The sequence below is a fragment of the Enterobacter cloacae complex sp. IR5422 genome (assembly GCF_049238165.1).
In the GTDB taxonomy this organism is placed as follows: domain Bacteria; phylum Pseudomonadota; class Gammaproteobacteria; order Enterobacterales; family Enterobacteriaceae; genus Enterobacter; species Enterobacter roggenkampii.
Window position 1 is genome coordinate 57,073 of the sequence record NZ_JBMKHT010000009.1, and the last position, 56,502, is coordinate 113,574.

General features: G+C 57.4%; 52 protein-coding genes (2 of these 52 cut by a window edge). 14 read left to right on the forward strand and 38 right to left on the reverse strand.

Translation table 11 applies throughout. The features are described from left to right. A protein-coding gene (locus ACOTXT_RS06780) for an oxidoreductase (RefSeq protein WP_333165083.1) crosses the window boundary here: on the reverse strand, positions 1 to 588 show its 5' portion. It extends 450 nt beyond the left edge of the window; 588 of the gene's 1,038 nt are visible here — the first part of the coding sequence; its start codon is at positions 586 to 588; its stop codon lies off the left edge, out of view. 255 nt (positions 589 to 843) lie between these two features. On the opposite strand from ACOTXT_RS06780, the gene yhhY reads away from it, so the two are divergent. Further along, positions 844 to 1,332, forward strand: coding sequence for an N-acetyltransferase (gene yhhY / locus ACOTXT_RS06785; RefSeq protein WP_021242744.1), 489 nt, complete (start codon positions 844 to 846; stop codon positions 1,330 to 1,332). 86 nt (positions 1,333 to 1,418) lie between these two features. On the opposite strand, the gene ggt is transcribed toward yhhY, so the two are convergent. Further along, on the reverse strand, positions 1,419 to 3,164 hold the full coding sequence (ggt, locus tag ACOTXT_RS06790; protein WP_175430170.1) for a gamma-glutamyltransferase: 1,746 nt from the start codon (positions 3,162 to 3,164) through the stop codon (positions 1,419 to 1,421). 123 nt (positions 3,165 to 3,287) lie between these two features. Between ggt and ACOTXT_RS06795 the strand changes: the two genes are divergently transcribed. Further along, a complete protein-coding gene (locus tag ACOTXT_RS06795) occupies positions 3,288 to 3,665 on the forward strand; it encodes a DUF2756 family protein (protein WP_008503356.1) in 378 nt (125 codons plus the stop codon). Here the strand turns inward: ACOTXT_RS06795 and ugpQ are convergent. From ugpQ to livK, 10 genes are all read right to left on the reverse strand, one after another. Further along, complete coding sequence (ugpQ, locus tag ACOTXT_RS06800) at positions 3,649 to 4,395, reverse strand: glycerophosphodiester phosphodiesterase (RefSeq protein WP_032675774.1); 747 nt, start codon at positions 4,393 to 4,395, stop codon at positions 3,649 to 3,651. The genes ACOTXT_RS06795 and ugpQ overlap by 17 nt on opposite strands. Beyond that, positions 4,392 to 5,462 (reverse strand): sn-glycerol-3-phosphate import ATP-binding protein UgpC, encoded by a 1,071-nt coding sequence (locus ACOTXT_RS06805; protein ID WP_008503354.1) that lies wholly within the window; start codon positions 5,460 to 5,462, stop codon positions 4,392 to 4,394. The genes ugpQ and ACOTXT_RS06805 overlap by 4 nt, the downstream gene beginning before the upstream one ends. 1 nt (position 5,463) lies before the next feature. Further along, positions 5,464 to 6,309, reverse strand: a complete 846-nt coding sequence (ugpE, locus tag ACOTXT_RS06810; RefSeq protein ID WP_013099125.1) for a sn-glycerol-3-phosphate ABC transporter permease UgpE — start codon at positions 6,307 to 6,309, stop codon at positions 5,464 to 5,466. Continuing rightward, the gene (gene ugpA, locus ACOTXT_RS06815) at positions 6,306 to 7,193 is read right to left on the reverse strand and encodes a sn-glycerol-3-phosphate ABC transporter permease UgpA (RefSeq protein WP_008503352.1); all 888 of its coding nucleotides are present in this window, start codon (positions 7,191 to 7,193) and stop codon (positions 6,306 to 6,308) included. Before ugpA ends, ugpE begins: the two co-directional genes overlap by 4 nt. Before the next feature lie 106 nt (positions 7,194 to 7,299). Beyond that, the gene (gene ugpB, locus ACOTXT_RS06820) at positions 7,300 to 8,616 is read right to left on the reverse strand and encodes a sn-glycerol-3-phosphate ABC transporter substrate-binding protein UgpB (RefSeq protein WP_333165086.1); all 1,317 of its coding nucleotides are present in this window, start codon (positions 8,614 to 8,616) and stop codon (positions 7,300 to 7,302) included. Between the two features lie 247 nt (positions 8,617 to 8,863). Further along, positions 8,864 to 9,577: a high-affinity branched-chain amino acid ABC transporter ATP-binding protein LivF gene (livF, locus tag ACOTXT_RS06825; RefSeq protein ID WP_008500102.1), complete on the reverse strand. Its 714-nt coding sequence runs from the start codon at positions 9,575 to 9,577 to the stop codon at positions 8,864 to 8,866. A 1-nt stretch (position 9,578) separates the two neighbouring features. Then, positions 9,579 to 10,346 (reverse strand): high-affinity branched-chain amino acid ABC transporter ATP-binding protein LivG, encoded by a 768-nt coding sequence (gene livG, locus ACOTXT_RS06830; protein WP_008500101.1) that lies wholly within the window; start codon positions 10,344 to 10,346, stop codon positions 9,579 to 9,581. Further along, positions 10,343 to 11,620 (reverse strand): branched chain amino acid ABC transporter permease LivM, encoded by a 1,278-nt coding sequence (gene livM, locus ACOTXT_RS06835; RefSeq protein WP_008500100.1) that lies wholly within the window; start codon positions 11,618 to 11,620, stop codon positions 10,343 to 10,345. Before livM ends, livG begins: the two co-directional genes overlap by 4 nt. Next, on the reverse strand, positions 11,617 to 12,543 hold the full coding sequence (gene livH, locus ACOTXT_RS06840) for a high-affinity branched-chain amino acid ABC transporter permease LivH (RefSeq protein ID WP_008500099.1): 927 nt from the start codon (positions 12,541 to 12,543) through the stop codon (positions 11,617 to 11,619). Before livH ends, livM begins: the two co-directional genes overlap by 4 nt. A gap of 46 nt (positions 12,544 to 12,589) precedes the next feature. Then, the gene (gene livK, locus ACOTXT_RS06845) at positions 12,590 to 13,699 is read right to left on the reverse strand and encodes a high-affinity branched-chain amino acid ABC transporter substrate-binding protein LivK (RefSeq protein ID WP_008500098.1); all 1,110 of its coding nucleotides are present in this window, start codon (positions 13,697 to 13,699) and stop codon (positions 12,590 to 12,592) included. A 424-nt stretch (positions 13,700 to 14,123) separates the two neighbouring features. On the opposite strand from livK, the gene panM reads away from it, so the two are divergent. Further along, the gene (gene panM / locus ACOTXT_RS06850) at positions 14,124 to 14,507 is read left to right on the forward strand and encodes an aspartate 1-decarboxylase autocleavage activator PanM (RefSeq protein ID WP_008500097.1); all 384 of its coding nucleotides are present in this window, start codon (positions 14,124 to 14,126) and stop codon (positions 14,505 to 14,507) included. Positions 14,508 to 14,684: 177 nt separating this feature from the next. Here the strand turns inward: panM and livJ are convergent, their stop codons facing one another. The 6 genes from livJ to ftsY all read right to left on the reverse strand — a co-directional run bounded on the left by livJ (position 14,685) and on the right by ftsY (position 21,670). After that, complete coding sequence (gene livJ / locus ACOTXT_RS06855) at positions 14,685 to 15,785, reverse strand: branched chain amino acid ABC transporter substrate-binding protein LivJ (RefSeq protein ID WP_021242735.1); 1,101 nt, start codon at positions 15,783 to 15,785, stop codon at positions 14,685 to 14,687. A gap of 197 nt (positions 15,786 to 15,982) precedes the next feature. Continuing rightward, positions 15,983 to 17,248: a 4-aminobutyrate--2-oxoglutarate transaminase gene (locus tag ACOTXT_RS06860; protein ID WP_049121157.1), complete on the reverse strand. Its 1,266-nt coding sequence runs from the start codon at positions 17,246 to 17,248 to the stop codon at positions 15,983 to 15,985. Between the two features lie 136 nt (positions 17,249 to 17,384). Next, positions 17,385 to 18,242: an RNA polymerase sigma factor RpoH gene (gene rpoH / locus ACOTXT_RS06865; RefSeq protein ID WP_008500093.1), complete on the reverse strand. Its 858-nt coding sequence runs from the start codon at positions 18,240 to 18,242 to the stop codon at positions 17,385 to 17,387. A 251-nt stretch (positions 18,243 to 18,493) separates the two neighbouring features. Beyond that, positions 18,494 to 19,549 carry a permease-like cell division protein FtsX gene (gene ftsX, locus ACOTXT_RS06870; protein ID WP_023326488.1) on the reverse strand — a complete coding sequence of 352 codons (1,056 nt, stop codon included), beginning with the start codon at positions 19,547 to 19,549 and terminating at the stop codon, positions 18,494 to 18,496. Further along, on the reverse strand, positions 19,536 to 20,207 hold the full coding sequence (gene ftsE / locus ACOTXT_RS06875; protein WP_008500091.1) for a cell division ATP-binding protein FtsE: 672 nt from the start codon (positions 20,205 to 20,207) through the stop codon (positions 19,536 to 19,538). Before ftsE ends, ftsX begins: the two co-directional genes overlap by 14 nt. A gap of 2 nt (positions 20,208 to 20,209) precedes the next feature. Next, the gene (gene ftsY, locus ACOTXT_RS06880) at positions 20,210 to 21,670 is read right to left on the reverse strand and encodes a signal recognition particle-docking protein FtsY (RefSeq protein WP_219984164.1); all 1,461 of its coding nucleotides are present in this window, start codon (positions 21,668 to 21,670) and stop codon (positions 20,210 to 20,212) included. Between the two features lie 127 nt (positions 21,671 to 21,797). Between ftsY and rsmD the strand changes: the two genes are divergently transcribed. Then, positions 21,798 to 22,400, forward strand: coding sequence for a 16S rRNA (guanine(966)-N(2))-methyltransferase (gene rsmD / locus ACOTXT_RS06885; protein WP_008500089.1), 603 nt, complete (start codon positions 21,798 to 21,800; stop codon positions 22,398 to 22,400). Continuing rightward, positions 22,384 to 22,665, forward strand: a complete 282-nt coding sequence (locus ACOTXT_RS06890; protein WP_008500088.1) for a DUF1145 family protein — start codon at positions 22,384 to 22,386, stop codon at positions 22,663 to 22,665. Before rsmD ends, ACOTXT_RS06890 begins: the two co-directional genes overlap by 17 nt. Before the next feature lie 82 nt (positions 22,666 to 22,747). Here ACOTXT_RS06890 and ACOTXT_RS06895 read toward each other — a convergent pair whose 3' ends face one another. Beyond that, the gene (locus ACOTXT_RS06895; RefSeq protein WP_008500087.1) at positions 22,748 to 23,107 is read right to left on the reverse strand and encodes a DUF2500 domain-containing protein; all 360 of its coding nucleotides are present in this window, start codon (positions 23,105 to 23,107) and stop codon (positions 22,748 to 22,750) included. A gap of 129 nt (positions 23,108 to 23,236) precedes the next feature. Here ACOTXT_RS06895 and ACOTXT_RS06900 point away from each other — a divergent pair, with 129 nt between their 5' ends. Together ACOTXT_RS06900 and zntA are read left to right on the forward strand one after the other, a co-directional pair. Beyond that, positions 23,237 to 23,863, forward strand: coding sequence for a lysoplasmalogenase (locus ACOTXT_RS06900; protein ID WP_008500086.1), 627 nt, complete (start codon positions 23,237 to 23,239; stop codon positions 23,861 to 23,863). Between the two features lie 76 nt (positions 23,864 to 23,939). Next, the gene (zntA, locus tag ACOTXT_RS06905; RefSeq protein ID WP_021242731.1) at positions 23,940 to 26,111 is read left to right on the forward strand and encodes a Zn(II)/Cd(II)/Pb(II) translocating P-type ATPase ZntA; all 2,172 of its coding nucleotides are present in this window, start codon (positions 23,940 to 23,942) and stop codon (positions 26,109 to 26,111) included. Between the two features lie 89 nt (positions 26,112 to 26,200). On the opposite strand, the gene ubiA is transcribed toward zntA, so the two are convergent. From ubiA to malK, 5 genes are all read right to left on the reverse strand, one after another. Then, complete coding sequence (ubiA, locus tag ACOTXT_RS06910) at positions 26,201 to 27,070, reverse strand: 4-hydroxybenzoate octaprenyltransferase (RefSeq protein ID WP_023293539.1); 870 nt, start codon at positions 27,068 to 27,070, stop codon at positions 26,201 to 26,203. Positions 27,071 to 27,082: 12 nt separating this feature from the next. Then, positions 27,083 to 27,580 carry a chorismate lyase gene (ubiC, locus tag ACOTXT_RS06915; RefSeq protein WP_021242729.1) on the reverse strand — a complete coding sequence of 166 codons (498 nt, stop codon included), beginning with the start codon at positions 27,578 to 27,580 and terminating at the stop codon, positions 27,083 to 27,085. Between the two features lie 180 nt (positions 27,581 to 27,760). Continuing rightward, positions 27,761 to 28,720 carry a maltose operon protein MalM gene (gene malM / locus ACOTXT_RS06920; RefSeq protein ID WP_333165092.1) on the reverse strand — a complete coding sequence of 320 codons (960 nt, stop codon included), beginning with the start codon at positions 28,718 to 28,720 and terminating at the stop codon, positions 27,761 to 27,763. Between the two features lie 113 nt (positions 28,721 to 28,833). After that, entirely contained in the window at positions 28,834 to 30,144 is a 1,311-nt protein-coding gene (locus ACOTXT_RS06925) for a maltoporin (RefSeq protein WP_023293542.1), read from the reverse strand. Positions 30,145 to 30,215: 71 nt separating this feature from the next. Beyond that, the gene (gene malK / locus ACOTXT_RS06930) at positions 30,216 to 31,325 is read right to left on the reverse strand and encodes a maltose/maltodextrin ABC transporter ATP-binding protein MalK (RefSeq protein WP_008500080.1); all 1,110 of its coding nucleotides are present in this window, start codon (positions 31,323 to 31,325) and stop codon (positions 30,216 to 30,218) included. A gap of 370 nt (positions 31,326 to 31,695) precedes the next feature. Between malK and malE the strand changes: the two genes are divergently transcribed. From malE to malG, 3 genes are all read left to right on the forward strand, one after another. Next, positions 31,696 to 32,886: a maltose/maltodextrin ABC transporter substrate-binding protein MalE gene (gene malE, locus ACOTXT_RS06935; protein ID WP_008500079.1), complete on the forward strand. Its 1,191-nt coding sequence runs from the start codon at positions 31,696 to 31,698 to the stop codon at positions 32,884 to 32,886. Between the two features lie 121 nt (positions 32,887 to 33,007). Continuing rightward, complete coding sequence (gene malF, locus ACOTXT_RS06940; RefSeq protein ID WP_021242728.1) at positions 33,008 to 34,552, forward strand: maltose ABC transporter permease MalF; 1,545 nt, start codon at positions 33,008 to 33,010, stop codon at positions 34,550 to 34,552. 14 nt (positions 34,553 to 34,566) lie between these two features. Next, the gene (malG, locus tag ACOTXT_RS06945; RefSeq protein WP_008500077.1) at positions 34,567 to 35,457 is read left to right on the forward strand and encodes a maltose ABC transporter permease MalG; all 891 of its coding nucleotides are present in this window, start codon (positions 34,567 to 34,569) and stop codon (positions 35,455 to 35,457) included. Positions 35,458 to 35,554: 97 nt separating this feature from the next. Here the strand turns inward: malG and psiE are convergent, their stop codons facing one another. The 6 genes from psiE to pgi form a co-directional block, all read right to left on the reverse strand. Next, positions 35,555 to 35,965: a phosphate-starvation-inducible protein PsiE gene (psiE, locus tag ACOTXT_RS06950; protein ID WP_021242727.1), complete on the reverse strand. Its 411-nt coding sequence runs from the start codon at positions 35,963 to 35,965 to the stop codon at positions 35,555 to 35,557. 162 nt (positions 35,966 to 36,127) lie between these two features. After that, positions 36,128 to 38,224: a YjbH domain-containing protein gene (locus tag ACOTXT_RS06955; protein ID WP_008503426.1), complete on the reverse strand. Its 2,097-nt coding sequence runs from the start codon at positions 38,222 to 38,224 to the stop codon at positions 36,128 to 36,130. Continuing rightward, positions 38,224 to 38,961, reverse strand: a complete 738-nt coding sequence (locus ACOTXT_RS06960; protein WP_084832470.1) for a capsule biosynthesis GfcC D2 domain-containing protein — start codon at positions 38,959 to 38,961, stop codon at positions 38,224 to 38,226. The genes ACOTXT_RS06955 and ACOTXT_RS06960 overlap by 1 nt, the downstream gene beginning before the upstream one ends. Continuing rightward, a complete protein-coding gene (locus ACOTXT_RS06965) occupies positions 38,958 to 39,596 on the reverse strand; it encodes a YjbF family lipoprotein (protein ID WP_008503424.1) in 639 nt (212 codons plus the stop codon). The genes ACOTXT_RS06960 and ACOTXT_RS06965 overlap by 4 nt, the downstream gene beginning before the upstream one ends. A 63-nt stretch (positions 39,597 to 39,659) precedes the next feature. Beyond that, the gene (gene yjbE, locus ACOTXT_RS06970; RefSeq protein WP_008503423.1) at positions 39,660 to 39,902 is read right to left on the reverse strand and encodes an exopolysaccharide production protein YjbE; all 243 of its coding nucleotides are present in this window, start codon (positions 39,900 to 39,902) and stop codon (positions 39,660 to 39,662) included. 367 nt (positions 39,903 to 40,269) lie between these two features. Continuing rightward, on the reverse strand, positions 40,270 to 41,919 hold the full coding sequence (gene pgi, locus ACOTXT_RS06975; RefSeq protein WP_008503422.1) for a glucose-6-phosphate isomerase: 1,650 nt from the start codon (positions 41,917 to 41,919) through the stop codon (positions 40,270 to 40,272). 374 nt (positions 41,920 to 42,293) lie between these two features. Here pgi and lysC point away from each other — a divergent pair, with 374 nt between their 5' ends. Beyond that, positions 42,294 to 43,643 (forward strand): lysine-sensitive aspartokinase 3, encoded by a 1,350-nt coding sequence (lysC, locus tag ACOTXT_RS06980; protein ID WP_008503421.1) that lies wholly within the window; start codon positions 42,294 to 42,296, stop codon positions 43,641 to 43,643. A 41-nt stretch (positions 43,644 to 43,684) separates the two neighbouring features. On the opposite strand, the gene ACOTXT_RS06985 is transcribed toward lysC, so the two are convergent. Genes ACOTXT_RS06985 through ACOTXT_RS06995 form a run of 3 tightly spaced genes read right to left on the reverse strand, consistent with a single transcriptional unit; the run spans position 43,685 to position 46,836 of the window. Then, positions 43,685 to 44,473, reverse strand: a complete 789-nt coding sequence (locus ACOTXT_RS06985; protein WP_100122826.1) for a nucleotidyltransferase domain-containing protein — start codon at positions 44,471 to 44,473, stop codon at positions 43,685 to 43,687. Between the two features lie 4 nt (positions 44,474 to 44,477). Beyond that, positions 44,478 to 45,704 carry an RtcB family protein gene (locus tag ACOTXT_RS06990; protein ID WP_421625295.1) on the reverse strand — a complete coding sequence of 409 codons (1,227 nt, stop codon included), beginning with the start codon at positions 45,702 to 45,704 and terminating at the stop codon, positions 44,478 to 44,480. Between the two features lie 4 nt (positions 45,705 to 45,708). Beyond that, positions 45,709 to 46,836 (reverse strand): slipin family protein, encoded by a 1,128-nt coding sequence (locus ACOTXT_RS06995; RefSeq protein ID WP_008503418.1) that lies wholly within the window; start codon positions 46,834 to 46,836, stop codon positions 45,709 to 45,711. Between the two features lie 441 nt (positions 46,837 to 47,277). On the opposite strand from ACOTXT_RS06995, the gene rtcR reads away from it, so the two are divergent. The 3 genes from rtcR (at position 47,278) to ACOTXT_RS07010 (ending at position 50,225) form a co-directional block, all read left to right on the forward strand. Further along, the gene (gene rtcR / locus ACOTXT_RS07000) at positions 47,278 to 48,852 is read left to right on the forward strand and encodes an RNA repair transcriptional activator RtcR (RefSeq protein ID WP_333166346.1); all 1,575 of its coding nucleotides are present in this window, start codon (positions 47,278 to 47,280) and stop codon (positions 48,850 to 48,852) included. A gap of 105 nt (positions 48,853 to 48,957) precedes the next feature. Then, entirely contained in the window at positions 48,958 to 49,902 is a 945-nt protein-coding gene (gene panS / locus ACOTXT_RS07005) for a ketopantoate/pantoate/pantothenate transporter PanS (protein ID WP_008503416.1), read from the forward strand. A gap of 50 nt (positions 49,903 to 49,952) precedes the next feature. After that, on the forward strand, positions 49,953 to 50,225 hold the full coding sequence (locus tag ACOTXT_RS07010) for a DUF3811 domain-containing protein (RefSeq protein WP_008503415.1): 273 nt from the start codon (positions 49,953 to 49,955) through the stop codon (positions 50,223 to 50,225). On the opposite strand, the gene rluF is transcribed toward ACOTXT_RS07010, so the two are convergent. The 5 genes from rluF to metH form a co-directional block, all read right to left on the reverse strand. Further along, entirely contained in the window at positions 50,226 to 51,098 is an 873-nt protein-coding gene (gene rluF / locus ACOTXT_RS07015) for a 23S rRNA pseudouridine(2604) synthase RluF (RefSeq protein ID WP_008503414.1), read from the reverse strand. Positions 51,099 to 51,152: 54 nt separating this feature from the next. Then, complete coding sequence (locus ACOTXT_RS07020) at positions 51,153 to 51,470, reverse strand: CcdB family protein (RefSeq protein ID WP_008503413.1); 318 nt, start codon at positions 51,468 to 51,470, stop codon at positions 51,153 to 51,155. Continuing rightward, complete coding sequence (locus ACOTXT_RS07025; RefSeq protein WP_008503412.1) at positions 51,470 to 51,763, reverse strand: type II toxin-antitoxin system CcdA family antitoxin; 294 nt, start codon at positions 51,761 to 51,763, stop codon at positions 51,470 to 51,472. The genes ACOTXT_RS07020 and ACOTXT_RS07025 overlap by 1 nt, the downstream gene beginning before the upstream one ends. Positions 51,764 to 51,858: 95 nt before the next feature. Next, on the reverse strand, positions 51,859 to 53,490 hold the full coding sequence (locus tag ACOTXT_RS07030; RefSeq protein WP_008503411.1) for a Na/Pi cotransporter family protein: 1,632 nt from the start codon (positions 53,488 to 53,490) through the stop codon (positions 51,859 to 51,861). 217 nt (positions 53,491 to 53,707) lie between these two features. After that, positions 53,708 to 56,502 carry the 3' portion of a methionine synthase gene (metH, locus tag ACOTXT_RS07035; protein WP_333166339.1) on the reverse strand. It continues 889 nt past the right edge of the window, so the window shows 2,795 of its 3,684 coding nt (coding positions 890-3,684); its start codon lies beyond the right edge, outside the window — the gene reads right to left on this strand; it ends in the stop codon at positions 53,708 to 53,710.

A 56,502-nucleotide genomic window follows, 5' to 3' on the forward strand; every position in this document is an offset into this window, starting at 1 on the left:
GTCATACGCCACGTGGTCCGGGCGGCCAAACAGGGAGATGATCTGGTCCATGGTATGCACCCCCAGACCATAAAATGAACCATCCTGCGGCAGTCCGGGTTGGGTTTCCGCCACCGGGCGGTAGTAATCGAAGTGGCTTTCGATCTCCACAATGTCGCCGAGCTTGCCGCTTTCAATCGCTTTTTTTGCCGTCAGGAAGCAGCTGTCGAAGCGACGGTTCTGGTACGGCGTGACGGTCAGCCCTTTACTTTTCGCCAGCGCGAACAGCGCTTTCGCTTCGGCGATGGTCGGGGTGAACGGCTTTTCTACCAGCACGTTTTTACCCGCATTGAGCGCGCGTTTCGCATAGTCAAAATGGCTGTCGGCGTGGGTGCAGACAATCACCAGCGTGACCTGCGGATCGTTAAGCACCTCATCGAGATCGCTGGTGAAATGGATGTGGGAGTACTGCGGAGACTGCTCCTCCGGCTTCGCGCGGCGGCGGTAGATATGGGCCACATGCCAGCTGTCTTTACGGTGAAGCACATACGGCAGGTGGTAACGCGTGGTGCTTTTACCAAATCCAATAAATGCACAGTGTAGTGTCATGGCTCAGTCCTTTTGGAAGGTTACTGAGTCTAACCATAACAAAAAAAAGCCAGCTAAAAGCTGGCTAAAGTAATACTGGAAGCAATGTGAGCAATGTCGTGCTTTCAGGTTCCCGTAGCGGTCTTCCTGAATGCAGAGCAATAATAATCATTCTCATTCGCACTTGTCCAATACTTTTTGCAAAAAATAGCGGTTGACTCAAATTTTAAAGTCATTGATGTTGGAAGGGCCTTTTAACTGACTGAGGAACAAGGAATGAGTGAGATAGTGATACGCCACATCGAACCCAGCGATGCAGAAGCTTTACGTGACATCATGTCGCATCCTGATGTGTATCACGACACGCTACAGCTCCCTCATCCTTCTATGGAAATGTGGCACGAACGCGTTGCGACAAAACCAGGCCGGCGCCATCTCGTTGCCTGTCTGGACCAGCGCGTTATCGGGCATATGGCGCTGGACGTGATGGAAAACCCGCGTCGCAGCCATGTTGCCACATTCGGCATCAGCGTGGCTGCGGATATGCAGGGACGCGGCGTAGGCCGCAGGCTCATGAGCGAGATGATCAACCTGTGTGACAACTGGTTGCGCATTGAACGTATCGAACTGACGGTCTTTGCCGATAACCCCGCGGCTGTTGCCCTCTATAAAAATTTTGGTTTTGAAATCGAAGGGACCGGCAAGAAATTTGCCCTGCGCAACGGCGAATATGTGGACGCGTATTATATGGCGAGAATGAAGTAGTGATTTGCCGGGTGGCGGCTTCGCCTTACCCGGCCTACGTTCGTGCAGTTGTAGGCCCGGTAAGCGCAGCGCCACCGGGCAACACATCAATACCCCGCCGTCAAATCATCCACCGAACGCGGGTCTGATGCGCCAAACAGCGCTCCGTCCGGCCCCACCATAATGCTCTGGGTGCTGCCCATCGCCTCTTTCACCGCTACCTTCTGCCCACGCTGCTCAAGCAGTTTAATGGTGTCCGGGCTAAAGCCCTTCTCGACGCGCAGCTCGTCCGGCAGCCACTGGTGGTGGAAACGCGGGGCGTTAGTCGCTTCGGCGACGTTCATCCCAAAGTCGATGCTGTTCACCACCATCTGCAATACGGTGGTGATAATCCGGCTGCCGCCCGGGCTACCGGTTACCAGCCAGGTTTTGCCCTCTTTCACCACGATGGTGGGCGACATGGACGACAGCGGACGTTTCTTCGGCCCTACCGCATTCGCATCGCCGCCGACCAGCCCGTAGACGTTCGGCACGCCCGGCTTGGCAGAGAAGTCATCCATCTCGTTGTTCAGCAGAATGCCGCTATTGCCCGCCACAATCCCGGTTCCGAAGGTGGTGTTGAGCGTATAGGTCACCGCCACCGCGTTACCGTCTTTATCCACCACCGAGAAGTGGGTGGTCTGGTTGCTTTCATACGGTGCCAGCTTGCCGGGACGGATCTCGCTCGACGGCTTGGCCTTGTTGATATCGATCTGATCGGCAATGGATTTGGCGTACGCCTTGTTGGTCAGCGCCTGCCACGGCACCTTCACGAAGTCCGGATCGCCGAGATATTCCGAGCGGTCAGCGTAGGCGCGTTTTTCCGCCTCCGCCATTATCTGCATGGCATCCGCGCTGCCGAAGCCGAACTTGTGCATATCGAAGTTTTCGAGAATGTTGAGGATCTGCACGATGTGAATGCCCCCGGAAGACGGCGGCGGCATGGAGAAGACCTCGTACCCGCGGTAGGTGCCGCTAATCGGCTCGCGCTCCACCGCCTTGTAGTCCGCCAGATCCGCTTTGGTGATGAGCCCGCCGTTCTTCTGCATCTCTTGTGCAATCTGGTCGGCAATCGCCCCTTTGTAGAAGGCGTCCGGGCCGTGCTCCGCAATCAGCTCCAGGCTTTTGGCAAGGTTCTTCTGCACCAGCTTATCGCCCTTCTTCAGCGGTTCACCGTCTTTCCAGAAGATCGCCTTACTGTTTTCGTGATTGGGGATGACTTCGCTGCCGTAGGTTTTGAGGTCGTCTGCCAGGGCGTCATTCACCACAAAGCCCTCCCGCGCCAGCTTGATAGCAGGCTGAACCACCTTGTTCAGCGGCATCGTGCCGTATTTTTCCAGCGCCAGCGAGAAGCCCGCAACGGTGCCCGGCGTGCCGGAGGCCAGGTGCGAGGTCAGGGATTTTTTACTGTCCGGGTTGCCCTGGTCATCGAGGAACATGTCCCGTGACGCCTGAGAAGGCGCCATTTCACGGAAGTCGATGGCGGTGGTTTTCCCGTCTTTGGTGCGCAGCATCATAAAGCCGCCGCCGCCCAGGTTCCCCGCCTGCGGGTGCGTCACCGCCAGCGCATAGCCGACGGCGACCGCCGCATCCACCGCGTTACCGCCCTGCCTGAGAATATCGACGCCCACGCGGGTCGCCAGCGCATCCACCGACGCCACCATGCCGTGGGTTGCCCGCACGGGATGAAAGACATCTTCCTCCACGCCGTAAGAGACCGGAGGCGCCGCGGGCGGGTTGGCCGCCACGCTAAATGTACCGCCTGCCATCAGCGCGGCGAGGGCGACCCAGCGCAAAAACGTTGGTTTCATCATTATTGTTCTCCAGGTGAAGGGATCCATATTCCCCGCTTAAGCCTGGTTCACAACTCCTAAAAAATCATCGTCATGGTGAAATCAGGGTAAACTTAAGAGAGACCTCAAAAGGAGGAAATGACAATGAAACGCTTATTGATTCTTACGGCGCTGATCCCCTTTGCCGCGCTCGCACAGCCACTCAACACCATGAATAACCCTAACCAGCCGGGTTATGTCATCCCGAGCCAGCAGCGTATGCAGACCGAGATGATGAGCCAGCAACAGCAGCAAAAAGGGATGCTGAATCAGCAGCTGAGAACGCAGACCCAGATGCAGCAGCAAAGCCTGCAAAATCAGATGAATGCCAACACCCAGCGCGTGCAGCAGGGGCAGGTGCGCGAGCAGCCGCTGCCGAACAGAAACGGCGGAATGTTAGGTGGAATGACTTCGTCAGGCAGCGGACAGCAGCATATGCTGCCGCCGCAGTCGAATGGCAGTATGCTTAATCCGCAGAACTAAAGTGCGGGCCAATCAGGTCAATCGCATCGGTACAGATGCTGTCCACGCCCCAGCGCAGCAGTTCGGCTGCACGCTGGGGTTTATTGACGGTGTAAACCAGAATATGCAGTCCCGCGTCTTTCAGCATCTTCACCCGCGCCTCATCCAGCAGCTTGTGATTAAGATGAATAGAGACACACGCTAAGCGCGTCGTCAGCTCGCGCCAGTCCTCGCGCCACTCGTCCAGCAATAGCCCGCGCGGCAGTTCCGGCGCGGCCGCCTGTGCCGCCTCCAGCGCGTCGATTTCAAATGATGAGAGCAGCGGCGCGGTCATCCCTTCCCACAGCTCGCGCGCGGCAAGGGCGATCACTTTGCCGGTCAGCGGCCCGGTGCCGGTGGTCGGTTTGATTTCGATATTGGCCATCATGCCGTGCTGGCGACAGCGATCGGCCACTTCCGCCAGCAGCGGCAGCGGTTCGCCTTTGAATTCGCCGCTGTACCAGCTTCCGGCGTCGACTTTCAGCAGATCGCGCCACGGCAGCTCGCCCGCCACGCCCCAGCCGTTGCTGGTGCGTTCGAGGTTATCGTCATGCAGCAGGAAAATCTCGCCGTCTTTCGACAGCTTGGCGTCGAACTCGATCATGGTGTGGCCGTAACGCGCGCCAACATCAATCGCCGCCAGGGTGTTCTCCGGCGCCAGCTTACCGCCGCCGCGGTGGGCGACGACGTGGGGATAAGGCCAGTTGCTCATACTCGTTGTCCTGTTTCACCGTCAAAAAGGTGCAGATGATTTTCCGGCAGGTGCAGCCACAGCGTGCTGCCCGCTTTCGGGCGCTCCTGATGCGCCAGACGCACCACCATCTTTTGCTCGCCCCAGCGCCCATGCGCCAGGTTATCTGCACCCAACATCTCCAGCGTGTCCATCACCAGCGGCACGCCGCCTTCCGCCTGAGAGGTTAAACCGATATGTTCCGGGCGGATACCGAGCGTCATCTTACGCCCGGCGTAGCCACGATAGTACCAGTTGATCGGCAATGCCATCCCGCTTTCCAGCTCAAAGTGCGTGCCCGTGCTGCTGATGCGCCCTTCGAGCAGGTTCATCGCCGGGCTGCCGATAAAGCTCGCCACAAAGCGGGTGGCCGGTTTCTCGTAGACTTCTACGGGGGTACCAATCTGCTCGGCAACGCCTTTGTTCATCACCATCACGCGCTGGGCGAGGGTCATGGCCTCAACCTGATCGTGGGTAACGTACAGTGACGTGGTTTTCAGACGACGGTGCAGCTGCTGCAGCTCAAGACGCATCTGCACGCGCAGCTTGGCGTCGAGGTTAGAGAGCGGCTCATCGAACAGGAATACCGCCGGATCGCGCACGATGGCGCGTCCCATCGCCACGCGCTGGCGTTGGCCGCCGGAGAGTTCGCGCGGGCGGCGCTTGAGCAGGCCGTCCAGCTCCAGAATGCGCGCCGCTTCTTTCACGCGCTCCTCGATATGGCCTTTGCCCATGCCGCGGATTTTCAGCCCCCAGGCCATGTTCTCCTCCACGCTCATGTGCGGGTAGAGGGCGTAGTTCTGGAACACCATCGCGATGCCCCTGTCTTTCGGCTCCATCTCGGTGACGCGCTGGCGGTCAATCCAGATATCCCCGGACGTCACGCGCTCCAGCCCCGCCACCATGCGCAGCAGCGTAGATTTGCCGCAGCCGGACGGGCCGACCATCACGATAAACTCCCCGTCCGCCACGTCGAGCGTGAGCGGCTGAATCACCTGGGTTTTGCCGTCCCAGCTTTTGGTTACTGCCTGAAGTTTTAAACCTGCCATCTTATTTCTCGCTATCGACCAGGCCGCGGACAAACGCGCGCTGCATGGCTAAAACAATGACTACGGGTGGGATTAGGGTGAGCAGCATCGCCGCCATCACCTGGTTCCAGAGGGTGGTGCCTTCGCCGGTGGCAATCATGCCTTTGATGCCCGCCACGGCGGTGCCGAGGTTGACGTCCTGAATAATCAGCAGCGGCCACAGATACTGGTTCCAGCCGTAGATAAAGGTGATCACAAACAGCGCCGCAAGGTTGGTTTTCGACAGCGGCAGCACGATGTCGCGGAAGAAGCGCATCGGCGACGCGCCGTCGATGCGCGCGGCTTCAATCAGTTCGTCCGGCAGGGTCATAAAGAACTGGCGGAACAGGAAGGTGGCGGTCGCCGAGGCCATCAGCGGCAGGGTTAGGCCCGCGTAGCTGTCGAGCATCTTCAGGTTGGCGATCACTTCCACCGTCGGGAAGATACGCACCTCCACCGGCAGCATCAGGGTAATGAAGATCATCCAGAAGAAGAGGTTACGCAGCGGAAAGCGGAACCAGACGATGGCGAAGGCCGAGAGCATCGACACCGTAATTTTGCCGACGGTGATGCCAAACGCCATGATGAAGCTGTTGAGCATCATCAGCCAGAACGGCGCGCTGTTGGCGCCCACGCCCTGGGTCCAGATGGTCTTCATGTTCTCGAACAGATGCGTGCCTGGGATCAGCGTCATCGGCGTATCGAACACCGCTTTGGTGTCCAGCGTGGCGGCGACAAAGGCCACGTACAGTGGGAAGAGGATGACGATGATCCCCAGAATCAGCATGGTGTGGCTGAAAATCGTCAGCCCGCGACGGTTCTCAATCATTGGTAGCGCACCTTACTTTCAACATAGCGGAACTGCACCACCGTGAGGATGATGACGAGGAACATCAGCACCACCGACTGCGCGGCGGAGGCCGAGAGATCCAGCCCGGCGAAGCCTTCGCGGTAGATCTTATAGATAAGCGTGGTGGTCGCCTGCACCGGACCGCCTGCGGTGGCCGCATCGATCACCGGGAAGGTGTCGAAGAAGGCGTAGACGAGGTTAACCACCAGCAGGAAGAAGCTCACCGGGGCAATCAGCGGCAGCGACAGCCTGAAGAAGCGACGAATCGGCCCTGCGCCGTCAATGGCGGCGGCCTCCACCAGCGAACGCGGGATGGACTGCAGCGCGGCAAAGAAGAACAGGAAGTTGTAGCTGATCTGCTTCCACACCGAGGCGAACACCACCAGGAACATGGCCTGGCCGCTGTTCTGGGCGTGGTTCCAGTCGTAGCCGAACTCTGCCAGGAAATGGGTAATCAGCCCGCGCCCCGGGTTAAACAGGAAGATCCACAGCACGGCGGCGACGGCGGGCGCCACGGCGTACGGCAGCAGCATCAGGGTCTGATACAGGCGGCTGCCGCGCACCACGTAATCCACCAGCGCGGCGAAAAACAGCGAGGCAACAAGGCCGCTGACGGTGACCAGCGCGCTGAACCTGATCGTCGTCCAGAAGGCGTCCAGGTAGTAGCTGTCATGGAACAGCGCGGTAAAGTTGTCCAGCCCGACAAACTGGCTGGAGAGCCCAAACGGATCGACGCTTTGTACCGAGTACCACAGCGCTTCGCCCGCAGGCCAGATAAAGAAGATAACGGTGATGACCAGCTGAGGCGCGACCAGCAGGTACGGCAGCCAGCGGGAACGGAACACCGGACGGGATGATGACATTGAGATTGGGTTCCTGAACAGTGCCGGGTGGCGGCTACGCCTTACCCGGCCTACATGGGGCACATCGTAGGCCCGGTAAGCGCAGCGCCACCGGGCGAATCACGGATTACGATTTCGTCGACTGCTCAAAGCGGCGCAGCAGCTGATTTCCGCGCTCTACCGCGGAATCCAGCGCCTGCTGTGGCGTTTTCTTCCCGGTCCAGACGCTTTCCAGCTCTTCATCCACGATGGTGCGGATCTGCGGCATGTTGCCCAGACGCAGGCCTTTGGTGAACGGCAACGGCGGCTTGTTCAGCATCTGACGCGTCGCGATATCCGCGCCCGGGTTCTTGCTGTAGAAGCCCTGCTCGCGGGTCAGGTCATACGCGGCTTTGGTGATCGGCAGGTAGCCGGTCTTCTGGTGCCATTCGGCGGCGTTTTCCGGCTTCGCCAGGAAGTCGAGGAACTCGGCCACGCCTTTGTAGGTGCCCTTGTCTTTACCCTGCATCACCCACAGGCTCGCTCCGCCGATGATGGCGTTCTGCGGCGCGCCCTTCACGTCAGCGTCGTACGGCATCATGCCCACGCCGTAGTTGAATTTGGCGTAGTGACGGATATCCGCCAGCGAGCCGGACGAGGCGGTGGTAATGGCGCAATCGCCGTTGTAGAACTTCTCGGTGGATTCGTCTTTACGCCCGAAGTAGCTGAAGTCACCCTTCTTGTTGAGTTCTTCCAGCAGCGCGATGTGCTTCACCTGCTCCGGCTTGTTGAACTCCAGTACCGCGTCGGTGCCGTCGAAGCCGTTATTTTTGGTCGCCACCGGCAGGCCGTGCCAGGCGCTGAAGTTTTCGATCTGGATCCAGCCCTGCCAGCCGCTGGCGTAGCCGCACTTCATTCCCGCCGCTTTCAGCTTCGCAGTGTATTCGGCCAGGTCCTGCCAGGTTTTTGGCGGCTGCTCCGGGTCTAAACCGGCTTTCTTGAAGGCGTCTTTGTTGTAGTACAGCACCGGCGTGGAGCTGTTAAACGGCTGAGACAGCAGATGTCCGGTTTTGGAATCGGTGTAGTAACCCGCTACGGTTGGCACGAACTGGGATTCATCGAAGTTAATACCCGCTTCTTTGAACACTTCATACACCGGCTTGATGGCTTTGGAGGCCATCATGGTGGCGGTGCCCACTTCATAAACCTGTAACAGTGCAGGCGCGTTGCCGGTACGGAAGGCGGCGATGCCCGCGCTCAGGCTCTGCTCGTAGTTGCCTTTGTACACCGGCACAATTTTGTAATCCGGATGGGTGTCGTTGAAACGCTGCGCCAGGGAGTCAACTTCTTTACCCAACTCCCCTTCCATGGAATGCCAGAACGTAATGGTCGTCACAGCCATTGCGTTCGTCGCAAAAGCCAGACCCAATGCCAGACCCAAAGCTGTGTGTCGTAACGATGTCATTGTCATCTCTCTTATTGTGCCGGATGCGCGATATCACGCGTTTTATGCTCGCGAGGTAACATGACATGCTCGAATGACAGAAAAATAACTGTTTGTTTACAGATAAGTGACAGCAAAGGGTCAGGGGGATGATGGTTGTGTGAAGGGGTGTAGTGGTTAAAAAAGCCGGGTGGCGGCTACGCCTTACCCGGCCTGGTCGATCCCTGTAGGCCCGGTAAGCGCAGCGCCACCGGGCGATACAGACGGCTCAGCCGCCCAGGTAAGCGCTCCGCACCGCTTCGTTCGCCAGCAGTGCGTCTCCGGTATCCTCAAGCACCACGCGGCCGTTCTCCAGCACGTAGCCACGGTCAGCCAGCTTCAGCGCCTGGTTGGCGTTCTGCTCAACGAGGAAGATGGTCATCCCCTCTTTACGCAGCTGCTCAATGGTGTCGAAGATCTGCTGGATGATGATCGGCGCCAGGCCGAGCGACGGCTCATCCAGCAGCAGCAGGCGCGGCTGGCTCATCAGCGCGCGGCCGATCGCCAGCATCTGCTGTTCACCGCCGGACATGGTGCCCGCACGCTGGATGCGACGCTCCCACAGGCGCGGGAAGAGTTCGTACACCCACTTGATGCGGGTCTGGTATTCATCGCGGTGGGCGAAGAAGCCGCCCATCGCCAGGTTCTCTTCCACCGTCATACGCGAGAACACGCGACGCCCTTCCGGAACAATCGCCACCGCCTCGCGCATGATTCTGGCGGTCTGCCAGTCGGTAATGTCTTTGCCGTCAAACACAATCCGCCCGCTGGTGGCGCGCGGGTCACCGCACAGGGTGCCGAGCAGCGTGGTCTTACCCGCGCCGTTGGCGCCAATCAGGGTGACGATTTCACCCTGGTTGATATGCAGGCTGACGTCGTGCAGCGCCTGGATCTTGCCGTAGTGCGCATTGACCTTGTCGAACGTTAACATCGCTTTTTCCATCTTATGCCTCACCCAGGTATGCGCGGATCACGTCCGGGTTGTTGCGGATCTCTTCCGGCGTGCCGTTTGCCAGCGGCGTACCCTGGTTAACCACGTAGATACGGTCGGAAATGCCCATCACCAGCTTCATGTCATGCTCAATCAGCAGAATGGTGGTGTCGTGGTGATCGCGCAGTTCGGCAATCAACTCGTCCAGCTCTTTGGTCTCTTTCGGGTTGAGGCCCGCCGCCGGTTCGTCGAGCATGAGGATTTCCGGCTGCGTCACCATGCAGCGCACAATCTCCAGGCGACGCTGATCGCCGTAGGCCAGGTTGCTCGCCTGACGGTTGGCGTGCTGCAGCAGGCCAATGCGGTCGAGCCAGGTGGCGGCGCGATCGAGCGCTTCATCCTGGGCGCGGCGGAAGGCCGGGGTTTTCAGCAGGCCGGAGAACAGCCCGGTTTTCAGCTGCTGATGCTGCGCCACCAGCAGGTTCTCAATCACCGTCATCTCGCGGAACAGACGCACGTGCTGGAAGGTACGCACTACGCCCATGCGGGCAATCTGCTGGCCCGGCAGCCCTTCAAGATGCTGATCGCGCAGCATGATGGTGCCGCCCGTCGGCTTGTAGAAGCCGGTCAGGCAGTTAAAGACCGTGGTTTTCCCCGCGCCGTTCGGGCCAATCAGGGAGACAATCTCTTTCTTGTGCAAATCCAGATTCACGTTGTTGACCGCCAGCAGGCCGCCAAAACGCATCATCAGACCGTTAACGGATAATAATGGCTGACTCATGCCTGCTCTCCTTTCGCTTGCCCGTTCTTCAGCTTCAGCTGTGGACGGGTCATCGGCAGCAAGCCCTGCGGACGCCAGATCATCATCAGCACCATCAAACCACCCAGCATTAACATGCTGTATTCGTTAAAGTCGCGCATCAGCTCGCGCGAGACCACCAGCAGGATGGCCGCCAGGATAACGGCGAACTGCGAGCCCATCCCGCCCAGCACCACAATCGCCAGCACAAAGGCGGATTCGGCAAAGGTGAACGATTCCGGGCTGACGAAGCCCTGACGCGCGGCAAACAGCGTCCCGGCAAAACCGGCAAACGCGGCGCTGATGGTGAACGCGGTCAGCTTGATGCGGGTCGGGTTCAGGCCCAGGGAGCGGCAGGCGATCTCATCTTCGCGCAGCGCTTCCCACGCGCGGCCCAGCGGCATGCGCAGCAGGCGGTTAATCACGAACAGGGTGATGACCACCAGCAGCAGCGCCACCAGATAGAGCCAGATGACGCGGTCGGACGGGTCATACTTCACGCCGAAGAAGTTACTGAAGGTGTCCCAGCCGCCTTCGCGGGCGGTACGGCTGAACTCCAGGCCGAAGAAAGTTGGTTTCGGGATCTGGCTGATGCCGTTCGGGCCGCCGGTCACTTCGGTGTTGTTCAGCAGCAGGATACGGACGATTTCACCGAAGCCTAAGGTCACAATCGCCAGGTAGTCACCGCGCAGGCGCAGTACCGGGAAACCGAGCAGGAAGCCTGCGGCGGCAGAGACCAGCCCTGCCAGCGGCAGGCAGGTCCAGAAGCCGAGCCCGTAATAGTGGTTCAGCAGCGCGAAGGTGTAGGCGCCGATGGCGTAGAAGCCGCCGTAGCCCAGCACCAGCAGGCCTGAGAGCCCCACCACCACGTTCAGACCGAGACCGAGGATCACGTAGATCATGGTCAGGGTAGCGATATCCACGGTTCCACGAGACACAACGAACGGCCACGCCACGGCAGCCACCAGCAGCGCCACGAGGAACAGCTTCTGCTTAACGGTAGACCCGTCGATGGCCGGCAGGACGAATTTCGGCCCGGAGACGTTTTTCAGCGACTTCTGGAACAGCGGACGCAGCAGCTGGAACAGGAACACCACGGCGGTACCGATAAACACCCACTGCCAGCGGATGTCGGGGGCGGTATCCACCACCAGTTTGGTGCCATTCAGCTCAAGCTGGACGCCCATAAAGACGCCTGCCAGCACGAAGAACATGGCGGCAGAGAGCAGCGCCATTGCAAAATGCATCGGTTTCATACTTTCTCTACCTCCGGACGGCCCAGAATACCGGTAGGCATGACCAGCAGAACCAGAATCAGCAGGGCAAACGACACCACGTCTTTATATTCCGTGCTCAGGTACGCCGAAGAGAGCGCTTCCGCCACGCCCAGGATCAGGCCGCCAATCATCGCGCCCGGAATACTGCCGATACCGCCCAGCACCGCCGCGGTAAAAGCTTTCATCCCGGCCATAAAGCCGATGTACGGGTTGATCACGCCGTAGAACTGGCCGAGCAGCACGCCTGCGACGGCAGCCATCGCGGCGCCAATCACGAAGGTCAGGGCAATCACGCGGTCGGTGTTGATGCCGAGCAGGCTCGCCATCTTCAGGTCTTCTGCGCAGGCGCGGCAGGCGCGTCCCATCCGCGAGTAGCGGATGAACAGCGTCAGGGCCAGCATCGCAATAAAGGTCACGACCCAGATAACCAGCTGCATGGTGGTGATAGAGGCCGCGAAGTTTTCGCTGGCTCCCACAATCCACTGGCCGTTAAACAGGCTTGGCAGCGCCACGTCGCGCGAGCCTTCGGTCAGGCTGACGTAGTTTTGCAGGAAGATCGACATCCCGATGGCGGAAATCAGTGCAATCAGACGCTTGGAGCTGCGCACCGGCCGATAGGCCACGCGCTCGATGCTCCAGCCGTAGGCGCTGGCAATCACAATCGCGCCGACAAACCCGGCGGCGACCAGCAGCCAGCTGCTGTCGATGCCCATCATCATCAGGGCGGCGATAATCATAAAGGAGACATAGCTACCGATCATGTAGACCTCGCCGTGGGCGAAGTTGATCATGCCGATAATGCCGTAAACCATCGTATAGCCGATGGCGATCAGCGCGTAGGTGCTTCCCAGCGTGACGCCGTTAAACATCTGCTGCAGGAAATAGAGAAACTGCTCGGACATATGCAAACCTTTTTATACCCGCCCGTCATGCCGGGCGGTGGGATAATTATTTGGCGGCCGAAGACGAACCGTCGGCGTGCCACTTAAAGACACCAAACTCAAATCCCTTCAGATCGCCTTTCTCATCCCAGTTCAGCGGCCCAATCACGGTGTTCGCCCCGTGTGCTTTTAAATCTTTCACCAGATCCAGCGGTTCTTTGCTGCCGGTACGATCCAGCGCGGTGGCCAGAGACTGTACGGCGGCATAGGTGATCCAGACGTACGGACCACTCGGATCTTTCTTCTGCGCCTTGAGCGCATCCACGATAGCCTTGTTGGCCGGATCCTGGTCATAGCGTTTTGGCATCGTCACCAGCATGCCTTCGGCAGAATCCCCGGCGATGTTGGACAGGGAGGCATTGCCCACGCCCTCTGGCCCCATAAACTGAGTTTTCAGACCGGTGGCGCGCGCCTGACGCAGCATCTGCCCCATCTCCGGGTAGTAGCCGCCGTAGTAAACAAAGTCGATATTCTCTTTTTGCAGACGGGCGATCAGCGCGGAGAAGTCTTTCTCACCGGCGGTAATGCCGTCGAAGAAGACGATGTTCGCGCCGCCTTTTTTCAGGCCGTCCTGAACGGAGCGCGCCAGGCCTTCGCCGTACTGCTGCTTGTCATGAATAATGGCGATACGCTGCGGCTTGACGGTTTCAAGGATGTATTTGGCGGCGGTAGGCCCCTGAGAGGAGTCCAGACCGGCGGTGCGCATGATGTGCTGGTAGCCGCGCTGGGTCAGCTCAGGGTTAGTGGCGCCAGGGGTGATCATCAGAATGCCTTCATCTTCGTAGATGTCAGACGCCGGCTGGGTGGACGATGAGCACAGGTGGCCGATCACATACTGGATGCCATCGTTGACGATTTTGTTGGCGACCGCGACGGCCTGTTTCGGATCGCAGGCGTCGTCATACTCCACGCCCACCAGCTTGTCGCCCTTGATGCCGCCCTTAGCGTTGATGTCTTTGATGGCCTGGCGCGCACCGTTGAACTCCATGTCACCCCACTGGGCAACAGGGCCGGACATCGCCCCCACTACCGCAACTTTTATGTCTTCCGCCATGGCGGCATGCGAGATCGACAGTGCGACCATCCCCGCGATTAACGTCTTCGCGTTCCTTTTCATCTCTGAATCCCCATTCGTGATGTCGTGTTTATATTTTGTTTTATTATGGTTAAAAAGCATTCTGTACTTTTAATGAACAACGCTATTTTTACCAGTGCCTTTAATGGTTTAGCGCAGGTTTTTGTCAAAAACCAGACTAAAATCTCTATTTTTCAGGCGATTAAGCAAAGATAATATTCTGAAATCAGGCAGAGATAAACAAATAAAAGTGCAGTTTGCAGCATAAAATAACGGTACAAAGCGCCGAATAAATCACTGCCATTCAGGTTAAAATCCTGCTTATTTTTCGATCCATGTGTTTTCAAACTGCCCAACGCGTTGCCAAAAAACTAATCACCTGGCAAACGGCGATAAAAAGAGGAAGCCGCTGAGCGAATAAATTGAGTACACTGCCTCTACTCAATTTGATTTGGACAAGCAGCTAATGAAACTGACTATCGTGCGTCTGGTGACCTTTAGCGACCAGGATCATATCGACCTGGGCAAGATCTGGCCGGAATATTCCCCTTCGTCGCTGGCCGTCGACGAAAATCACCGTATCTATGCCGCGCGCTTTAACGAGCGTCTTCTGGCCGCCGTTCGCGTAACGCTGAGCGGCACGGAAGGGGCGCTGGACTCGCTGCGCGTGCGTGACGTGACCCGCCGTCGCGGCGTGGGGCAGTATTTAATTGAAGAAGTGCTCCGCGAAAACCCGGGCGTGACATCATGGTGGATGGCCGACGTGGGCGTGGAAGACCGCGGCGTGATGGCGGCGTTTATGCAGGCGTTAGGGTTTACGGCGCAGGAGAGCGGGTGGGAGAAGCGCTAAAAGAAAGCCGGGTGGCGGCTGCGCCTTGCCCGGCCTACAATTTCTACCGCATTTTCCCAAGCATTTCGTGTTGCAGGAAGGCGGCAAGTTATGAAATCCCCGGGAGCTTACATAAGTAAGTGACCGGGGTTGAATAACGCAGCCAACGCACCTGCGGCGCGAAAGGCGACGGGAAAATTATTTGGCGTCTGTCGCCGTGCCGTTCGCATGCCAGTCAAACACGCCGAACTCGAAGCCCTTCAGGTCGCCTTTCGTGTCCCAGGAGAGAGGCCCCATAACGGTTTCGACGGTGTTCGCTTTCAGCCAGGTGGCAATCTCAGCCGGATCGGCTGACTGGTTCAGGCCCGCCTGCAGCGACTGCAGCGCCGCGTAGGTGGTCCAGACGAACGCGCCGCTTGGATCCTGTTTCTTCGCCTTGATGGCATCTACGATAGGTTTGTTCGCAGGGACCTGGTCGTAGTTCTTCGGTTTGGTCACCAGCAGGCCTTCGGCGGATTCACCCGCGATGTTAGACAGAGAAACGTTCGCCACCCCTTCCGGGCCCATGAACTGGGTTTTCAGACCGGCCGCGCGCGCCTGGCGCAGGATCTGGCCCATTTCCGGGTGGTAGCCGCCGTAGTAAACAAAGTCGATATTCTCTTTCTTCAGACGCGCAACCAGCGTGGAGAAGTCTTTCTCACCGGCGGTGATCCCGTCGAAGAACACCACGTCGGCATTGGCTTTCTTAAGGTTGTCCTGCACTGAACGCGCCAGACCTTCACCGTACTGCTGCTTGTCATGAACAATGGCAATGCGTTTCGGCTTCACTTTTTCAACGATGTATTTCGCCGCGGTTGGGCCCTGGTCAGAGTCCAGACCGGTGGTGCGCAGGGTCAGCTTGTAACCGCGTGCGGTCAGCTCTGGTGCGGTCGCCGCCGGGGTGATCATCAGAATACCTTCGTCTTCGTAGATGTCAGACGCCGGCTGGGTAGAGGAAGAGCACAGGTGACCGATAACGTATTTGATCCCGTCGTTCACCACTTTGTTCGCGACCGCGACCGCCTGTTTCGGGTCACAGGCATCATCATATTTTACGATCTGCAGTTTTTCGCCCTTGATACCGCCCTTAGCGTTAATGTCTGCAACCGCCTGTTCTGCGCCAGTAAACTCCTGGTCGCCGTACTGCGCTACCGGACCGGACATGGCGCCAACCACAGCCACTTTGATGTCTGCCTGCGCCATGGTGCTGAATGCCAACGCGATACATCCTGCCAGTAACGCTTTACCCTTCATGTTCATCCTGAGATTCCCCATTATTATGGTTATTACGATTGTTGTGATGTTGTTGTGCAGCGCTTTATTTCAGTTATAGGTGTGCTGTTCGCGCTTTTTCAGCATACTCTGCTAAAACATACCCCATTTTTATGATTTTGGAATAGCAAATTTGAAATGAATATATGATAGGCCCGGCAGAGGTTTTCGCCGGGCATGTGGCTTTAACGTGTCAGCGACGCGGAGATAATGTCCAGCGCTTTACGGAACTGCACTTCGGGAATCGTCAGCGGATAGAGGAAACGAATGACGTTGCCGTAGACGCCGCAGCTCAGAAGCAGCAGACCTTCCTGCAATGCACGCTCCTGCACCTGGCGGGTAAATTCCGGCGCAGGCTGACCCGTTTGCGGATCGTTAAACTCCACCGCCACCATCGAGCCCTGCGCGCGAATATCCGCGATATACGGGCAGTGTTCCTTCGCCTTGTTCAACACCTCCACCAGGTGATGGCCAAGATGCGCCGATCGCGTGCAGAGATCTTCCTCATCAATCACGTCCAGCACGGCGTGCGCCGCCGCAATCGCCAGCGGGTTACCCGCGTAGGTACCGCCCAGCCCACCCGGCGCGGGCGCATCCATCACTTCAGCACGGCCCGACACCGCCGAGAGCGGCATCCCGCCCGCCAGGCTTTTCGCCATAGTGATCAGATCGGGCTTCACGCAGTGGTGTTCCATCGAGAACAGCTTGCCGGTGCGGGCGAAGCCGCTTTGCACCTCGTCGGCAATCAGCAAAATGCCGTGGGTATCGCACAGGGCGCGCAGCGCCTGCATAAAATCAGCCGGGGCGATGTTGAAACCGCCCTCTCCCTGAACCGGTTCGAGAATAATCGCCGCGACCTGGTCAGGGGCAATATCCGCTTTAAAGATGCGTTCCAGACTTTTCAACGCTTCCGCCGTGCTGACGCCGTGCAGTTCATTCGGATACTGGGCGTGATACACCGAGCCGGGGAAGGGTCCGAATCCGAGCTTGTACGGCGCAACTTTGCCGGTCAGCGCCATGGTCATAAAGGTGCGGCCGTGGAACGCGCCGCCGAAGGTGATAAGGCCGGGGCGTTTGGTAAAGGCGCGGGCAATTTTCACCGCGTTTTCGACCGCCTCAGCCCCCGTCGAGAAGAACGCGGTTTTGGCCGGGCCGTCAATCGGCACGCGCTGGTTGATGCGCTCGGCAAGCGCCACGTAGCCTTCGTACGGCACAATCTGGTAGGCCGTGTGGGTAAACGCGTGGAGTTGTTTTTCGATGGCGGAAATGACTTTGGGATGGCGATGGCCGGTATTCAGCACCGCGATCCCGGCGGCGAAGTCGATGTACTCATTGCCTTCCACGTCCCACACCGTGGCGTTTTCGGCTTTATCGGCATAGAAGTTACACATCACGCCAATGCCGCGCGGCGTCGCCTGTAACCGCCGGTCGTTCAGTTCGTTGTTTTTCACCCTGTCCCCCTGAGAAAGTCGCCTGCTTAGCGCATCAGTAAGTGTTTGCCAGGGGGAGGGAATTCGCCAGAGCGGGCGCTAAAAAAACAAAACCCCCAGACTCTCATCCAGGGGTTCTCGGTGTACTTCGCGTTAATTACGCTTCGATAGCGGCACGAAGTTTCTTCATGGCGTTCTTTTCAAGCTGACGGACACGTTCCGCAGAGACGCCGTAGCGGTCGGCCAGCTCCTGCAGCGTGGACTTGTTGTCTTCGTCCAGCCAGCGGGCGCGGATAATATCCTGGCTACGTTCGTCGAGGCCTTCCATCGCATAGCTCAGCTTGTTCGCGGCCTGATCTTCCCAGTTATCCTCTTCGATGCCGTCGGCAAAGTTAGAGGTTTTATCCTGCAGATACAGAACCGGTGCCATCGGCTGGCTGTCAGATGCGTCATCGTCGGAAGACATGTCAAAAGTCATGTCCTGCGCGGCCATACGGGATTCCATCTCACGCACGTCTTTGCTGGAAACACCCAGCTCGCGCGCCACCATTTCCACTTCATCCTGATTGAACCAGCCCAGACGCTGCTTGGTTTTACGCAGGTTGAAGAACAGTTTGCGTTGCGCTTTTGTCGTGGCGACTTTCACGATACGCCAGTTGCGCAGCACGTATTCATGAATTTCTGCTTTGATCCAGTGGACGGCGAAGGAGACCAGTCGCACCCCCACTTCCGGGTTAAAGCGACGCACAGCCTTCATCAGGCCGATGTTACCTTCCTGAATCAAGTCCGCCTGCGGCAGGCCATAGCCCGCATAATTACGAGCAATGTGAACAACAAAGCGCAGGTGAGACAGGATCAGCTTTTTCGCTGCTTCCAGATCGCCCTGGTAATGCAGCTTTTCAGCAAGCTCCTTTTCTTCCTCGGCCGTTAACATCGGCCAGGTGTTCGCAGCCCGGATATAAGATTCCAGGTTACCAACAGGGGCTAAAGCTAAAGTTTGCATTTCTTTGGTCATTCATTCCTCTCAGTGTTTCTTCTGGTCCAGGCTGTCCCCGTCAGGCAACAACCATGCCAAAGCGTTTGAGCAACGAGATTAGCATTCACTCTTTTATCAGACAGTGATTTTATCCACAAGTTCCAGGTGCAACGGTGAATAAATTACGCACAAAATGTGACATGGAGATGATAACAGGGGAAGAGACAACAGGGACACTTTCCCTGCAGAGCGAACATCTCGGTGCAGGGAAAGATTATATCACGCTTTTATTAGTCGGGAGTAAAGTGACGTAAATGTTGAACGGTTGCCAGCCACGCTGCCACCCACCCAATCATTGAACACACCAGCAGCAGTAAGAGACACTCATCGAACCCTAAGCCGCTGATATCAAACTTGGTTCCGAAAACCTGCGCCACTTCAGTCACGGCAGAGGAAAGCCGCATCACCAAAATTTCTGACAATATCAGTGAAAGAAATGCGCCGGAAAAACCGAGCAGTGCGCCACCGTAAAGGAACGGTCGGAGGATGAAGCCATCCGTCGCACCAATCAGTTTCTGCACGTTGATGGTATCGCGACGAGCGAAGATGCTCAGGCGTACGCTGTTGCCAATGACGAGGAAGACCGCCGCCACCATCAGCACGCCAATCATCGCCGCGACGCGGCCTACCAGCCCGGTCAAAGCAGCGAGACGCGCAAACCAGCTGTCATCCATGCGCACTTCATCAATGCCCTTAATGCGCGTGATGCGATCGCGCAGGGTGTTAAGCGAATCGGTCCCCTGGAAATCCAGCTTCGGGATCACCACCGCCACGGCGGGCAGCGGGTTCTCTTCAAGCATATCCAGCGCACCGCCAAAGCCTGACCAGTTGCGGAACTCGCCCAGCGCGTCTTCACGTGAGAGATAGTTGACCTTCTCCACGCCCTGCTCGGCCTGAATTTGCCCAACCACCTGCGCCGCCGCGTTATCGTCGAGCGCTTTATCCAGATAGACCGTGATCTGCGGAGACGGATAATACTGCGACGCCGCCTGGTTGACGTTCTTGTAAACCATGTAGCAGACGCTTGGCAGCGTCAGGGAGATGGCGATTACCATCACCGTCAGGAACGTCGCCAGCGGTTTGCTTTTCAGGTCCTGCAGCGCGCCGTGGAACGCGTAGCGCACCTGCTCGTTAAAGACGTTGGTTTTGCGGGAGGCCGGTTTTGGCGCGGCCTTCTGGCGCTTCGGCGCATTACGATTGCCGTCACCCCCGCCCTGCGGCTTACGGAAACGGTCAAACCGGTTCCCGAACTGCCGAATCTGGTTTATTGCATCACGCTTGTTCACCGTGGCCTCCGTGCAAATGCCCGTCGCTCAGGGTCAGCATGCGGTACGAACGACGGGAAATCAGCCCGATGTCGTGCGTTGCCATCAATACGGTAACCCCTACGCGGTTAAACTCCTCAAACAGACGCAAAATCCCTTCTGACAGGGCATCGTCCAGGTTACCGGTCGGTTCATCCGCCAGCAGCACGGCAGGCTTGTTCACCACCGCGCGGGCGATACCCACGCGCTGCTGTTCACCGCCGGAGAGCTGGATCGGGAAGTTCTTCGCTTTGTCCAGTAGCCCGACCTTATCCAGCGCCGCAGAGACGCGGCGGCGGATATCGTCATAGCTGGCGCCGGCAATAATCAGCGGAATGGCCACGTTATCGAAAACGGTGCGATCCATCAGCAGGTGGTGATCCTGGAAAATCATGCCGATCTGACGACGCAGGAACGGCACCTCACGGTTTTTCAGACGGCTGATCTCATGGCCGCTGAAAAAGATTTTCCCGGCGCTTGGCCGCTCGATCCCACAGATAAGCTTGAGCAGGGTACTTTTCCCCGCGCCGGAATGGCCGGTCAGGAATGCCATCTCGCCCGGCTGCAGGTGGAAGGTCACCCCCTGCAGCGCTTGTCTCCCACCGAGATAGGCCTTGCTGACGTGTTCAAAGCGAATCATTGTTAGTCCTCTCGGGCAAATAATGCCTCAATAAAGTCGTCCGCCTTAAACGGACGTAAATCCTCAATACGCTCGCCCACACCGATGTAACGGATAGGAATGCCGAACTGGTCGGCCACGGAGAAGATCACCCCGCCTTTCGCGGTGCCGTCCAGTTTGGTCAGCGTGATCCCCGTCAGTCCTACCGCTTCATGGAACAGTTTTGCCTGGCTGATGGCGTTCTGTCCGGTGCTGGCATCAATGGTCAGCATAATTTCATGCGGTGCGTCTTCGTCCAGCTTCTTCATGACGCGAACGATCTTCTTCAGCTCTTCCATCAGGTGCGATTTATTCTGCAAACGCCCTGCGGTATCGGCAATCAGCACGTCCACGTTACGCGCCTTCGCCGCCTGGATGGCGTCAAAGATCACGGATGCGGAATCCGCGCCGGTATGCTGAGCAATCACCGGGATGTTGTTGCGCTGGCCCCAGACCTGCAGCTGCTCAACCGCCGCCGCACGGAAGGTATCGCCCGCCGCCAGCATCACCGATTTGCCCTGCTGCTCGAACTGACGCGCCAGCTTGCCGATGGTGGTGGTTTTACCCACGCCGTTCACGCCGACCATCAGAATAACAAATGGCGTTTTGCCTTCAATATTAAGCGGTTCGTCAACTTTTGCGAGAATTTCACCCATCTCGTCTTTCAGCAGGCCGTACAGCGCTTCGGCGTCACGCAATTGCTTGCGGCTCGCCCCTTCGGTCAGATTAGTGATGATCTTACGGGTGGTTTCCACCCCAACGTCCGCAATCAGCAGCTGCTCTTCCAGCTCTTCAAACAGATCGTCGTCGATCTTCTTGCCGCGGAACAGACTGATAAATCCGGAACCTAAGTTTTCTTTGGTTTTAAGCAGGCTGCGCTTCAGGCGCGCGAAGAAACCCTCTTTGGTCGGTTTTTCCTGCTCCTGAACGGTCTCTTCTTCGGCCTGCTCTTCTACCGGCACAACGATGACCGCTTCTTCAGCCGCTTCCGCCGCCAGCGCCTGGGCTTCCAGCTCTTCGTCGGTCAGCTCCGGCTCGAGCGGCGCTTCTTCTTCCACCGCCTCAACGATTTCAACGGTTTCCGCTTCGGCCTGCCACTCTTCGGCAGACACCGCTTCGTCTTTGACTTCTTCCGGCAGCGGAAGCTCTTCGTGTTCGATAGCGGCCTGTGGCGCTTCGATAGCGGCTTCTACGACAACCGGTTCTGGCTTCTCGCTCTCCTGAACCTGTTCAGTGACCTCAACCACCTCTTCAGCAAAGGTTTCAACCTCTTCTTTGCTGTGCGCCGTTTCTTCCGCATCGACAACCGCGGCGGTTTCTACTGGCGTTTCAGGCTGCGATGGCTCTTCAACGGCTTGTTGCTCTTCGGTTTTCTGTTCTGTTTCTTGCTCTTTTTCACCGAAGCCCAGCCAGGAAAAGAAGCCACGTTTTTTTTGTTTTGCCATCTGCGACTACACTCCTCGCGGCGCTATATACATGGAAGCTAAAAAAATGATGAAATAGTCTAACACTTTACTTAATTGACATCACCGCCCGCAATCGCAGGCCAATTGTTAACAGAGCTTTCCTGAGATGAAGAAACCCAACCGCGCCCCGGCCGGTCAAATTCGTATTATCGGCGGTCAGTGGCGAGGCCGGAAATTACCGGTGCCGGACAGCCCCGGTTTACGCCCCACTACCGACCGCGTGCGCGAGACGCTGTTTAACTGGCTGGCCCCGTCAATGGTAGACGCCCGCTGCCTGGACTGCTTCGCCGGTAGCGGCGCGCTCGGGCTGGAAGCGCTATCGCGCTATGCTGCCAGCGCCACGCTGCTGGAGATGGAGCGCGGCGTGGCGCAGACGCTGCAGCAAAATCTGGCGACGCTGAAGGCGAGCAACGCGAAAGTGGTTAACACCAACACGCTGAGCTTCCTCGCGCAAAAGGGCACGCCGCACACCGTGGTGTTTGTCGACCCGCCGTTCCGCAAGGGGCTGCTGGAAGAGACGTTATCCCTGCTGGAGCAAAACGGCTGGCTGGCGGATGACGCATTGATTTACGTGGAAAGCGAAGTGGAAAACGGTTTGCCGCCGGTTCCCGCTCACTGGGATCTGCACCGTGAAAAAGTGGCAGGTCAGGTTGCTTATCGTCTGTATCACCGTCAGGCACAAGGAGGATCCGATGCCGGTACTGATTAATCTGGGACGTCTGCTGATGCTGGGCGTCTGGGCGTTTTTGCTGCTCAACCTGGTGCACCCGTTCCCGCGCCCGATGAATATTTTCGTTAACGTGGCGCTGATTTTCACCTCGTTCATGCACGCCCTGCAGATGGTGATGCTGAAAAACGGTCTGCCGAAAGACGGCCCGCAGATGACAGGCTGGCAGCAGCTGCGCGTGTTTATTTTCGGCGTGTTTGAGCTGCTGGTGTGGATGAAGAAGTTTAAGGCGCAGGTGAAGAAGTAAGGTGCGTTTAGTCGCCCGGTGGCGCTTCGCTTACCGGGCCTACGAAACCACGTAGGCCGGGCAAACGCAGTGCCGCCCGGCGTTACAACTCCGGAACAAACCCCTCAAACCGCGATCCTTTGTAACTCAGCGTTCCTTTTTCCCCCACCGTCAGCTGGTGGTACTGCTGCGCCTCCAGGCGGAAGGTCATCTCCAGGCCGCCCGTTTCCGGCTTAAAGCTCGCTTCATAACGCATTGTTGTGCCCGCAGGCGTCACCTGCTGCTGGCGCGAGCGGCGGTCATTGAGCGGCTTTTCGCGTTTGTTCGTCACCACCACGCGCTTTTGCATCAGCGGCGCGGCATCGTTATCCGCCTTCTCGCGGCGCTGCTGCACGAAACGAAACGAGGCGGCAATGACGATAATCGCCACCACGATAATGAAAAACAGCGGCATCTTGCTCATTCAACTATCCCATCAGATTATGCGGAATTCAGGATACCCTGCCTTCCCCGGCATTGCCAAACGCCCGCCCGCGTCACTACACTGGATCAGAAACTGATTATTCAGACTTAACAGATACAGGGAGTTAATATGCTTTGGTCATTTATCGCTGTCTGTTTTTCCGCATGGCTTTATGTCGATGCGTCGTACCGTGGTCCCACCTGGCAGCGCTGGCTGTTTAAACCCGTCACGCTGTTGCTCCTGTTGCTGCTGGCCTGGCAAGCACCGATGTTTAATGCCGTCAGCTATCTGGTCCTCGCCGGGCTGTGCGCCTCTCTGATTGGCGATGCCTTAACCCTGCTGCCGCGCCAGCGCCTGCTGTATGCCGTAGGGGCATTTTTCTTGTCGCATCTGCTGTATACCATCTACTTCGCCAGCCAGATGACGCTCTCTTTCTTCTGGCCGCTGCCGCTGGTCCTGCTGGTGATTGGTGCCCTGCTGATCGCAGTGATCTGGTCGCGTCTGGAAGAGATGCGGTTGCCGATCTGCACGTTTATCGCCATGACGCTGGTGATGGTATGGCTGGCAGGTGAACTGTGGTTCTTCCGTCCGACCGCTCCGGCGATGTCCGCGTTCTTCGGGGCCGCGCTGCTGCTGATTGGGAATATCGTGTGGCTGGGCAGCCACTATCGCCGCCGTTTCCGGGCGGATAACGCGATTGCCGCCGCCTGCTACTTTGCCGGGCACTTCCTGATTGTGCGTTCGCTGTATATCTAAATAACGCTTGACTCTGGAGTCGACTCCAGAGTGTATGCTGCGGTTAATGAGAAAATTATCATTGCCGGAGACTGCCATGTCGACTCCAGAAACACCCAAAAAAGTCCCTCAATTCTCGGCGCTTAAGCTCAGTCCCGTTCCGTCGAAAGATGACTGCTGCTGCGAAGGCGCGTGCGAAACGCAAACTCAAACGCTTCCTGAAAGCGGCAACCGCTACAGCTGGGTCGTTAACGGCATGGACTGCGCCGCCTGCGCCCGCAAAGTGGAAAATGCGGTGAAACAGGTGCCGGGCGTCAGCCACGTTCAGGTGCTGTTCGCCACCGAAAAGCTGCTGGTTAGCGCCGATAACGACGTCAGCAAACAGGTTGAAGACGCGGTAAGCAAGGCGGGTTACAGCCTGCGTAGTGAAGCCGCGCCCGCGAAAAAAGCTTCTTCACTGAAAGAAAACCTGCCGCTCATTACCCTGATCATCATGATGGCCCTGAGCTGGGGGCTGGAACAGATCAACCATCCGTTCGGCAACCTGGCGTTTATCGCCACCACGCTGGTCGGGCTGTTCCCGATTGCCCGCCAGGCGCTGCGTCTGATGAAAAGCGGCAGCTGGTTCGCCATTGAAACGCTGATGAGCGTGGCGGCCATCGGCGCGCTGTTTATTGGCGCGACGGCAGAAGCGGCGATGGTATTGCTGCTGTTCTTAATCGGTGAACGTCTTGAGGGCTGGGCGGCGAGCAGGGCGCGTAAAGGGGTCAGCGCGCTGATGGCGCTTAAGCCGGAAACCGCCACGCGCGTAGTAAACGGCACGCGTGAAACGGTCGCCATCACGACCCTGCGTCCGGGCGACGTGATAGAAGTTGCGGCAGGCGGACGCCTGCCTGCCGACGGCGCGCTGCTTACCGCCACCGCGAGCTTTGATGAAAGTGCCCTGACCGGTGAGTCCATTCCAGTTGAACGTGCCGCAGGTGAAAAAGTGCCTGCTGGCGCCACCAGCGTTGACCGTCTGGTGCAGCTCACCGTGCTTTCCGAGCCGGGTGACAGCGCCATCGACCGCATCCTGAAGCTGATTGAAGAGGCCGAAGAGCGCCGCGCGCCGGTCGAACGCTTTATCGACCGCTTCAGCCGCATCTACACGCCCGCCATTATGCTGGTTGCCCTGCTGGTCACCGTCGTCCCACCGCTGTTCTTTGGCGCGCCGTGGGAGGGCTGGATTTATAAAGGGCTGACGCTATTGCTGATCGGCTGCCCGTGCGCGCTGGTCATCTCCACCCCGGCGGCCATTACCTCCGGGCTGGCGGCTGCGGCACGTCGCGGGGCGCTGATTAAGGGTGGCGCGGCGCTGGAGCAGCTGAGCCAGGTCCAGCATATCGCCTTCGATAAAACCGGTACGTTAACCATCGGCAAGCCGCAGGTGACCGGCGTGTATTCGCAGGGCATCAGTGAAGATGAACTGCTGACCCTGGCCGCCGCCGTTGAGCAGGGCTCCACTCACCCGCTGGCGCTGGCGATAGTGCGAGAAGCGCAGTCGCGCGGGCTGAACATCCCTCCGGCAACCGCTCAGCGGGCGCTGGTCGGGACAGGGATTGAGGCCACCGTTGACGGTAAAAAAGTTCTGATTGTCGCGGCGGGCAAGTCTTCTACTCCAGAGGTGGAGGCGTTAGAACAGACCGGACAAACTGTCGTGACCGTTATGCAGGACGGCGTCGCAAAAGGGATGCTGGCGCTGCGCGACACCCTGCGCGATGACGCAAAAGAGGCCGTGGCGGCGCTGCATCAGCTGGGCGTGCAGGGCGTGATTCTCACCGGCGATAACCCTCGCGCGGCGGCAGCGATCGCCGGTGAGCTGGGGCTGGCGTTTAAAGCCGGATTACTGCCGGCGGATAAGGTCAGCGCGGTAACGGAGCTGAACGCGCACGCCCCGCTGGCGATGGTCGGAGACGGGATTAACGATGCCCCGGCGATGAAGGCGTCCACCATCGGCATTGCGATGGGCAGCGGCACCGACGTGGCGCTAGAGACGGCAGACGCGGCGCTGACCCACAACCGCCTGACCGGACTGGCGCAGATGATCGATCTTGCGCGGGCGACGCGTGCCAACATACGCCAGAACATCGGCATCGCGCTGGGGCTGAAGGGGATTTTCCTGGTGACCACCCTGCTCGGCATGACCGGACTGTGGCTGGCGGTGCTGGCGGATACCGGCGCGACGGTGCTGGTGACGGCGAACGCGCTGCGGCTGCTGCGTCGCCGGTAAAAAAACGCCCGGTGGCGCTGACGCTTACCGGGCCTACATATCCTGCTAAAACGTAGGCCGGGTAAGGCGAAGCCGCCACCCGGCTTTTTTTATAAGAAGTAGCTCATCGCCAGGCCTAAAAACAGCACCAGACCGACGTAGTTATTGTTCATAAACGCCTTGAAGCAGGCGTCGCGTTCGCGCTTCGCAATCAGCTTTTGCTGGTAGGCAAAGAGCAGCCCCGCCACCAGCACGGACCAGTAAAACGCCCAGTTCAGCCCGTTCAGGCGGCCAATCGCCACCATCAGCGCCAGCACGGCGACCTGCAGAATCCCGATAATCAGCTTGTCCTGACGGCCAAAGAGGATGGCGGTGGATTTGATGCCAATTTTCAGGTCATCGTCGCGGTCAACCATCGCGTATTGCGTGTCGTAAGCCACAGCCCAAAGTATGTTCGCCAGGAACATCAGCCAGCAGCTGAGCGGTAAGGACTCACTAACTGCCGCAAACGCCATTGGAATCGACCAGCCAAACGCGGCGCCCAGCACCACCTGAGGCAGGTGGGTATAGCGCTTCATAAACGGATAAACCCAGGCCAGTGCCAGCGCCGCAACGGAAAGCAGTATGGTCATGGTGTTCAGGGTTAACACCAGCAGGAAAGAGAGCAGCACCAGAACAGCAAACAGCACGCGGGCTTCTTTCCCGGTCACCTGTCCGCTGGGTAACGGACGACCGGCAGTCCGCTTTACATGGCCGTCGAATTTACGATCGGCATAATCATTGACCACGCAGCCCGCTGCGCGCATCAGCCAGACGCCAGCAACAAACACGCCCAGGATCCACAGCGGCGGCACGCCCGGCGTGGCGACCCACAGCGCCCATAAGGTCGGCCACAGCAGCAGTAACGCGCCAATCGGTTTATCGGTACGCATTAAGCGGTGATACGCCAACAGCTTATTCTGCGTCAGGCTCCACTCCATTTTTTCTTCCTCTTAGTACAACGGTGATGCCGGTAAAAAAAGCTCCGTCAGAATTAACGGTTTACCGCTCAGGCGAAGGCGGGAACGACGCCCCCAAAGTTCAGCATCACGACCAATTTCAATAAAATCCCGGGTAAGCTCAGACGAGGTGAAAAGGTAACGCCCCAGCGGCGTTTTCCCCAGACGCTGCAGCGCCAGCTCGGGCCCGGACAAAGTGGACTCGGGCACCACCGTCCGTCCGGCAAGCCACGGCTCGCCGTCAGCGCAGAGTAAAATTTCACGCAGCCAGTAACGTGGCTCGTGCGGCAGCAGCGGCAGCTCGTTGGCGATCTCATCGCCGGAGACAAACCCTTCCTGAATCAGGGTCACCGTGACCGTTTTTCCCTGCTGCTCAAAACGTTTTGTCATGGAATCTTCCAGCAACAGCCAGTCCAGCTGCTGCGGATCAAGCGCAGGTATTTGGTCGAAATAGCGCAGCGCACGCAGTTGCGTTAGCGCAGGGTGTGACATGCCAGACTCTCCGATACATAACGTACAGGCATTGTATCGCAGAAACGCGGATTGAGGGGGGCCAAACGTTATTTAAGGATCACGATCGCAACAAGAGTGCAACAGCCCGGCGGAGACGAAAAAAAGTGCGCCCACTCAGGCGCACCAAACGACTAACAAATCAGCATTGTGGGGAAACGGTTACCCCTTGCCTTTTACACTGCTGATAAAGGTGGAACGGGCAGTGGTTGAACCTAAACGTTCGGCTTCATCAAGCAGCTTCAGCGCTTTATCGACATCGCCGCGCTTCACCGCCTGCTTGATGGCATTGTTGAAGTATTCTTCGGTGTCGTTAAGCACCGGCTCCGCTTTCTTCGCTGGCGCGGGCGCTGCGGCAACTGGCGCTGCGGCAACTGGCGCGGCATATGCTGGAGCGGCATATGCTGGAGCGGCGGTATTACCGACGGTGACCGGACCCGGACCAGACGAACCAAACAGCGGGCCAACCAGCACGCTAGAAGCGCTGTTAGTGGAGACTTTCAGCTTAACCAAGCCGTCGGTGGTATGGCGGGCAAGCGGGTCCGGAATATCCGGTACGGAGTTGCCGGTGCCTTTCGCATAGGCTTTCGCCGGATCAACCAGCGTTGTTGTCTGCTGCAAATCTTTCTCTGTTGTGAATACCAGCACGTAAATCTTTTGCTGTCCCAGGGCAGGCGTCAGGCGCATAACCCCCTGCAGGCGGTCCGCGCTCATCACGCCCGGTTCCTGATAGCTAAAGTAGCTGCTCGGGAAGAAAGCAGAAGGCGTCAGGTTTTGGTCCAGAATCAGCACGTTCGGGGCAAATACGCTGGTCTGTTTGTCCACTTCACTGGTTAACGTCAGGGTCAGTTCACCAATATTGGCTGGCACGCTGTAGGCGGCAACCGGCCCGGTGATCCCGGGCACGTTCAGCTGTTGTCCGCCCGTAGAAAGCTGGGTGGATTGCGTTTTGGATTGATCAACCGGTGTCCAGGTCAGTTGCTGGAGCGCCGCCGCCGGGATAGCTGGCGCAGCGCTGGTATTTTGTGGCACGAAATTCACATCTGCCAGGGAGACCGCCGGAACGCAGGCCAGCAGCCCCGCAGAGAGGCACAGCGCGACGAGACTTTTCTTCATTTTCATTGTTATTACCTCTGATAGCGTGAGCACTGCGGTGGCCAGGCAATAGCGCGCAGCACCCTAAGGAGAGAGGGGCTTACGCCCCTCTTTTAGGTCATTACGTCAGGTCTAACGAATTACCACCAGATTTCCATCTGGGCACCGAAGGTCCACTCATCGTCGTCGCCGCGGCTGAAGGTTTTCGCGGAAGTGTCGCTGTACGCCACGCCAGAGGTGTAGCCAGTGTCACTGTTGTTCGCATAACCCCATTTCTCGTCCCACTTCGCGTAAGTCGCGAAGACACGGATTGCCGGACGAGACCAGATGCTGTCGCCTGCCTGCCACTGTTGTGCCAGGGTAATTTTGTACTGGCTGTTTTTCTCGTCAGTTTTCTGAGATTTGACGTTGTCGTAGCCAACTTCCAGCAAGGTGCTCATGATCGGCGTCCATTTGAACATTGGACGAACGCCTACGGTCCACCACTCGGTACCGTTGTTGTTGTCACGATCGATGTTCTGGTACATACCGACATACATCAGGTCCCAACGGTCTGCCAGGGTGATTGCACCGTGGTCCAGCACGCGCCACATGGAACCGTCGTTATCAACGCTACCACCTTGTGGGATGCCTTTTCCGTTAGAGGTCATAGAGTCCGTACCGTACTGCAGCACGAACTTGTTGAAGCCCTTCATCATGCTCTGGGTGTGTTCAGCGGTGAACAGCCAGCCATCTTTAGACGCGCCAGGCTGCAGGTAGTAATCGTCTGGAATGTTGGTGTGACCGTAGTCAACACCCAGCTCCAGCGTACCGCCTGGGTTGGTTTCCAGACCGGCTAAACGAACGTCGAAGACATCGTTTGGTACGACGTTGTCATAAATACGGTCGCCGTTCGCATCACGATCGGCGAAGGTTGCAGAACCGCCGGACTCGGAGGAACGGGTCGCTGCCAGAGAGAGTTTACCAAAGCCCAGATCGATGTTTTCAATACCGGCACCAGGACCAGAGATATCCCAGTAGTAGAAGTCGATCATGTGGACGTCATGACGCTGATAGAAGCGCTTACCGGCCCAGATGGTAGAGCCTGGCAGCCATTCAATCAGGTTTTTACCCTGCACGTTAGCTTCACGGAAGGCCGGGCTGGTGGATTCCCAGTCGTTCTGCTGAGAAACGGAATACGCGACGTTGGTGTCGAAGTAGAAGCTCTTATCGCCCTCTTTCCACACTTCCTGGCCCAGTTTCAGCTCGGCGTAGGTTTCACATTCGTTACCGAGACGGTATTTACTTTGTGCACCTGTTGCCTGGAAACATTGTTGTTCACCGCCACTCCCGGTCCAGCCAATGCCAGAACGAGCATAACCTTTAAAGTCCACGGCGCCTGCCTGGGCAGACAGGATGCCTGCCGCAACGGCGATTGCCAGCGGGACTTGTTTGCGCAGAGTAATCATCATTCTATCTCCTGAGATCATTGCTTTTCTTTGAACACTTCACCTGTCGGTTTCGTGTCTTCTTTTGGGATTGCTTAAACGCCTGGCTCTTTGTGCAACCGACGACATGCGGTGCCATCCTCACGGAACAGATGGCAGCGCTCTGGCGGCAAGCCGATAGCGAATGTGGCACCCTCTTCTACCAACACCACGTCATTCTGGCGGTAGACCAGGTTCTGACGGATGGCGGGGATCTGGATATGAATCTGTGTTTCGTGACCAAGCTGTTCGACGACCTGAACCTCACCTTCCAGCGTCACATCGGCAATGTGGCTCGGCAGTAAATGCTCAGGACGAATACCGAGGGACATGTTTGCCCCCACCTGTACGTTGGCGCTGTCGACCGGCAGCCAGACCTGCTGGCGGTTTGGCAGCTCCACCTGTACCTGTTCAATGGCTGTCGCGGTCACTTTGACGGGCAGGAAGTTCATCTTTGGCGAGCCAATGAAGCCCGCAACAAAGCGGTCTGCCGGGTAGTGATACAGCTCCAGCGGTTTGCCCACCTGCGCCACGCGACCGGCATCCAGCACCACGATTTTGTCGGCGAGGGTCATCGCTTCGACCTGATCGTGGGTGACGTAAATCATCGTGCGGCCAAGACGCTTGTGCAGACGCGAGATTTCGATACGCATCTGGACGCGCAGGGCGGCATCCAGGTTGGAAAGCGGTTCGTCGAGCAGGAAGACGCGCGGCTCGGCGACCAGGGTACGGCCAATCGCCACACGCTGACGCTGACCGCCGGAAAGCGCTTTCGGCTTACGCTCCAGCAGGTGCGCCAGCTGTAACACTTCCGCCACCTGCGTCACGCGCTGGTTAATCACCTCTTTCTTCGCGCCGGCCAGCTTCAAACCAAAGGACATGTTCTCGGCGACGGAAAGATGGGGATAGAGTGCATAAGACTGGAACACCATGCCTACGCCACGTTCGGCAGGCGGGATGTCATTCATTCGGGTATCACCGATCAGCAGGTCGCCGCTGGTGATGGTTTCAAGACCGGCAATCATACGCAGCAGGGTTGATTTACCGCAGCCTGATGGGCCGACAAATACCACGAATTCACCTTCGTGGATGTCCAGATTGATGTCTTTCGACACCACAACGTCACCCCAGGCTTTCGTTACATTACGCAGCTGTACGCTCGCCATGCCCTTCTCCCTTCGTTACAACCTGTCACCGACAGAAACATTCAAGATAAGGTGACTATGGGGGATCCATTACTTTCACGAATCCTCCACCCCCCGGCTTTTTTATGGGGGAGGAGGCGGGAGGATGAGAGAGCAGGCTCTGCGACCGGCGTGGGCGGGCTGAGGCAAAATTCGTGAAGCCGCCTGCAAAATTCAGTGCGTTTTTATGTGCGCCAGCACTCATAACTTAAATTTATGCAACGGAGATCACACAAACGGGGGGTGGGGCGTAGGGGTTGGGAGGATGGAAAGAGGATGTCAAATAAGGAGACTGAGTCACGTTGAACCACTGAAGTCATACCACGAGACATCACCAAAAAGGATGGCAGATATGAATATCAAGACTGGCGCACGCGTTTTCGCATTGTCCGCCCTTGCAGCAATGATGATTTCCGCACCGGCGCTCGCCAAAATTGAAGAAGGCAAGCTGGTTATCTGGATTAACGGCGACAAGGGCTATAACGGCCTGGCCGAAGTGGGCAAAAAATTCGAGAAAGACACCGGCATCAAAGTGACCGTAGAGCACCCGGACAAACTGGAAGAGAAATTCCCGCAGGTTGCGGCAACCGGCGACGGCCCGGACATCATCTTCTGGGCGCATGACCGTTTTGGCGGTTACGCACAGTCTGGCCTGCTGGCTGAAGTCACCCCGGACAAAGCTTTCCAGGACAAACTGTTCCCGTTCACCTGGGACGCCGTTCGCTATAACGGCAAGCTGATCGCTTACCCTGTCGCGGTTGAAGCCCTGTCTCTGATTTACAACAAAGACCTGGTCCCTAACCCACCGAAAACCTGGGAAGAGATCCCGAAACTGGATAAAGAGCTGAAGGCGAAAGGTAAATCTGCCCTGATGTTCAACCTGCAAGAGCCGTACTTCACCTGGCCGCTGATTGCTGCCGACGGCGGTTACGCGTTCAAGTTTGAAAACGGCAAATACGACGTGAAAGACGTGGGCGTCGACAGCGCGGGCGCGAAAGCGGGCCTGACCTTCCTGGTCGACCTGATCAAGAACAAACACATGAACGCGGATACCGATTACTCCATCGCGGAAGCGGCGTTCAACAAAGGCGAAACCGCGATGACCATCAACGGTCCGTGGGCCTGGACCAACATCGACAAGAGCAAAGTCAACTACGGCGTGACGCTGCTGCCAACCTTCAAAGGCAAGCCGTCTAAACCGTTCGTTGGCGTGCTGAGCGCAGGCATCAACGCCGCCAGCCCGAACAAAGAGCTGGCGAAAGAGTTCCTGGAAAACTACCTGCTGACCGATCAGGGTCTGGATGAAGTGAACAAGGACAAACCGCTGGGTGCCGTTGCGCTGAAATCCTTCCAGGATCAGCTGGCGAAAGACCCACGTATCGCGGCCACCATGGATAACGCCCAGAAAGGCGAAATCATGCCGAACATCCCACAGATGGCCGCATTCTGGTACGCCACCCGTACCGCGGTTATCAACGCGGCAAGCGGTCGTCAGACTGTCGATGCCGCACTGAAAGATGCTCAGGGTCGTATTACTAAGTAAGTCTGAAAAACGGCGGGTAGCGCGTGCGCTTACCCGCCCTACGACTACGGCACGATCCGTAGGTCAGGTAAGCGCAGTGCCACCTGACGATAAGATTCCACCGTTGTAGAGGAAGAACCCCATGGATGTCATTAAAAAGAAACGCTGGTGGCAAAGCGACGCGCTGAAATGGTCAGCGATCGGTCTGCTGTGTCTGCTGGTGGGTTACCTTGTTGTTTTAATGTACGTACAAGGGGAATATCTGTTCGCCATCATGACGCTGATTTTAAGCTCTGCTGGCCTGTATATTTTCGCCAACCGTAAAGCCTATGCCTGGCGCTATGTCTACCCGGGTGTGGCCGGGATGGGGCTGTTTGTCCTGTTCCCGTTGATTTGTACCGTCGCCATTGCGTTTACCAACTACAGCAGCACCAACCAGCTTGCGCAGGAACGCGCGCAGCAGGTCCTGCTGGACCGCTCATACCAGGCAGGCAAGACCTTTAACTTCGGCCTGTATCCCGCAGGCAACGAATGGAAGTTAGCGCTTACTGACGAAGCAAGCGGGAAATACTATGTCTCTGACGCCTTCAAATTTGGCGGCGAGCAGAAGCTGGCCTTAAAAGAGGCCCAGGCCCTGCCGGAAGGTGAACGTGCCAACCTGCGCGTCATTACCCAGAACCGTCAGGCGCTGACCCAGCTCACCGCCGTGCTGCCAGACGACAGCAAAGTGATCATGAGCTCGCTGCGCCAGTTCTCCGGCACCCAACCGCTCTATACCCTGGCGGATGACGGCACGCTGACCAATAACCAGAGCGGCGTGAAATATCGTCCGAATAACGACATTGGTTTCTATCAGTCCATTACTGCCGACGGCAAATGGGGTGATGACAAGCTCAGCCCGGGCTACACCGTCACCATCGGCTGGGACAACTTTACCCGCGTGTTTACCGACGAAGGCATTCAGAAACCGTTCTTCGCCATCTTCGTCTGGACGGTGGTCTTCTCCGTACTGACCGTGATCCTCACCGTGGCCGTGGGCATGGTGCTGGCCTGTCTTGTCCAGTGGGAATCCCTGAAGGGCAAAGCGATCTACCGAGTGCTGCTGATTCTGCCGTATGCCGTGCCGTCGTTTATCTCGATTCTGATTTTCAAAGGGCTGTTTAACCAGAGCTTCGGTGAAATCAACATGATGCTGAGCGCGCTGTTCGGCATCAAACCGGCCTGGTTCAGCGACCCGACCACCGCCCGCTCGATGATCATCATCGTGAACACCTGGCTGGGCTATCCGTACATGATGATCCTGTGCATGGGGCTGCTGAAGGCCATCCCGGATGACTTGTACGAAGCTTCGGCGATGGACGGCGCGGGCCCGTTCCAGAACTTCTTTAAGATTACGCTGCCGCTGCTCATCAAGCCGCTCACCCCGCTGATGATTGCCAGCTTCGCCTTTAACTTTAACAACTTCGTGCTGATTCAGCTGTTGACCAACGGCGGCCCGGACCGTCTTGGCACCACCACGCCGGCAGGCTATACCGACCTGCTCGTGAGCTACACCTACCGTATCGCCTTCGAAGGCGGCGGCGGTCAGGACTTCGGTCTGGCGGCAGCGATTGCCACCCTGATCTTCCTGCTGGTGGGCGCCCTGGCGATTGTGAACCTGAAAGCCACACGTATGAAATTTGACTAAGGAGGGCACTGAACATGGCTATGGTACAACCCAAATCTCAGAAACTGCGCCTCCTGGCGACGCACCTGGGCCTGCTGATTTTTATCGCGGCGATCATGTTCCCGCTGCTGATGGTTATCGCCATCTCCCTGCGTTCGGGTAACTTCGCCACCGGGAGCCTGATCCCGGACGAAATCTCCTGGGAGCACTGGAAGCTCGCGCTGGGCTTCAGCGTGGAACACGCGGATGGCCGCGTCACGCCGCCGCCGTTCCCGGTGCTGCTGTGGCTGTGGAACTCGGTGAAAATCGCAGGTATTACCGCCATTGGTATCGTGGCGCTGTCCACCACCTGCGCTTACGCCTTTGCCCGCATGCGTTTCCCGGGCAAAGCGACGCTGCTGAAAGGGATGCTGATTTTCCAGATGTTCCCGGCGGTGCTGTCGCTGGTGGCGCTGTATGCCCTGTTTGACCGCCTGGGCCAGTACATTCCGTTTATCGGTCTGAACACGCATGGCGGCGTGATCTTCGCCTACCTTGGCGGTATCGCACTGCATGTGTGGACCATTAAAGGCTATTTCGAAACCATCGACGGCTCGCTGGAAGAAGCGGCTGCGCTGGATGGCGCGACCCCATGGCAGGCGTTCCGCCTGGTGCTGCTGCCGCTGTCGGTGCCGATTCTGGCGGTAGTGTTTATCCTGTCGTTTATCGCTGCGATCACCGAAGTACCGGTTGCCTCACTGTTACTGCGTGATGTGAACAGCTACACCCTGGCCGTAGGGATGCAGCAATACCTCAACCCCCAAAACTACCTGTGGGGCGACTTTGCCGCGGCGGCCGTACTCTCTGCCATCCCGATTACCGTGGTGTTCCTGCTGGCGCAGCGCTGGCTGGTGAACGGCCTGACGGCGGGCGGTGTGAAAGGTTAAGTTTCATTTTGTTATGCCACTGCAACCCTCAACTTTAGACGTATTGTATTGACCCAACTTGTGACTGTTGTTAGGCGGCCTCCGGGCCGCCATTTTTTTATTCGCGTTTCAGCCGCTTCGAGTTACACAGCCAGAGGGTGATCACCAGCAGCAGGATCGCCGCCGAGTAGATCAGCACATCGAGCGGGGATTTATGATCGACGATGATCAGCCGCACAATCGCGGTGATCCCAATGTAGACAAAATAGCGCAGCGGGAAGTGAAAGCCGGACTGAAAATACTTCACAATCAGGGCGATAAATTCAAAGTAGAGAAAGTAGACCACCAGGCCTTCCACCAGCGCATATTTGCTGGTTTGTTCAGGGGCGAACAGCACATCCGCCAGATGCACCGTCTCCTTACCCAAAAAGACGACCAGGATCAGGCCAAGGCTCAGCAGACCGAGGTTCAGCACGGTCTGGAGGACAGTTGAGATAAACTCAACGCGCGGGCGAGTCAGGGATGTCATACAGCACCTCATTCTCCAGGGCGAGGTTTCTGTATAACGCAAAAATGTGACGGGGATCTATATTTTTTGTTTATGTTTGGCGCATTCGCCCGGTGGCGCTGCGCTTACCGGGCCTACAAAAACCGTAGGCCGGGCAAACGCAGTGCCGCCCGGCGTGAAGCATCAGCGGAAGTTAATGTTCTTATCGCTGGTCATGTCGTACAGCTGGAACTTACGTCCAAGCTGTTGACCGCCGTCACGCGTCAGCGGCGTCCAGCCGATGGCCGCGCGGCTACGGGTTGGACCGGATGAGAACAGATCCAGCGGAATCGACACGTAAACCCCTTTGGTGAAGTCCCCTTCCCCATATTCGTCCGGCGAGACGTTGGTAATGGTGGCGTAGCCACCCACCACGACGCCGCTGTCGAAGTGTTTGGAGATATCCAGCGTGCCGCCCTTATCGCCCGCCAGGTACTGCCCGACGCTGGCTTTCACCAGCACGTCAGGCGCGAACGACGGCGTCCAGTACGCGGTCAGGTGACCGGTTTTAACGCTGTAGTCGGTGAACTTCATCATGTCCTGCGCGCTGCGCCAGTCACGCTGTTTAACGTAGTTGGCATCAATCCCGAACGCCCAGTTGCTGTCGACAGGACGATAAAGCACTTCTGCCCCCGCGCCGCCGTACATGGTTTCCAGATACCCGCCGTACACCTGGCCGTAGAACCCGTTGCCGAAGTACTGGAAGTAGTTGGCCTGCAGGTTGTTCACGTAAGCATCGTTCTGTACGTACTCACGCACGCGGGTACGCACGCGCGGCAGCGTCGAGTCTTTTGGCGGGTTAGTGTAGTTGAACTTGTCGTAGTTGTTGGCGATGTTGCCGAACAGGCTGCCGGTGGTCAGCAGGTGGTCGGTCAGCCACAGATCCGCCGTCGCCATGACGCCCAGCTGATACATGTAGAAGTTTTCCGGCCCGCCGACGGACTGGTTCAACACCGGATCGATATGGAAATCGAAGCGCGACTTGTCGATATACCAGCCCTGCTCGGTGGTCTCCGGCACGATCGGCTCAACGCGTTTTTGCACCAGCTCGGTTTCATGTCCGAGCGGTTCGCCTTCCAGATGGCGCTTCAGGCTGGCAACGTCCGTTTCCGTCGTCACCTGCGGCAGGTTGAGACGGTTCTCCGTCACGCGGATCGTACGGATCCCGTCCGGGAGATCGTTCATGACGATCCGGTTGGCGCGCTCGATCCCTTCCCGCGAGTCGCGGTATTTCACCTGCTCGCCGGTGACGTAAAGCGTATCGCCTTTCACCTGAATTTTTGGATCCGCCAGGCCGGCATTGTATTTCAGCAGCGTCAGCTGGTTTGCCACCACGGAGTGCTGCAGAATCGCATCCTGCGGCTCCGGCTGGTATGCAGGCCGCGCGTTGTCGTTGTAGTGCGGCCGCATGTCGTTGAAGTTGGTGCGCAGCGTAAAGCCAAACATCACCGTATTGCCGCGCTCGTAGCTGAGGTTAACGTCGGCCCAATCGGTGACGCGATAAATGGCGCCGACGTTAAACTTGCTCTTCTGCTCAATCTTCCCGGCGAAGTCCTGCGAGTAGTCATTCCCCTCGTACTCCAGCTTCAGGCGCAGTGGCTGCCAGGGCGTCTGATACTCCACGCCGCCAAACAGCGAGGCCGGGCCGTGGAACATCTGGTCGCCGTTGATGGAGCCCGCTTTCTGATAGCTGTTATCGCGGTAGCAGTATTTATCGCTGTAGGAGCAAAACGGGTTTTTCACGTTGCCGCTGGTGCCGAGATAGCCCCATCCCAGACCGAGCGAGAAGTCGAACGGCCCCCAGGCCTTGCTGGCCACGATGTATTCCGCATCAAACAGGCCGGTACCGCCAATATCTTTGGCGCCCACGGAGACCTGCGGCATCCAGTAGCTCTCTTCCCACAGGCGCAGCTTGACGTCGAAGGCTTTATCTTTGTAGGTCTGATCGCCTGAGAACGCCTCGACGCTGCTGTATTGTTTCGTACGGACGTCGGTATAGCGCAGCGTGGTTTCAAGCCACGGGAACAACTGCACCGACGCCGAGTAGTAACGATACTGGTCGTTATCACGGTAGTTAAGGCTAATTTCCCCTTCGCGCGCCATACGCGCGGTGGGCGTTTGCAGTAAACCGACGCCGCCGAAGTCTGACTGAGACGGGCCAATGGGTGCCGGATACGTTTCTGCATGGCAGGCGGCACTCACGCAGAGCGCCAGCATGCTGTAGAGATAGGTTCTTTTCATTATTCCGGTATCCGCTGAATCAGGGAGTGAAGGATATCGGCGTTAAGCCCGTCATACGCCTTCGTCCAGAAATGGTCGGCAAAACCGACAAAAATAATGCTGCCCGGCATGGGTTCGATATGTCGTTTATTCCAGTAAGCAACGGGCGCTTTTTGCGTGTGGCCGTCAGGGTAAACCACCCAGGCGTAGCTGTTATCCGCACCGCTCAGCAGACTCTGCTCGTCGAGGTAGCTCGCCACGTCGCGGCCGGGAGTAAAGGGCTTGTTACCCGGGCTGCCGATCAGCCCCATCACGGTCACCGTCGTCGGCTTCGCCGGAAGCCAGAGCGTATAGTCCCCTTCCAGGGTCGGGTTGCCGTTTTCCGTGACGCGCACCTCATCCGGGTCAAGATTGACGTTCTGTCGGCCCGTCACCTTCAGCGCCTGCAGCTGCTGACGGACGCTGTTAATGGCCGCCGCGTCGTCGCCGTCTTCCTGTTCCGCGAGTCCCGTTAGTCTGGCAAGAAGCGCCTTGTGCTGCTGTTCCGCTTCAGCGGTCTTGTGCCGTTCAGCGATGACCGCGCCTGGCCACCAGCTGTTGGCAAGCCTTGGCTGTCCGACGAGATCGAGCAGACGTTCGGCGTGGGTTAAGGTTTTAGGTTTTTCACTGTCCGGCGTGTAGACCTTTACCGTTCCCGCGGACCATGCCAGCGGCGCGGCAAAACTGGCGATAAGCGCAGCGTGGATGAGCGTTTTCATGATTTCGCCGCCTTGATCAGGGTGGTTTTGACCGGGAAGAATCCGGCACCGAGATACTGTAAGGACTGGCGGATCTGCCCTTCCTCGTCGATCCAGAAGCGGTTGTGCCAGGTGGCCTGGTCGGTGGTGACCTCTTCATCCAGCACGCGAACCTGCGTTTCGTCGCTGCCGACCTTCACGCTGTCGGTGCCGTCCCAGCGGAAGGTCGAGCGTGCCGTGGCGTAACGCACCTGCTTGTGTTCGGTCCAGCCCATCGTGCGCGTCCAGCCCGCGCCGTCGGCGATCTGGTTCGGCTTGATCAGCGGATCGTCAGCGAGATTATTCACCTCCAGCAGGTTATCGCCGCCCAACAGGGTTTTCACGATACGGCCATGCTGCGTCACGATGGTGGCCTGATCCTGCGTCACCCATTTCTGCTGCCCGTTTTCATCGAAAGCGAGCACCACAAACAGTTGCGGGCCATCGTTAAGCTGCATGTACTGACTGGCATAAGGCATGTTCTGAAGCTCGTCATCGGTCAGATGCACGCCCGGTGTGCCGAACAGGCTTTCCCACAGTGAGTTTCCCAGCCCTTTAGTGGTGGCCGAGCATGCCTGCAGCAGCAGGCAAATCAGAATGATTGCTGGTCGCTTCACGACTCTTCTCCGAAGGGGCGAAATAACCACACCGAAGTGTGGTTATGATTAAAACACCCGCTATTACTGGGTGCTGGTTGTCGTGGTGGTCGTGGTTCCGGTGTTGGAGCCATCACCGCCACCGGTTGCCGCCAGCGCGACACCCACGGCTGAACTTACGGTGCTGGCGCTGGCTGCGGTAGAACTTCCCGCAGACGCAGACGTCGCAGCCGACCCTGCCGCTTCCCCGACCTGAACCGGAGCTGCATAAACAGATGTCGCCGCAAGCGCAGATATGGCAAAAATGCCATACAGTACTTTCTTCATAACAATTTCCCTTCAATGAATGAATGGAGATTTGCCCGAAAAGAATTTCAGGCGGAATCGAGTATACACAACTCATGCCGTGGGTTTGCCGTAAGGGGAAATAGAGGGTGGGTTTTCAGACTAATGGATAAAATCGAAATGAAAGACAAAGAGGAAAAATATTAAATAAAAATAAAACAATAACTTATAATATCTATATATTAACTTTCTTCTGCGTATTTTCTTAAAATAAACCGCAGCAATTAACGGGTTAAACGTCTTTTTCAGATTAAACTCAGAACCAGAATTTGCGTTAACTAACAGACATCAGGAATTATCTGATAAAAAAATGCCGGCATTAAGCCGGCACGTTTTCATGGCGTTTTAATTACGCACGCCATGCTTTATAGCGGTTGATCAACCCATTGGTCGAGCTGTCATGGCTGGTAATCGCGTTATCGTCACCCAGCTCTGGCAGAATACGGTTTGCCAGCTGTTTACCCAGCTCAACGCCCCACTGGTCAAAGGTGAAGATGTTCAGGATCGCGCCCTGCGTGAAGATTTTGTGCTCGTACAGGGCAATCAGCGCGCCAAGGCTGAACGGCGTGATTTCGCGCAGCAGGATGGAGTTGGTTGGACGGTTGCCTTCGAACACTTTGAACGGCACCACGTGCTCCAGCGTTGCCGGATCTTTACCCTGGTCGCGGTATTCCTGCTCAACCACCTCGCGGGATTTACCGAACGCCAGCGCTTCGGTCTGGGCGAAGAAGTTGGACAGCAGCTTCGGATGGTGGTCGGACAGCGGATTATGGGTGATAGCCGGGGCGATGAAATCGCACGGTACCATTTTGGTGCCCTGGTGAATCAGCTGATAGAACGCGTGCTGACCGTTAGTGCCCGGCTCACCCCAGATGATTGGGCCAGTCTGGTAATCCACCGCGTTGCCGTTACGGTCCACGTATTTACCGTTGGATTCCATGTTGCCCTGCTGGAAGTAAGCAGCAAAGCGGTGCATGTACTGGTCATACGGCAGGATCGCTTCGGTTTCAGCGCCAAAGAAGTTGTTGTACCAGATACCGATCAGCGCCAGCAGCACCGGCAGGTTTTTCTCAGGTGCGGTGGTGGAGAAGTGTTTGTCCATCGCGTGCGCGCCGGAGAGCAGCTCAACGAAGTTGTCGAAGCCCACGGACAGGATGATAGACAGACCGATTGCAGACCACAGAGAGTAGCGGCCACCGACCCAGTCCCAGAATTCGAACATGTTCGCGGTGTCGATACCGAACTCGCTGACGGCTTTACCGTTGGTGGACAGCGCAGCGAAGTGTTTCGCCACGTGCTTGTTGTCGCCCGCGGTTTTCAGGAACCAGTCGCGCGCGCTGTGGGCGTTGGTCATGGTTTCCTGAGTGGTAAAGGTTTTCGACGCAACCAGGAACAGGGTGGTTTCCGGGTTCACGTTCTTCAGCACTTCGGCGATGTGGGTACCATCGACGTTAGACACAAAGTGCATATTGAGGTGGTTTTTGTACGGGCGCAGCGCTTCGGTCACCATGAACGGGCCGAGGTCAGAACCGCCGATACCGATGTTAACCACGTCGGTGATCGCTTTGCCGGTGTAGCCTTTCCAGCTTCCGGAGATGATCGCTTCGGAGAAGGTTTTCATCTTTTCCAGCACCGCGTTCACTTCCGGCATGACGTCTTTGCCGTCAACGATGATTGGGGTATTGCTACGGTTACGCAGGGCTACGTGCAGCACGGCACGGTCTTCGGTGCGGTTGATCTTCTCACCGGAGAACATGGATTTGATGGCGTCCGCCAGCTCGGTCTCTTTCGCCAGATCCTGCAGTTTTGCCAGCGTCTCTTCGGTAATGCGGTTTTTAGAGAAATCCACCAGCATCAGGTCGTCGAAGGTCGCGGAGAACTTGCTGAAACGATCGGCATCTTTCGCGAACAGGTCCGCGATGGTGACATCTTTCATTTCATCAAAATGTTTCTGGAGTGCCTGCCAGGCAGCGGTCTGCGTTGGGTTGATGTTTTTCATTAGCAATACTCTTCTGATTTGAGAATTGTGACTGCGGTCGATTGTAGCGCCTGCAAATAAAAATTGTGATGGTTTTTATGCCATTGCCCTGGCCTGCATCAAACACAGGTGAAAAGACCCGAAAAGTATAGCTGCTGAAGCGCCCTCCTGGAGCGGAGAAATGTCGGTCAAAATGCCCTAAAACGAAGCATAAAATCTGGCCCTGTTATAAGTCCTGTTTCTCAGGGGTACCCCCCCATAAAAAATCCGCATAATCCCAGCATTGACAGGACCTCCCCCACATTTTATTTATAGGGCCGTATTTTGCGCCTGCACCTGTTTTCGTTTCATTCTTGTGCCATGGTCGCTTATTCATTCCCTGACACGAGGTTGTTATGACGAGTTTTGTGGTCGCCAAGTTTGGCGGCACCAGTGTGGCCGATTACGATGCCATGAACCGCAGCGCCGATGTGGTGCTGGCCGATCCGAATACCCGCCTGGTGGTGCTGTCTGCATCCGCCGGCGTGACGAACCTGCTGGTTTCTCTGTCTGAAGGACTGGAAGCGACAGAACGTTTCGTGAAGCTGGATGCACTGCGCAAAATTCAGTTCGACATCCTTGAGCGTCTGCAGAACCCGAACGTCATCCGCGAGGAAGTGGAACGCCTGCTGGAAAACATCACCACGCTGGCAGAAGCGGCCTCTCTGGCCACCTCCACCGCCCTGACCGATGAGCTGGTCAGCCACGGTGAGCTGATGTCCACCCTGCTATTTGTGGAAATCATGCGCGAGCGTAACGTTCAGGCGCAGTGGTTTGACGTACGCAAAATCATGCGTACCAGCGACCGCTTTGGCCGCGCCGAGCCGGACGTTGAAGCGCTGGCCGAGCTGACCAATCAGCAGCTGGCCCCGCGCCTGGCAGACGGCATCGTGATCACTCAGGGCTTTATCGGCAGTGAAGCGAAAGGCCGCACGACCACGCTTGGCCGTGGCGGCAGCGACTATACCGCCGCGCTGCTGGGCGAGGCCCTGCATGCTACGCGCGTCGATATCTGGACTGACGTTCCGGGCATTTACACCACCGACCCGCGCGTTGTTTCCGCGGCGAAACGTATTGATGTGATCGCGTTTGAAGAAGCGGCGGAAATGGCCACCTTCGGCGCGAAAGTGCTGCACCCGGCCACGCTGCTGCCTGCTGTGCGCAGCGATATTCCGGTCTTCGTCGGCTCCAGTAAAGATCCAAAAGCGGGCGGCACGCTGGTCTGCAAGAAAACGGAAAACCCGCCGCTGTTCCGCGCCCTGGCCCTGCGCCGTCGCCAGACGCTGGTGACGCTCCACAGCCACAATATGCTGCACTCCCGCGGTTTCCTGGCGGAAGTGTTTGGCATTCTGGCGCGCCACAATATCTCCGTGGATCTGATCACCACCTCGGAAGTGAGCATTGCATTGACGCTGGACACCACCGGCTCCACATCAACCGGCGATACCCTGCTGACGCAGTCGCTGCTGATTGAGCTGTCCGAGCTGTGCCGCGTGGAAGTCGAAGAAGACCTGGCGCTGGTTGCTATCATCGGCAACAAGCTGTCCCGCGCCTGCGGCGTGGGCAAAGAGGTGTTTGGCGTGCTCGACCCGTTCAACATCCGCATGATTTGCTACGGTGCGTCCAGCTATAACCTCTGCTTCCTGGTGCCAGCCGATCAGGCTGAGCAGGTGGTGCAGAAACTTCATCAGAATTTGTTTGAATAAGCGCAAGAATGGCCCGGGCGTTTTCACTACCGGGCCATTCTTTAGCTCTTCATTACTGTTCTCATCAGCAGCGAATCCAGATCTTTTAAATTTCCTTCTCTGCTGTCGGGTAGTACCGGCGGCACTTCTCCTCTCACCAGCTCACTTTGCAAAAAAGCGTGGAGTAAGGGCCGTTTAGGACCATATTCCGCTTCACCTGCGCGCTGTTTTATTTCCAGTAATCCATCGATTTCCGCACGTAACGGCGCACACAGTTCGCTCCCGGCAAGCAGTTCGGCAAAACGCATCGGTGGAACGCCTTTCCCCGCTTCTACCCACCGCGCCGCCAGCAAAGGTCGCAGAACATAAAAGTACTTTTTCAGCCGAACCGTTTCCCCCTGTAAATATCCACGGAAGTTTTTTCGGGCCATTGAGTAGTAATGCCAGCGGGCGCGCAATGGCGAAAACCACGCAGGTATCAGCGCGCGCAACTCGGCCACTACCGTCTCATCTTCCTGATAAACAACGGGGGAATCCAGCCACTCGATAAGCGTCGGGTTTGCCCCCTTCAGCAGGCCCAGTGCCTTGCGCCATTCCCAGCCACAAACGTCCAGTTCATCATCTATCGGCAGCTCGATCACATCCCGCTGGGCTTCGACGCGCAGATACCATTCTGGGCGGTGAACGTACAAAAACCGCACATCATAATCGCTATCCGGTGAGGCAAAACCCCATCCCCGGCTGCCCGATTCACAGGCGTAGAGCACGCGCACGTTATAGCGCTGCTCTATATCGCGAAGTTGCGCGCAGACACGTGCGCGCATCGCGCTATCAACATCGTTGTTGCTCATTTTTTTATCCTTTTACACACACTACCTGACGCAGGGTGTGAACGATCTCCACCAGCGACGATTGCGCGGCCATCACGGCATCAATGTCTTTATAGGCCATCGGCGTTTCATCGATCACCTCATTGTCTTTGCGACACTCTACGTGAGAGGTCGCCTGAATATGGTCGCTAAGGGTATAGCGTTTTTTGGCCGCCGTTCGGCTCATCACTCGCCCGGCGCCGTGGCTGCAGGAACAGAAGCTTTGCTCGTTGCCGAGGCCACGCACGATGAAGCTCTTTGCGCCCATTGAGCCCGGAATAATCCCCATCTGCCCTTTCTGCGCCGACACCGCACCTTTGCGCGTGATCAGTACCTCTTCCCCAAAGTGATGCTCTTTCTGCACATAGTTGTGATGGCAGTTAACCGCCTCCTGCTGCGTAATAAAGGGCTTTGTCACTTCGCGAGAGAGCGCCGCCAGCACGCGCGACATCATCACTTCCCGATTGTGGCGGGCAAAATCCTGCGCCCACTCCACCGCCTCGATGTAGTCCTCATAGTGACGACTCCCCTCCTGAAAATAGGCCAGATTTTTATCCGGCAGATGTCCCAGGTGATGCTGCATATCCTGCTGTGCCAGGGCGATAAACACATTACCGATGGCGTTTCCTACGCCGCGCGAGCCGCTGTGCAACATCACCCAGACGCGCTGCTGCTCATCGAGGCAAATTTCAATAAAGTGGTTTCCGGTACCCAGCGTGCCCAGATGCGGGTAGTTGTTGGTTTTCCGCAACTGCGGGTATTTATCCGTGAGTTGTTTAAAACGTGGGGCCAACACCAACCAGCGATCGTCCACTTCTTTCGGTGGCGTTTCCCACGCGCCTTTATCCCGTCGAGAACGGGTATTGGTTCTCCCATGCGGTACTGCCTGTTCAATGGCGCTACGTAAACCGCTGAGATTATCCGGCAAATCACCGGCCACCAGCGACGTGCGAACGGCAATCATCCCGCAACCAATATCCACGCCAACCGCCGCAGGAATAATTGCCCCTTTGGTCGGGATCACGCTGCCGATGGTAGAGCCTTTACCGAGATGAACGTCGGGCATCACCGCAAGGTGTTTGAAAATAAACGGCATCTTTGCGGTATTCAGTAACTGCGCCTGTGCCTCTGGCTCCACGGGCACGCCGTGAGTCCACATTTTGATCGGGGCGCCGTTTGGCGCTGTCAGTAATTCAAAATCATTCTGTTGCATTGCGTTATCCTTTCAGGTTAACAAGGCCGTGTAATACCTGGTCCAGGCCACCAAATACTGAAATTTTGTCGATACGCTCCGCGACCCTTTCCAGGGTTTCCAGCTCTTTTAAACGCAGCGCCACCGGGTTGTTTTCCATCACCTTTGCGGTGTTTAACAGCGATCGTGTCGCCGCCGTTTCTTCACGTCGGCGAATAACATTCGCCTGGGCCGATTTTTCAGCCTCTACCAGACGGGATAAAATCGTTTTCATATCACCAGGTAAAACAATATCTTTTACCCCAAGCGACGCAATTTCCATTCCAAAGGATGACAGGCGGCCTTGCACCTGTTTGCTGACCACCTCGTCAATGATCTGCTTATCTTCCAGTAACTCATCGAGCGTGCGGGTGCCGACCGCTTCACGCAGTGCGAACTGGAGTTCGCGGTACAAATGTTCCAGCGGTTTCGTAAGCTGTCCGCAGGCCTGCAGCACGTCGCTGTAGCGCCAGTTAGCCGCCAGGTTCAGGCGCAGGTTAACTTTGTCCTTCGTCAGGATCTCCTGCCCGCTCACTTCCACCACCTGAAGGCGCGTATCCACGACCTCTGCCTCAACCAGATGGTTAATTTTCCAGTAAGCCGTCAGTCCCGGCGGTAACAGTGCCTGAATTTCTCCGTCGATTTTCACCACCCCGACGTGCCAGGCAGGTACCTGTACGACCAGCATCGCGTCACGCCCTTTTACCGCGCCATTGCGACGCGGCTGCAGAGCAGCATTCATCACGTCCACCGGCACCCGCACGTCGCGGGTATCGATTCTTTGCAGGGTCAACGCCGCATCCTGCTGCCAGTACAGACGACGAGTCGAAGGCGGCACAATTTCCTGCAATACGCCGTTGTTCGATAACACCCCGATTTCATCCGCAGTAAGGTCTACCGCAAGGCAGTAACGTACCACCCAGTCAGGCTGAAAGCGGCGCAGATAATCCGCCAGCGCACCCGGTACCTCGCTGCCGTCCTGGCTCACCACCAGCACGTCGTCAGTATTGAACCAACCCAGACGGTGTTCACCCGCCTCCAGTACCCGGTAATAATCGCCAGCTTTTGCTACCAGTCCTAACTGACCTTTTTTTATCGTGATTTTTTTAGCCATTTTATATTCCTTAAAGTCAGGCGCGGGTGCAGGCACGAAATCACAGGGGAATGCCTTTTCGCCTGCGATCCGGCGCCATTACCGGCGACCTTCATTGGGATTGCTGACTGCGCAATCCCCGTTTTTACTTTGATGTTTACAACCAGTTTTCATTGGGAGAATGAATCGGGAATCGAACCCTTCTGTCTGTCATTGGTTGACGGAACGCCCCCGGAAAACAGCCTTGCCGTTCCTGGTGCGCCGACGGGGCCTTAACCCCCAGTGTGCTCAACGTCGTGACGTTATCTGTATTGCCAGAAGCGTGCCAAAAACAAAAATCGCCGTTTTATTTTTTTATTTTATTGATAATTAATGATTTTTATTTATCACGCTTTTCATGCATTGCCGTTCGGCTCAACATTTCTTATCCTGCTATATCGACAATTATCTTTCTGGATAAACATGAAGAAGCGGAAGGTGGTGATCGGGGTGCTTGGCACCGTGATGGATAAACGGGGAAAGCGGGCTAATCGCTTTCGCAAATGGCGACCGACCGTCGGGCTGTGCCAACAGCCGGATTTCCCGGTCGACAGGCTGGAGCTGCTACATCAACCGCGAGATCTCGGCATGGCTCAGCAACTGGCGGAAGATATTGTGCTGGTTTCCCCCCACACCGAGGTGCGTCCCAGCACGGTAACCATTGAAGACCCGTGGGATTTCGAAGAGGTTTATGCCGCGTTTCTCGATTTCGCCATCCAGTACACTTTTGATACCGATCGCGAAGAGTATTTCGTCCACATCACCACCGGCACGCATGTGGCGCAGATCTGCTGGTTCCTGCTGACGGAAGCACGCTATCTTCCCGCCAGCCTTTTGCAGACTGGCCCTGCCAGAAAAGAAGCCTCTGCTGAGGAGACTGCAGCCGGAACTTACTCAATTATCGACCTGGATTTAAGCCGCTACACGACCCTTACCAACCGTTTTCAGCGCGAGCAGCAGCAGTCAATCTCATTTCTGAAAGCGGGCATTGAGACGCGAAACGCCACCTTTAACAGTCTGATCGACAAGATTGAACGCGTGGCGCTACGTTCAACAGCCCCGATCCTGCTGACCGGCCCCACCGGCGCGGGCAAGTCGTTCCTCGCGAACCGCATTTATCAGCTTAAGCAGTCACGCCATCAGGTATCCGGCAAACTGGTTTCCGTCAACTGCGCGACCCTGCGCGGTGATAACGCTATGTCCACGCTGTTCGGCCATGTGAAAGGGGCCTTTACCGGCGCACTGTCGGCGCGCAGCGGCCTGCTGCGTGAAGCCGATGGCGGCGTCCTTTTCCTCGACGAGATTGCCGAACTAGGCCTGGATGAACAGGCGATGCTGCTCAAAGCCATTGAAGAAAAAACTTTTTTCCCGTTTGGCTCCGATAAAGAAGTTCACAGCGATTTTCAACTTATCGCCGGAACCCACCGTGATATGCGCCAGTGGGTGGCAGAAGGACGTTTTCGTGAAGATCTCTATGCCCGTATTAATATGTGGAGCTTTGCCTTACCCGGCCTTGCCCAACGGAAAGAAGACATCACGCCGAATGTTGACTACGAACTTCAACGTTTCTCTCGCGAAAGCCAGACGCAAATCCGCTTCGATAAAGAGGCACGCGAAGGCTATCTGGCCTTTGCCTGTTCCAGCAGAGCGCTGTGGCGGGGCAACTTTCGCGAACTGAGCGCCAGCGTCGCACGCATGGCGACGCTGGCGGAACGAGGGCGTATTACTCAGGATCTGGTGCTGGAGGAGATTTCCCGGCTTCAGACCGACTGGCAAACTGACGTGACGCAGCCTGCAACTGACATGGAGATTGACCTCTTTGACCAGCGGCAACTTGAAACGGTGCTGGAGGTATGTCGCCGCAGCGCATCGTTGTCTGAAGCCGGACGTGAGCTGTTTGCCGTTTCACGGCTCAAAAAAGCCAATCCTAACGACGCCGACCGACTGCGCAAATATCTGGCTCGCTTTAGTCTGAGCTGGGAAAGCATCCGGTCATAATTCATTTGAATATTACTTCCTTACGCGATAAACAATAACTATAGCCGGGCTCGATCCCGGCTTTTTATAACAAACACATACAACATTCATCGCAAGGAAATCATTATGTTATCCGCTATTACGCGGCTGTTCCCGTTATGGGCGCTGCTGCTCTCCGTACTCGCGTATTACACGCCCACCACGTTCACCGGTATTGGTCCATGGGTCACCACGCTGCTGATGTTGATCATGTTCGGTATGGGCGTGCATCTGAAAGCCGACGACTTCAAACGCGTGCTGTCTCGCCCAGCGCCCGTCGCGGCAGGAATATTTCTGCACTACCTGGTGATGCCGCTCGCGGCGTGGCTGCTGGCGATGGCCTTTAAGATGCCGCCCGACCTTTCCGCCGGGATGGTGCTGGTGGGCAGCGTGGCCAGCGGCACGGCGTCCAACGTCATGATCTATCTGGCGAAAGGCGACGTGGCGCTCTCCGTCACTATCTCGTCCGTCTCGACGCTGGTGGGCGTGATTGCCACGCCGCTGTTAACCCGCCTGTACGTGGATGCGCATATTCAGGTGGACGTGATGGGCATGCTGCTGAGCATTCTGCAAATCGTGGTGATCCCGATTGCGCTGGGGCTGGTCATTCACCATCTTTTCCCGCGCGTGGTGAAGGCCGTTGAGCCATACCTGCCCGCATTTTCGATGGTCTGTATTCTGGCCATCATCAGCGCCGTGGTGGCGGGCTCCGCCTCGCACATTGCTTCCGTAGGCTTTGTGGTGATCGTCGCGGTGGTGCTGCATAACACCATTGGCCTGCTGGGCGGCTACTGGGGCGGGAAACTGTTTGGCTTCGACGAATCGACCTGCCGCACGCTGGCAATCGAGGTAGGGATGCAGAACTCCGGCCTGGCGGCGGCGCTCGGTAAAATCTACTTCTCACCGCTGGCGGCCCTGCCGGGTGCGCTGTTCTCCGTCTGGCATAACCTCTCCGGCTCGCTGCTGGCGGGCTACTGGTCCGGCAAACCGATTGAGGAACAAACGAAAAAAGATGCGGTGAAGCAGGGTTAATTGACTCAGCTTGCTTTACACTGAAGCCTCTCTCTCAGGAGGCTTCAGCAATGGCGACACCACGTTTGACCCAGAAAGACATGACGGAAGCCGAGCAGCGCGAACTTAAAACGCTTCTCGACCGCGCCCGCATCGCGCATGGCCGTACGCTGAGCAACGCCGAAACCAATCAGGTGAAAAAAGAGTACATCGACAAACTGATGGCGCAGCGTGACGCCGAGGCGAAAAAAGCCCGCAAACTGAAAAAGCAGCAGGCTTACAAGCCGGATACTGAAACGACCTTTTCCTGGTCGGCCAATACCTCTACCCGTGGAAGGCGCTAGCTAGCGTCCTTTCTTTTTACGGCCAGGCTGGGTAAATCGCTTCCCGTTGCCCGGTTTGCCGCGTCCTTTCTCTTCCGCCTGCGGTGCCTTCACGACCGGACGCTTAATCGCCTGGGTTTTCGGTTTTGCTTTGGCCTTCGGCTTCGCTTCGGACGAGGAGTTCTCGATAAGCTTGAACAGCTCGATCAGTTCGTCGTCCGTTAAGTCGCGCCATTCGCCCAGCGGAATGCCGGACAGGCTGACGTTCATGATGCGCGTGCGCTCCAGCTTCGTCACTTCATAACCGAAGTATTCGCACATGCGGCGGATCTGGCGGTTTAAGCCCTGCACAAGGGTAATACGGAACGCAAACGGCGCTTCTTTCTTCACCTTACACTTTTTCGTAACGGTACCGAGGATCGGCACACCGGCGCCCATACCGCGAATAAAGTCGTCCGTGACCGGCTTATTAACCGTCACAATGTACTCTTTCTCGTGATCGTTACCGGCACGCAGGATCTTATTGACCAGATCGCCGTGGTTAGTGAGGAAAATCAGCCCCTGAGAGTCTTTATCCAGACGGCCAATCGGGAAGATACGGCTGCTGTGGTTCACGAAATCAACGATGTTGTCCCGCTCACCGTCTTCCGTGGTGCTGACAATCCCAACCGGTTTGTTCAACGCGATAAACACCAGGTCTTCGGCATCACGCGGTTCGATGAGCTGACCATTCACTTTAACCACGTCGCCAGGCATCACCTGGTCACCAATCGTGGCGCGTTTGCCGTTGAGGAACACATTACCTTGTTCAATGTAACGGTCCGCCTCGCGACGTGAGCAGATCCCGCTCTCGCTAATGTATTTGTTTAATCGGGTTGATTGAGTTGGCAGCATAGTTTCTCCTGTGAAGGGCGAAATATACCTTACCTTGTGGCTGACAAAAAAGTGTTAGTAACCGTTGATCAAAAAATCGAGTGCATCCCGCAATGAAGTACGGTTTTGCGTAAGATCGGCGACACGCTCGCCTAACTCTTTTGGCGATATGCCTGCCATCATGTGCATCATTACCACACAGGGTTTACCCGCTATCTCAACGACAGGGCACACTTTCGCAGGTGGCTGAATGCCACCCAGATGGCTAAGTTCAACTGCGGGGGCGACCAGAACATGCTTCATCACATTGGCCACGGGATGCTGCATATTGATTAGCCAAGGATAGGCAGTTTTCCCCTTACCTTCATTCTCATAAGCAAAATATTGCTCCATCAGAACGACCTCTGAAAGTCACTAAAGGAGCCGTTTTCCTCAACCCACTGGTTAATGGCCTCGATAGACGCTTTATTTTCTGCTAACCACTCTGCGCGCTGATGCGCACGAAACTGCTCCTGCAGTGCAGCCGTGAGTACAGCGGAGAGATTAAGCTTAAGCCGTCGCGCCTCTTCAAGAATTTCAGGTGCTAACGACACGTTGACTGATTTTTTAATGCCACGAGTAGTGCGCATGAGAACCCCCATCGGAATGCGCATGAATTGGCGAAGTGTAGCGTAATAAACGAGCATTTTCTATTCCCTAAAAAACGTAAGGTCTGAAGGGTAAATGGCGTTTGATAAGGTGTCACGCCTCGCAACAAGGTTTTGCGAGGCGCTTTCAGAGATTAATACTCATCCCGCTGGTCATCTTCATCCGGCTGTTCCATCACGCTGTAGGCCACCGCACAGAACAACGAGTTGAGGCGCTTCATATCCCCCAGCAGTCCCAGGTGGAGTGAGCTGGTCTCGATACTCTGCACGTTCTGCTGATGCAGGCGCTCAACGTGGGCGTGCGAGTAGCGGCGGTTTAGAATGCGGAAGCGATGCTTGTTGCGGCGCAGGCGGCGCGCGCTCGGCACGTCGCTGGAGAAGAAGACCAGCATCGCTAGCTTGAGGTTGCTGACCAGCTGCTCGTGCAGCGCTTCAAGCTCCTTCAGGCCTTCAACGGAGAACGCCCGGCGTGCGGCCAGCGACTTATCGGCAATCTCGCTGCCCATGCGCTCAACAATATCGGAGGCCTGCTCAAGGTTGAGCGACATCTCAATGATTTCCGCCCAGCGGCGGGACTCCTCCTCCGCCAGCTCGTCCTGCGGCATGCGGGCCAGGTAAAGCTTAATGGCGGTATAGAGCACGTTGATATCGTCCGCCAGTCTGCGCAGCTCTTTCTCCTCTCGCGGCTCGCCGTGCATCACCTTTTGCAGCCCTTCGAGCATGGTTTCCATGGCGTCGCCCATGCGCAGCGTCTCGCGCGCGGCATTCGCCAGCGCCAGCGCCGGGGTGTCCAGCGCGGAGGTATCCAGATGCTTCGGCTTCAGGCGGGCGTCCAGCTCCGGTTCGTCCTGAATGAGTCGCTCGCAGAAGCGAGCCATCGACCCGGCAAAAGGGACCATCGCCAGGCAGCGCACCAGGTTATAGAACACGTGGAAGTAGATCACCAGCTCCGCCTTCGGCAGCGGGAGGTTATCCATCAGGTTCGCCAGCGGATGAATAAAGGGCAAAATAATCAGGCTGCCCACCAGCTTAAACAGCAGGCTACCGAGCGCCACGCGGCGGGCGGCGGCGTTGGCGGCGCTGTTATTGAGCATCGCCAGCAGGCCAGAGCCGAGGTTGGCACCGATCACCAGGCACAGCGCGACCGGGAAGGAGATCGCCCCGGCGGCGGTGAGCGTGGCCGTCAGCAGCACGGCGGCCAGGCTGGAGTAGCTGACGATGGCAAACACCGCGCCAATCAGCGCGTCCAGCATGATGTCCCCGGTCAGGGAGGCGAAGATGACCTGCACGCCGTTGGCCTCGGTAATCGGGGTGACCGCCTGCACAATCAGCTCCAGCGCCAGCAGGATCAACCCCAGGCCAATCCCCACGCGTCCAAGCTGGCCCGCCCGCGTCTGTTTGCGGCCGAGGAAGAAGATGACGCCGACAAAAATCAGCAGCGGCGACAGCCATGAGAGATCAAACGTCAGGATACGCGCCATCAGCGCGGTACCCACATCAGCCCCCAGCACAATGACCAGCGCCGGGGCCAGCGCCACCAGATCCTGCGCCACAAAAGAGGTGACAAGCAGGGTTGTGGCGTTGCTGCTCTGAACGAGTGCCGTTACGCCAATGCCTGCGCAGAAGGCGAGCGGCTTCTTCTCAACGCTGCTGCTGAGAACGGTACGTAAACGGGCGCCAAATACGCGCATCACGCCGGTACGGACGATATGGGTGCCCCATACGAGCAGTGCGACTGCAGAGAGCAGATGTAACAGGGTCAGCACGGATGGTTTTCCTCCTTATCTTTATCGGTTTTCCTGAGGTTCCCTGCGCGTTGCCATGTCGGATGACGGCGACGCCTTATCTGACCTACGCACAGGCCCGGTAAGCGCACCGCCACCGGGTGCCAGGGATAGAACCTTATTTCAGTATAAGGGGTTAAGCGTAAGAAAGAGACAAGGCACCCTTGAGGTGCCCTGTTTGTTGTAAGGAAAAGTGACGTTAGTCTGCGTCGTAGCCTAAATTCGGTGCCAGCCAGCGCTCTACTTCTGACACGCTCATGCCTTTGCGCAGGGCGTAATCTTCAATCTGATCGCGCTGAAGCTGTGCCACGGCAAAGTACTTGCTGTCCGGGTGGCTGAAGTACCAGCCGGAGACGGATGCGCCCGGCCACATGGCGTACGACTCGGTGAGCTTCATCCCGGTATGGGCTTCGACGTCCAGCAGTTGCCAGATCGTGCCCTTTTCGGTGTGTTCCGGACAGGCCGGGTAGCCCGGCGCCGGACGAATCCCCTGGTAGTTTTCGCGGATCAGCTCCTCGTTGCTGAGGTTTTCGTTCGCCGCGTAGCCCCAGTGCACCTTACGCACGCGCTCGTGCAGGTACTCGGCGAAGGCTTCCGCCAGGCGGTCGGCGATCGCTTTCACCATGATTTTATTGTAATCATCGTGCTGCGCTTCGAACGCGTCCGCCAGCGCATCTTCTTCCAGACCGCCGGTTACCGCAAAGGCGCCAATATAGTCGGCTTTACCGCTCAGCTTCGGCGCGACAAAATCGGCCAGGCAGTAGTTGGCAAAGCCCACTTTCTCGGTTTGCTGGCGCAGATGGCGGCTGACTGCCAGCACGTGAGTGCGGGTTTCATCGCGGTAAATTTCGATGTCGTCACCCACGCGGTTGGCCGGGAACAGCCCCACCACGCCGCGTGGGTTGAGGGTTTTCTCCGCGCTCAGCCTGTCGAGCATGTCGTTGGCATCGTTAAACAGGCGTTTCGCCTCATCGCCCACCACCTCATCTTCCAGAATGCGCGGATATTTGCCCGCGAGCGACCAGGTCATAAAGAATGGCGTCCAGTCGATGTAGTTGCGCAGCGTTTCGATGCTGGCACTGACCTCCTGAACGCCCAGGCGATGCGCGACCGGCGGCGTATAGCTCGACCAGTCAAACGCCAGATCGTTATCGCGCGCCGCCTGGAGTGAAACTGGCGGGGTGCGCGGTTTCTTGCGCCCGTGCTGGATGCGAACGGTTTCGTACTCTTTGCGGGTGCGCTCAACAAACTCGTCGCGCTGGGTGTCAGAGAGCAGCGCGGAGACCACGCCCACCGTGCGCGAGGCGTTCTGCACGTAGACCGTCGGCCCGCTGTAGTTCTGCTCGATTTTCACCGCCGTGTGCGCCTTGGAGGTGGTCGCGCCGCCAATCAGCAGCGGAATGGTGAAGCCCTGACGCTCCATCTCCTTCGCCACGTTAACCATCTCGTCCAGCGACGGGGTGATCAGCCCGGAGAGGCCAATCAGGTCGGCATTCACTTCGCGCGCGGTCTTGAGGATTTTATCCGCCGGGACCATCACGCCAAGGTCGATAATCTCGTAGTTATTGCACTGCAGCACCACGCCGACGATGTTCTTGCCGATGTCGTGCACGTCGCCCTTCACGGTGGCGATGACCATTTTGCCGTTGCTGGAGCCTTTCTCTTTGCTGGCTTCGATAAACGGCTCCAGGTACGCCACGGCCTGCTTCATCACGCGCGCGGATTTCACCACCTGCGGCAGGAACATTTTGCCCTCGCCGAACAGATCGCCCACCACGTTCATGCCGTCCATCAGCGGCCCTTCGATCACTTCAATCGGGCGGGCTGACTGCTGACGCGCCTCTTCGGTGTCCTGCTCGATAAACTCGGTGATGCCTTTTACCAGCGAATATTCCAGACGTTTTTTCACGTCCCAGGCGCGCCACTCGGCCTGCTGAACGTTGGCTGCGTCATCCGACTTGCTGCCGCGGTATTTTTCTGCCAGGTCAAGCAGCCGCTCCGTGGCGTCGTCGCGGCGGTTGAGGATCACGTCTTCCACCGCGTCGCGCAGCTCGGCGGGCAGGTCGTCGTAAATCGCCAGCTGGCCGGCGTTAACGATCCCCATGTCCATCCCGTTGCGGATGGCGTAGTAGAGGAACACGGCGTGGATCGCTTCGCGCACCGGGTCGTTGCCGCGGAACGAGAACGAGACGTTCGATACGCCGCCGGAGATGAGGGCATGCGGCAGCTCGCGCTTGATGTCCTCGCACGCGCCGATAAAGTCCTGGGCGTAGTTGTTGTGCTCTTCGATGCCGGTCGCCACGGCGAAGATGTTCGGGTCAAAGATGATGTCTTCCGGCGGGAAGCCTACCTCTTCGGTCAGTATTTTGTACGCGCGGCGGCAAATCTCAATTTTACGCGCGCGGGTGTCGGCCTGGCCCACTTCATCAAAAGCCATCACCACCACCGCAGCACCGTAGCGGCGGACCTGCTTCGCGTGGTGAATGAAGACATCCACGCCCTCTTTCATCGAGATAGAGTTGACGATGCCTTTACCCTGAATGCACTTCAGCCCCTTCTCGATCACCTCCCATTTGGAGGAGTCGATCATGATCGGCACGCGGGCGATGTCCGGCTCACCGGCAATCAGGTTGAGGAAACGCACCATCGCCGCTTCGGCGTCGAGCATACCCTCATCCATGTTAATATCGATAATCTGCGCGCCGCTTTCCACCTGCTGGCGGGCAACGTCCAGCGCTTCGCTGTACTTCTCTTCTTTGATCAGACGCTTGAACTTCGCGGAGCCGGTGACGTTTGTACGCTCACCCACGTTCACAAACAGGCTGTCTTCGCCGATGGTTAACGGCTCAAGGCCGGAGAGGCGACAGGCAACCGGCAGCTCGGGCAGCTTGCGCGGCGGCAGTCCGGCCACGGCATTGCTCATGGCGGCGATGTGCTCCGGCGTGGTGCCGCAGCAGCCGCCGACGATGTTCAGAAATCCAGACTCGGCCCACT

What these genes read in the sequence shown, in the direction of transcription:
- rluF (WP_008503414.1), bottom strand. Translation starts at nt 51,098, where the DNA reads ATGCTGCCAACTCAATCAACCCGATTAAACAAATACATTAGCGAGAGC.
- yhhY (WP_021242744.1), top strand. Translation starts at nt 844, where the DNA reads ATGAGTGAGATAGTGATACGCCACATCGAACCCAGCGATGCAGAAGCT.
- livJ (WP_021242735.1), bottom strand. Translation starts at nt 15,785, where the DNA reads ATGAACATGAAGGGTAAAGCGTTACTGGCAGGATGTATCGCGTTGGCA.
- malK (WP_008500080.1), bottom strand. Translation starts at nt 31,325, where the DNA reads ATGGCGAGCGTACAGCTGCGTAATGTAACGAAAGCCTGGGGTGACGTT.
- ugpQ (WP_032675774.1), bottom strand. Translation starts at nt 4,395, where the DNA reads ATGAGCAACTGGCCTTATCCCCACGTCGTCGCCCACCGCGGCGGCGGT.
- malF (WP_021242728.1), top strand. Translation starts at nt 33,008, where the DNA reads ATGGATGTCATTAAAAAGAAACGCTGGTGGCAAAGCGACGCGCTGAAA.
- ubiC (WP_021242729.1), bottom strand. Translation starts at nt 27,580, where the DNA reads ATGTCACACCCTGCGCTAACGCAACTGCGTGCGCTGCGCTATTTCGAC.
- malM (WP_333165092.1), bottom strand. Translation starts at nt 28,720, where the DNA reads ATGAAAATGAAGAAAAGTCTCGTCGCGCTGTGCCTCTCTGCGGGGCTG.
- ubiA (WP_023293539.1), bottom strand. Translation starts at nt 27,070, where the DNA reads ATGGAGTGGAGCCTGACGCAGAATAAGCTGTTGGCGTATCACCGCTTA.
- rtcR (WP_333166346.1), top strand. Translation starts at nt 47,278, where the DNA reads ATGAAGAAGCGGAAGGTGGTGATCGGGGTGCTTGGCACCGTGATGGAT.
- ACOTXT_RS07010 (WP_008503415.1), top strand. Translation starts at nt 49,953, where the DNA reads ATGGCGACACCACGTTTGACCCAGAAAGACATGACGGAAGCCGAGCAG.
- ftsY (WP_219984164.1), bottom strand. Translation starts at nt 21,670, where the DNA reads ATGGCAAAACAAAAAAAACGTGGCTTCTTTTCCTGGCTGGGCTTCGGT.
- malG (WP_008500077.1), top strand. Translation starts at nt 34,567, where the DNA reads ATGGCTATGGTACAACCCAAATCTCAGAAACTGCGCCTCCTGGCGACG.
- livF (WP_008500102.1), bottom strand. Translation starts at nt 9,577, where the DNA reads ATGGAAAAAGCGATGTTAACGTTCGACAAGGTCAATGCGCACTACGGC.
- livK (WP_008500098.1), bottom strand. Translation starts at nt 13,699, where the DNA reads ATGAAAAGGAACGCGAAGACGTTAATCGCGGGGATGGTCGCACTGTCG.
- ACOTXT_RS06895 (WP_008500087.1), bottom strand. Translation starts at nt 23,107, where the DNA reads ATGAGCAAGATGCCGCTGTTTTTCATTATCGTGGTGGCGATTATCGTC.
- livM (WP_008500100.1), bottom strand. Translation starts at nt 11,620, where the DNA reads ATGAAACCGATGCATTTTGCAATGGCGCTGCTCTCTGCCGCCATGTTC.
- rpoH (WP_008500093.1), bottom strand. Translation starts at nt 18,242, where the DNA reads ATGACCAAAGAAATGCAAACTTTAGCTTTAGCCCCTGTTGGTAACCTG.
- ACOTXT_RS07025 (WP_008503412.1), bottom strand. Translation starts at nt 51,763, where the DNA reads ATGCTCGTTTATTACGCTACACTTCGCCAATTCATGCGCATTCCGATG.
- ACOTXT_RS06805 (WP_008503354.1), bottom strand. Translation starts at nt 5,462, where the DNA reads ATGGCAGGTTTAAAACTTCAGGCAGTAACCAAAAGCTGGGACGGCAAA.
- psiE (WP_021242727.1), bottom strand. Translation starts at nt 35,965, where the DNA reads ATGACATCCCTGACTCGCCCGCGCGTTGAGTTTATCTCAACTGTCCTC.
- ACOTXT_RS06995 (WP_008503418.1), bottom strand. Translation starts at nt 46,836, where the DNA reads ATGGCTAAAAAAATCACGATAAAAAAAGGTCAGTTAGGACTGGTAGCA.
- panS (WP_008503416.1), top strand. Translation starts at nt 48,958, where the DNA reads ATGTTATCCGCTATTACGCGGCTGTTCCCGTTATGGGCGCTGCTGCTC.
- ugpB (WP_333165086.1), bottom strand. Translation starts at nt 8,616, where the DNA reads ATGACATCGTTACGACACACAGCTTTGGGTCTGGCATTGGGTCTGGCT.
- ugpA (WP_008503352.1), bottom strand. Translation starts at nt 7,193, where the DNA reads ATGTCATCATCCCGTCCGGTGTTCCGTTCCCGCTGGCTGCCGTACCTG.
- livG (WP_008500101.1), bottom strand. Translation starts at nt 10,346, where the DNA reads ATGAGTCAGCCATTATTATCCGTTAACGGTCTGATGATGCGTTTTGGC.
- ftsE (WP_008500091.1), bottom strand. Translation starts at nt 20,207, where the DNA reads ATGATTCGCTTTGAACACGTCAGCAAGGCCTATCTCGGTGGGAGACAA.
- ugpE (WP_013099125.1), bottom strand. Translation starts at nt 6,309, where the DNA reads ATGATTGAGAACCGTCGCGGGCTGACGATTTTCAGCCACACCATGCTG.
- ACOTXT_RS06955 (WP_008503426.1), bottom strand. Translation starts at nt 38,224, where the DNA reads ATGAAAAGAACCTATCTCTACAGCATGCTGGCGCTCTGCGTGAGTGCC.
- ACOTXT_RS07020 (WP_008503413.1), bottom strand. Translation starts at nt 51,470, where the DNA reads ATGGAGCAATATTTTGCTTATGAGAATGAAGGTAAGGGGAAAACTGCC.
- ACOTXT_RS06795 (WP_008503356.1), top strand. Translation starts at nt 3,288, where the DNA reads ATGAAACGCTTATTGATTCTTACGGCGCTGATCCCCTTTGCCGCGCTC.
- ACOTXT_RS06890 (WP_008500088.1), top strand. Translation starts at nt 22,384, where the DNA reads ATGCCGGTACTGATTAATCTGGGACGTCTGCTGATGCTGGGCGTCTGG.
- lysC (WP_008503421.1), top strand. Translation starts at nt 42,294, where the DNA reads ATGACGAGTTTTGTGGTCGCCAAGTTTGGCGGCACCAGTGTGGCCGAT.
- ACOTXT_RS06985 (WP_100122826.1), bottom strand. Translation starts at nt 44,473, where the DNA reads ATGAGCAACAACGATGTTGATAGCGCGATGCGCGCACGTGTCTGCGCG.
- yjbE (WP_008503423.1), bottom strand. Translation starts at nt 39,902, where the DNA reads ATGAAGAAAGTACTGTATGGCATTTTTGCCATATCTGCGCTTGCGGCG.
- ggt (WP_175430170.1), bottom strand. Translation starts at nt 3,164, where the DNA reads ATGATGAAACCAACGTTTTTGCGCTGGGTCGCCCTCGCCGCGCTGATG.
- ACOTXT_RS06960 (WP_084832470.1), bottom strand. Translation starts at nt 38,961, where the DNA reads ATGAAAACGCTCATCCACGCTGCGCTTATCGCCAGTTTTGCCGCGCCG.
- pgi (WP_008503422.1), bottom strand. Translation starts at nt 41,919, where the DNA reads ATGAAAAACATCAACCCAACGCAGACCGCTGCCTGGCAGGCACTCCAG.
- ACOTXT_RS06925 (WP_023293542.1), bottom strand. Translation starts at nt 30,144, where the DNA reads ATGATGATTACTCTGCGCAAACAAGTCCCGCTGGCAATCGCCGTTGCG.
- zntA (WP_021242731.1), top strand. Translation starts at nt 23,940, where the DNA reads ATGTCGACTCCAGAAACACCCAAAAAAGTCCCTCAATTCTCGGCGCTT.
- ACOTXT_RS06900 (WP_008500086.1), top strand. Translation starts at nt 23,237, where the DNA reads ATGCTTTGGTCATTTATCGCTGTCTGTTTTTCCGCATGGCTTTATGTC.
- ACOTXT_RS06990 (WP_421625295.1), bottom strand. Translation starts at nt 45,704, where the DNA reads ATGCAACAGAATGATTTTGAATTACTGACAGCGCCAAACGGCGCCCCG.
- panM (WP_008500097.1), top strand. Translation starts at nt 14,124, where the DNA reads ATGAAACTGACTATCGTGCGTCTGGTGACCTTTAGCGACCAGGATCAT.
- malE (WP_008500079.1), top strand. Translation starts at nt 31,696, where the DNA reads ATGAATATCAAGACTGGCGCACGCGTTTTCGCATTGTCCGCCCTTGCA.
- rsmD (WP_008500089.1), top strand. Translation starts at nt 21,798, where the DNA reads ATGAAGAAACCCAACCGCGCCCCGGCCGGTCAAATTCGTATTATCGGC.
- livH (WP_008500099.1), bottom strand. Translation starts at nt 12,543, where the DNA reads ATGTCCGAGCAGTTTCTCTATTTCCTGCAGCAGATGTTTAACGGCGTC.